This is a genomic window from Streptomyces pratensis (assembly GCF_037137275.1).
GTDB lineage: Bacteria > Actinomycetota > Actinomycetes > Streptomycetales > Streptomycetaceae > Streptomyces > Streptomyces pratensis_B.
The window spans coordinates 229,532-286,546 of record NZ_JBBBEN010000103.1; the positions used below are offsets into that span (position 1 = coordinate 229,532).

Genomic DNA, 57,015 nt, shown 5'->3' on the forward strand with positions numbered 1-57,015 from the left:
GCCCCGCCCGGCCGCCCGCCCCGGCCGGCCCCTCCGCGGGCCCGGCCGCCCGATCACCCAGCAGCCCCGGCCACCCGTCGGCGCCCCCAGGGAAGGACTCCCGCCCGTGGCAACCTCGACCCCCACCCGGGACGCGTACGCATCGCCGCCCCCTGACCCGCAGAAGGAACAGGCCGCCGAGCGGCGGCAGTTGTGGCGCAGCCGGCTGTGGCGGTTCGACGACAAGGCGTCCCCGTACGCCTACATCGCGCCGTTCTTCCTCGTCTTCGGCGCGTTCGGGCTCTATCCGCTCCTCTACACCGGCTGGATCGCCCTGCACCGGGTCGAGATGACCGGCCTCGACACCATGGAATGGGTCGGCTGGGAGAACTTCGACAAGATCCTGCACGACCCCGAGTTCTGGACCTCGGTCAGCAACACCTTCCTGATCGGTGTCATATCGACGGTCCCTCAGCTCCTGGTCGCCCTCGGCCTGGCCCATCTGCTCAACTACAAGCTGCGCGCCAGCACGTTCTGGCGGACCATCATCCTGACCCCGTACGCGACCTCCGTCGCCTCGGCCGCCCTCGTCTTCGCCCTGGTCTTCCGGGCCGACGGCGGGCTGCTGAACTGGGCGCTCTCCCTGGTCGGCTTCGACCCGACCAACTGGGCGAACGGGCACTGGACGTCGAAGATCGCCATCGCCGTCATCGTCATCTGGCGCTGGACCGGCTACAACGCGCTGATCTACCTCGCGGCCATGCAGGCCGTGCCCAACGACCTCTACGAAGCCGCCTCGTTGGACGGCGCGTCGCGCTGGCAGCAGTTCCGCAAGGTCACCATCCCCTCGCTGCGGCCGACGATCCTGTTCACCATCGTCATCTCCACCATCGGGTCCATGCAGTTGTTCGGCGAACCGCTGCTGCTGGAGGGCGGGTCGCTCGGCGCCACCGGCGGCAACGAGAACCAGTACGAGACGCTCAGCATCTACCTCTACAACTACGGCTGGAACCTCGGACACCTCGGCCCCGCCGCCGCCGTGGCCTGGGCGATGCTGGCCCTCCTCCTCCTCATCGCCGCGGCCAACTGGTTCATCGGCCGCTTCGTCCGCACGTCCGCGGCCCGACCGGGAGCGCACCGATGACCATGACCAGCCCCACCTCCGCCCCGGTGAAGCGCGCGCCGTCCCCGAACCGAGGCCCCGACCCGCAGCGCCCGAGCCGCTTCCGGATGGGCGCCGGCCAGCAGATGAAGGGCGGCCCCTTCGCCTACCTGGCGCTCGCCGTCGTCGGTTTCGGCTCCCTGCTGCCGCTGTACTGGACCCTGGTCGCGGCGTCCCGCACCCAGGACGAAGTCCTCGCCTCCACCCCGCCGTTCCTGCCGGGCGGCAAGCTGCTGGAGAACCTCGCCACCGCCTGGGAGCAGGCCAACCTGGGCAAGGCGATCGTCAACAGCATCATCGTCTCGTCCTCCATCACGGCCGCGACGCTGTTCTTCTGCACCCTCGCCGGGTACGCCTTCGCCAAGATGCGCTTCCGGGGGCGCGGTTGGCTGATGACCGCGGTCATCGCCACGCTGACGATCCCGCCGCAGCTCAGCGTCGTACCGCTGTTCATGATGATGTCCGGCCTCGGCTGGGGCGGACAGCTCGAATCCGTGATCTTCCCGACGCTGGTCAGCGCCTTCGGCGTGTTCTTCATGCGGCAGTACCTGATCGAGGCGCTGCCGTACGAGCTCATCGAGGCCGCCAAGATCGACGGCGCGAACAACTTCCGCATCGTGATCAGCGTGGTGCTGCCGGTGGCCCGCCCCGCGATGATGGTGCTCGGCATGCTCACCTTCGTCCAGGCGTGGAACGACTTCTTCTGGCCCTACCTCGCCCTGAACCAGCAGAACCCCACCCTCCAGGTGGCCCTCGGCCAGCTCAGCGCCTCGTACACCCCCGACCAGTCCATCGTCATGGCAGGCGCGCTGATCAGCACGCTGCCGCTGTTGGCGGTGTTCGTGCTCTTCGGCAAGAAGATCGTCGGCGGGATCATGTCCGGGGCGGTCAAGGGCTGACCGCCCCGCCCCGCCTTCCTTCCCCCCTCAACACCCATGGGAGCGCTCCCGTATGACTGCCGTACGCCCTGACCTCGCCCCGCAGCAGGCCGTCCCTGCCACCGCGTCCTTCCCGGCCGGATTCCTCTGGGGCGCCGCCACCGCCGCCTACCAGGTGGAGGGCGCCGCCACAGAGAACGGCCGTACCCCCTCCATCTGGGACACCTTCAGCCATACGCCCGGCAAGGTCCTCGGCGGTGACACCGGAGACGTCGCCGCCGACCACGTCCACCGCTACCGCGACGACGTCGCGCTGATGAAGCGCCTCGGACTGAAGGCGTACCGCTTCTCCGTCTCCTGGTCCCGCGTCCAGCCCACCGGCCGAGGCCCCGCCGTCGAACGCGGCCTGGACTTCTACCGCAACCTCGTCGACGAGCTGCTGGCCGCCGGCATCACCCCCGTCGCCACGCTCTACCACTGGGACCTCCCGCAGGACCTGGAGGACGCGGGCGGCTGGCCCGAGCGCGCCACCGCCGAGCGGTTCGGGGACTACGCCGCCATCGTGGCGCGGGCCCTCGGCGACCGGGTCGGGATGTGGACCACGCTCAACGAGCCCTGGTGCTCGGCGTTCCTCGGATACGGCTCCGGCGTCCACGCCCCCGGCCGCACCGAGCCGGCCGCCGCGCTGCGCGCCGCCCACCACCTCAACCTCGCCCACGGCCGGGCGACCGAGGCGCTGCGCGCGAACCTTCCCGCCGCCGCGCAGACCTCGGTCACCCTCAACCTCCACCAGGTCCGCCCGCTCACCGACAGCGCGGGGGACGCGGACGCCGCCCGGCGGATCGACGCGGTGGGCAACCGGATCTTCACCGGCCCGATGCTGGACGGCGTCTACCCGGCCGACCTGCTGGCCGACACCGAGCGCCTGGTGAACTGGTCCGAGCTGGTCCGCGACGACGACCTCGCCTCGATCTCCGCCCCGATGGACGTGCTCGGCATCAATTACTACACGCCCACCATCGTCTCCACCCCCGCCGACGGCGCCGGGGACACCCGCAACGACGGCCACGGCAGCAGCGACCACTCCCCGTGGCCCGGCTCCGAGCACGTGGCCTTCCACCTCGCAGAGGGCCGGCCGGTGACCGCGATGAACTGGTCCGTCAAGCCCGAGGGCCTCTACGACCTCCTCATGGACGTCTCCCGCGCGCACCCGCACCTCCCGCTGATGGTCACGGAGAACGGCGCCGCGTTCGAGGACGCCCCGGACGCGGAGGGCCGGGTCCACGACCCCGATCGGATCGCCTATCTGCACGGCCACCTGGACGCGGTGCGCCGGGCCGCGGCCGACGGAGCCGACGTGCGCGGCTACTTCCTCTGGTCCCTGATGGACAACTTCGAGTGGGGTTACGGCTACTCCAAGCGTTTCGGCGCGGTGTACGTCGACTACGAGACCCAGCGCCGTACGCCGAAGTCCAGCGCCCACTGGTACAGCGAGGTGATCGCCCGCCACGCGCTGCCGCCGGAGGCCGCTCCGGGCGCCTGAGGCGCCGAGCCGTGGAGCCCGGAAGCCGCCGAGGTTCCACGGCCGACCGCCCCTCCCCCTGGGAGCGCTCCCACCTGCGCTCGGGTACGCTCGCCGGGGTGATCCATCCAGGACTTGGATTGACGTTACGGCTGTGAGAAATTGACCCGGAACGGGGAGGCAGCCATGGCGGCAGCGCGAGTACGGAGCGGCGGGCGGCCCACGCTCGAAGAGGTGGCGGCGCGGGCCGGTGTCGGCCGGGGCACCGCCTCGCGGGTCATCAACGGCTCGCCCCGGGTCAGCGAGGCGACCCGGGAGGCGGTCGAGGCGGCCGTCGCCGAGCTGGGGTACGTCCCCAACCGGGCTGCCCGCGCCCTCGCCGGGAACCGCACCGACGCGATCGCGCTGGTGGTGCCGGAACCGGAGACGCGCTTCTTCGCCGAGCCGTACTTCTCCGCGATCGTGCGCGGGGTCGGCGCGGCCCTGGCCGACACCGAGATGCAGTTGCTCCTGACCCTCGTCGGCAGCGACCGCGAGCGCCGCCGCCTCGCCCAGTACCTCACCGCCCACCGCGTCGACGGCGTCCTCCTGGTCGCCGTGCACGCCGACGACCCGCTGCCCGAACTGCTGGGGCAGCTGGGCATGCCGTGCGTGATCAGCGGTGCTCGGCACGCGGCCGAACCGCTTGCGTCGGTCGACTCCGACAACTTCGACGGGGCGCGGGCCGCCGTCGAGCACCTGGCCTCCCGGGGACGCCGCCAGGTGGCCACCATCACCGGCCGCCTGGAGGTCTACGGGGCCCAGCGCCGCCTCGACGGCTACCGCGCGGCCGTCTCCGCCGCGGGGCTGGCCCCGGACGAACGACTCATCGCGCCCGCCGACTTCACGGAGGAGGGCGGCGCGCGGGCGATGCGCCGGCTCCTGGAGCGCCGCCCCGCCCTCGACGCGGTCTTCGCGGCCTCCGACGTCATGGCCGCCGGCGCCCGCCAGGTCCTGCGCGAGGCGGGCCGGCGCATCCCCGAGGACGTGGCCCTGATCGGCTTCGACGACTCGGCGGTCGCCCGCCACATGCACCCGGCCCTCACCAGCGTCCGCCAGCCCATCGAGGAGATGGGCCAGCGCATGGCGGAGCTCCTGCTGGACGAGATCGCGGGGCGCGCTCCGGACGCCGAGAGCCCGACGGTCGTCCTGCCGACGGAGCTGGTGGTGCGCGACTCGTCGTGAGGCGCGAGGCGCGAGGGGAGGCGGGAGGCGTGAGTCGCGAGGCGGGGCGTGCGCCGGTGGCCGGGGCTCGTGCTGGGCCGAGGGCGTGCACCTGTGGTGCGCGGGGCTCGTGATGCGATAGGGGCGCGCACCCCTGCCCGCCTGAGTCCTTCCGTCGCCCAACGCCTGCCATTGGTATGGACATGACCATGGGACGGGTCTAGCCTCCTTCTTGGTCTAGACCAAGTGTGACGAGCCGTCGCACACGGTCCGTCTGTCCGCACGCTCCCCCCACTCCAGGAGCCCCCATGCGCAGAAAGATCTCCTCCTTACTCCTCGGCCTCGGCATCGCCGGGGTCTCCCTGCTCGCCACGTCCGGCAGCGCGCAGAGCCACGGATACACCGACGCGCCCGTCAGCCGTCAACAGCTCTGCGGCCAAGGGACCGTCCGCGACTGCGGGCAGATCCAGTGGGAGCCGCCCAGCGTCGAAGGCCCCAAGGGCTTCCCGGCGCGCGGCCCCCGCGACGGCCTGATCTGCGCCGGCGGCAACCAGCGGTTCGCGGAACTGGACGACCCGCGCGGCGGCGCCTGGCCCGCCTCCTCCGTGAACGCCGGAGCGAGCCACACCTTCCGCTGGCGGATCACCGCCCGGCACGCCACCACCGACTTCCGGTACTACGTCACCAGGGACGGCTACGACCCCGCGCGGCCGCTCACCCGTGCCGACCTGGACCCGCAGCCCTTCCTCACGGTGCCGTTCGGAGGCCGGCGCCCCGACTCCACGGTGACCCACGCGGGCATCCTGCCGCAGAAATCGGGCAAGCACCTGATCCTGGGCGTCTGGACCGTCGCGGACACGGGCAACGCGTTCTACGCCTGCTCCGACGTGAGGTTCTGACCGGCCCGCCGCCGGGAGCGCCGCGTGGCGGAGAGCCGCGCCGGCCCGTGGGCGCCCGACGGGACGCGCCGGCCGGCGGAACGCGCCGTCCGTCGGGCTCAGGCGGGGGCCGTGCGGCCGATGCCCGCATGCTTCGTCCGGGCGATCGCGGTGGTGCGGCGCCACGGTCGCCCGCGGGGCTCCGCTTATGGTCCGCCCCATGAACCGAGCGAGCTTGACGATCGTGACCGCCTGCGGCCTCTGCCTGGCGGCCGCCACCCCCGCTTTCGGCGACTACTCGGGCAATCCGCTGGCGGGCAGCAACGGGTTCGGGGTGGTCGTCGAGGGCGACGCCACCCTGGGCAGTACGGAGACCGAGGGGGCCGTCGCCCTCGGCGGCGATCTGACCATCGGCCCCGGCTACAACGTGGGCCTGAACACCCCCGGGAGCTTCGTCGCTCCCGGTGACACCGTTGCGACCACTCTCCTGGTGGGCGGGCGGGTCGACTGGGCCGACAGCTCGCAACAGGGAGTGCTGCGGGTCCTCAGCGGCGGTCTCCTGAAGATCGGCGACCCCACCGGCAGCGACGCCCTGACCGTGGACTCCAACGGGGCCCAGGTCAACACCCGTGAAGTGGTCGAGGGCTCTGGGTACGACTCCACGCCCCGCATCGAGACGACAGCCCGCCAGCCGGAGGCCAACGTCCACCAGAGCGGCCTCATGGGCTTCACCACGCTCTTCGCGGCCTACCGGGAGCGTTCCGCGGACCTCGCCACCTGCCCCGCCGACGTCCTCCTCCGCGACGATCAGGGCGATCCGCTGCCCGACCAGGACGACATCCCGGCGGGCGCCCGGGCGCACGTCGCCCTGGCCGAGGGGCAGACGAACGTCCTGAACATCACCGGAGGCAACCTGAACAACCTCGGCGAGCTGGACTTCGACGACCAGCCCACCGCCGCCACCCCGCTGGTGATCAACGTGGACACCACCGGCACCGCAGGGGTCTACTCCTGGAGCATCCCGCAACTGGCAGGGGTCTCCGGCGACCAGGCCCCGTACATCCTGTGGAACTTCCCCGACGCCACGGAGATCACGATCACCGACGGCGACTCCCTGGAAGGAACGATCTACGCCCCGCGCGCCGAGGTCACCGACCTCGATCCGTCGAACCTCGAAGGACAGGTCATCGCCAGGGAACTGGTCGCGGGACCGCTGACCGACGGCGGCTTCGGCGCGGTCAACGCCGGCGAGATCCACGAGTTCCCCTTCGACGCGGACCTCGCGTGCACGTCCGACCCGACGCCGACGCCGACCCCGACGCCGACGCCGACCCCGACCCCGACGCCGACCCCGACGCCGACGGAACCCACCCCCAGTCCGACCCCGACCTCCGGGCACCCGAGCCCGGCGCCTTCCGACGCGTACGGATACGGATACGGTGACGGCGGCTCGCCCGGCGACTACGAGAAGCTGGCGGCCGAGGGGCCGTCGGGCATGGGCTTCCTCGTGGGCGGGGCGCTGCTGGCGGCTCTCGGCGGACTGGGCCTGCGGCTCCACAGGCGTCCGCGCCGCTGACGCGGGCCGCCGTGCGCCCGCCACCGGCAGGCCCCGGCCCGGCCCGGACGCCGACCGGCCGGCCGCGCAGGGCGTTGATCCGAGCGGGCTCCCGTAGACCCCGCGCTCCCACGGGCGGACGGTGCCGGTGGGCGCCCCGGCGCTCCGCCCCGGCTCCCGCCCGCCCCGGGGAAAGCAGAAGGGCCCCGGTCCGAAGACCGGGGCCCTTCTCTCAGGGTGAGTAACGGGACTTGAACCCGCGACATCCTGGACCACAACCAGGTGCTCTGCCAGCTGAGCTATACCCACCATGTCGTCCGGTCGTTTCCGACCGGCCGAGAAAAAGTGTACAGGGTCCGGGAGGGTGCTCGCGCCCCCGTTCCCCAGGGTCGGCCCACAGGCACTTCCGCGTCCGTGACCAGCGCGTTCCTACGGTGTGGCCGGGACCACGTGGCGCGCCGCGAGCTCCTTGGCGCGCTCCGAGTCCGGGCCGGGCTGCGGGACGAAGACCGCTTCCCGGTAGTAGCGCAGCTCCGCGATGGATTCGCGGATGTCCGCCAGCGCCCGGTGGTTGCCGCTCTTCTCCGGGCTGTTGTAGTACGCCCGGGGATACCAGCGGCGGGCCAGCTCCTTGACCGAGGACACGTCCACGATCCGGTAGTGGAGGTAGCCCTCCAGCTTCTGCATGTCCCGCGCCAGGAAACCGCGGTCGGTGCCGACCGAGTTCCCGCAGAGCGGGGCCTTGCCCGGCTCCTTCACGTGCCGGCGGACATAGGCCAGGACCTCCTCCTCCGCGTCGGCCAGGGTGGCGCCCCCGGCCAGCTCGTCGAGGAGGCCCGAGGCGGTGTGCATCTGCCGCACCACCTCGGGCATGGTCTCCAGGGCCGCGTCCGGCGGGCGGATCACGATGTCCACCCCTTCGCCGAGCACGTTCAGCTCCGAGTCGGTGACCAGGGCGGCCACCTCGATGAGTGCGTCGTCCGTCAACGAGAGCCCGGTCATCTCGCAGTCGATCCACACCATGCGGTCGTTCATGGGCCCCACCCTACGGGGCGCTCCGCTGCCCCGGCAGGCTCGGGCGTCCGGGGGCGTAGGCCTCAGGTCCCGACATCGCGTGCTCGCCGTGGCCCACCCCGGCCGCCACCGCGACGGGCGCGGAAGGAGCCTGGACGCCTCTGCGCCCGGACGGCGAGCCCTGGCTGGGCACCATCGTCTCGACCACCGTGGCGGCGCTCTCCGCCACCCCCTGCGGACGACGGGCCCGGTAGGCGGCCCGGTACGCGGCGGGGGAGGAGCCGAGCTGGCGGCGGAAGTGCCCGCGCAGCGCGACCGGCGAGCGGAAGCCGCAGCGGCCGGCGACCTCGTCGACCGAGTAGTCGGAGGTCTCCAGCAGCCTCTGCGCCTGAAGCACCCGCTGGGTGATCAGCCACTGCAACGGCGCGCTGCCGGTGAGCGAGCGGAACCTGCGGTCGAAGGTCCGCCTGCTCATGTAGGCCCGTGCGGCGAGCGTCTCCACGTCGAACTGCTCGTGCAGATGCTCCAGGGCCCAGGCCACGACCTCGGCGAGCGGGTCGGACCCGATCTCCTCCGGTAAAGACCTGTCCAGGTAGCGCTCCTGTCCGCCACTGCGCCGCGGCGGTACGACGAGCCGGCGGGCGAGCGCCCCCGCGGCCTCGGTGCCGTGGTCGGTACGGACTATATGGAGGCACAGATCGATGCCCGCGGCCGTGCCGGCGGAGGTGAGCACATCGCCGTCGTCGACGAACAGCTCCCGCGGATCGACGTGCACCGACGGATAGCGCTTGGCCAGCGTCGGCGCGTACATCCAGTGCGTGGTGGCCGGCCGGCCGTCCAGCAGGCCCGCGGCCGCGAGCACGAAGGCTCCCGTGCACAGGCCGACGATGCGGGCGCCCTCCTCATGGGCCCGGCGCAGCGCTTCCAGCGCCTCTGCGGGCGGCGGCGAGGTGATCGACCGCCAGGCGGGCACCACCACGGTGCCGGCCCTGCTGATCGCCTCCAGGCCGTACGGCGCGGTGAGTTCGAGCCCGCCGGTGGTGCGCAGCGGTCCTTCCTCGCCGCCGCAGACCAGCAGGCGGTAGCGGGGCACTCCCGCGTCCTGCCGGTCGATTCCGAAAACGGAGAGCGGAATGGAGCTCTCGAAGATAGGGCCGCCGCTGAACAGCAGCACGGCAACGACTTCCCGGCGTCGCCGCCCGGTCAGCTTGCGTGCGGCCTCCGTCGCGACGGCGGAGTCCTGGCTCATGACGCTAAGCCCCCCTCGGTGTTCGCGTCTCCCTGGTCCTTACGGGCCTGTCGCTCCTGCACGTTTCCCCTCGGTGTCGCACGTGTCCCCAGTCTCCGATTTCCAAGATCGAATCTACTGCGTCGCGTGGTCCCGCCGTGACACCTTCCCCCACCGGCGCTATGTCGATAAGGAAACGTGGCGTGAAGCGTTCGATCACGAAGCGTTCCACCCGCGAAGCGCCCAGGGAAGTGCCCTTCACGAACGTGGCCCGTCCGCGTCGGGTGAAAGCGTACCGTGCGGTCTCTTCCTGCCTGGTGGGCGGTGGGTTCACCGGCCGTCCGGGGAGGGGGCGGACCACTCGGTGAAGTTGGCTGAAAACTACTGGTTGTGCGCGGGGAATCCCGTCACGCCCGGCGCACAACCGCTGCCTGAGGGCCACGCCGGTGCGCTCCCTCGGCTCCCTGAGGCCTGGCGGGTTCGGGCCGCGGAAGGGGGATGTGGCGGGTGGTCACGGCCCGCACGTGCCCGGCGGTCACAGCGTCCGCGTGTCCGGCCGATGCGCCGTGGGGCCCGAGAATCGGCGGTGCGGACCGCTCGTGGCGGACGGGTCGGCGGGCCGTTCCGCCCGCCGCTCCGCACGTCGCCGCCGTGCTCGAATCGGGCGTCGGCCGCGCGGGGGTCCGAGAAGTGCCGCCGCCAAGAGTGCGGCCCGATGTCGACGTGGCCAACGGAGACCGGGTGAGGGGCTTCCCGCAGTCTGCTCGAAGTGGCCGCGGACCCTCGCGGAAAACAGGGCGGCGGTCGGGGTTTTCGGCTCCCGGAGCCCGTGTACGGCACAACCGGCATTGCCATCCCGGACAGTCTCGGGCATGCTCCCTCCAACGTCGCGCGCGCTTTTGCGGGGGTCTGGGCAGGGGAGGCGTCACGCCGTACCCTTGGGGGTATGGGGTTGGGAAGATGATTCCCGGACAGAGCTACGCCACCAGCTGATGCACCTCTCGAAACCGCTCCCTCCTCACGAGGACTCCTTTCGCCGAGACACCGATGGCCGGTCACGAAATCCCTGAACCCAAGGACCGCAAGCAGGTAGCCGACCCAGGGTCGGTGCCGCGGACGGTCGAAGAGGCACGCCACGCGTGCGATCCCGCCTTCCGGCACGGAGTGGTGGTCGGTTTCGACGGCTCCACGTCCAGTGAGCGGGCCCTCGCCTACGCCATCGGCATGGCCGGCCGGTCGGGATCGAGTCTGATCATCGTCCACGTCGCCAACCGGCTGCCGACCACGGTCTGGGCGGGCTGCGAGCCCCCCGTCTTCGTCGACGTCCCCGATCACCGCACCGAGGTCCTCGGGCTGGAGCTCGCCTGCGCGGACTATCTCTCCGACGTGCCCTGGGTGCTGGTGGAGCGCGGTGGCGACATCTGCCACGAACTGGAGGAGGTCGGCCGGGAGTACGCCGCCGACGCCATCGTCGTGGGCTCCACGCACGGCCTCGTCGGCCGGATCTTCGGCTCCGTGTCCGGCAGGCTTGCCCGCCGGGCGCAGCGCCCCGTCGTCGTCATTCCCTGAGAGCCGGTCAGCAGCGCGTGGGGCGGCCCCGCGCCGTACGCACAGGGCCCCGCACCGTCGGGGACGGCGCGGGGCCCACAGGCGGGCGCGAGGGCGACTACTCCACCGTGACGGACTTCGCCAGGTTGCGCGGCTTGTCGATGTCGCGGCCCATGGCGAGAGCCGTGTGGTACGCGAAGAGCTGGAGCGGGATGCCGAGGAGGATCGGGTCCAGTTCGTTCTCGTTCTTCGGCACGACGACGGTGTGGTCGGCCGTCTCCTGGACCTGGTGGCCGACCGCGAGAATGCGGCCGCTGCGGGCCTTGATCTCCTCCATCGCGGCGCGGTTCTTCTCCAGCAGGTCGTCGTCCGGCACGATCGCCACGGTCGGCATCGCCGGCTCGATCAACGCGAGCGGGCCGTGCTTCAGCTCGGAGGCCGGGTAGGCCTCGGCGTGGATGTACGAGACCTCCTTCAGCTTCAGGGAGGCCTCGCGGGCCACCGGATAGCCGCGCACCCGGCCGATGAACATCATCGACCTGGCGTCCGCGTACTTTGCGGCCAGCCGCTTGATCTCGTCCTCGCCGGCCAGGATCTCGCTGATCTGCGCGGGCAGCTTCCGCAGCCCCTCGATGATCCGCTTGCCGTCGGCGACCGACAGGTCCCGAATCCGGCCCAGGTGCAGCGCGAGCAGCGCGAAGGCGACCACGGTGTTGGTGAAGCACTTGGTGGAGACCACGCAGACCTCCGGTCCCGCGTGGACGTACATCCCGCCGTCGGCCTCGCGGGCGATGGCGGAACCGACCACGTTGACCACGCCCAGCACGCGGGCGCCCTTGCGCTTGAGCTCCTGGACGGCGGCCAGCACGTCGTACGTCTCGCCCGACTGGGAGACCGCGATGTACAGCGTGTCGGGGTCCACGACCGGGTTGCGGTAGCGGAACTCGGAGGCCGGCTCGGCGTCGGCGGGGATGCGGGCCAGCTCCTCGATCAGCTGGGCGCCGATCTGGCCCGCGTGGTACGAGGTGCCGCAGCCGAGGATCTTGATCCGGCGCACCCCGCGCGCCTCGCGGGCGTCCAGGTTGAGCCCGCCCAGGTGGACGGTGGAGAACCGGTCGTCGATCCGGCCGCGCAGCACCCGGTCCACGGCGTCGGCCTGCTCGGAGATCTCCTTGTGCATGTAGGTGTCGTGGCCGCCCATGTCGTAGGACTCGGCCTCCCACTCCACGGTGGTCGGCGTGGCCGTCGTGGTCGAGCCCTCCGTCGTGTACGTACGGAAGTCGTCGGCCTTCAGGGTGGCCATCTCGCCGTCGTCGAGGGTGACGACCTGGCGGGTGTGGGCGACCAGGGCGGCGACGTCGGAGGCGACGAACATCTCCTTCTCGCCGATGCCGAGCACGACCGGGGAGCCGTTGCGGGCGACCACGATGCGGTCGTTGAAGTCGGCGTGCATCACGGCGATGCCGTAGGTGCCCTCGACCGAGCGCAGCGCCTCGCGGACCTTCTCCTCCAGGGTCTCGGCCTGGGCGCGGGCGATCAGGTGGACCAGCACCTCGGTGTCGGTCTCCGAGAGGAAGACGATGCCGTCCGCGGTGAGCTTGGCGCGCAGCTCGGAGGCGTTGTCGATGATGCCGTTGTGGACGACGGCGACCTTGTTCTCCGCGTCCAGGTGGGGGTGGGCGTTCTCGTCGCTGGGGGCGCCGTGGGTGGCCCAGCGGGTGTGCGCGATGCCGGTGGTGCCGGCGAAGCGCTTGGGCACCTTCGCCTCCAGCTCGCGGACGCGGCCCTTGGCCTTGACCATCCTCAGCGCGCCCGGCCTGCCCGCCGGCGCCTTGCCGGTGATGACGATGCCCGCGGAGTCGTACCCCCGGTACTCCAGCCGCTGCAGGCCCTCCAGCAGCAGCGGAGCCACGTCGCGCTTCCCGATGTATCCGACGATTCCGCACATGGATTTCTCTGCCCCTCCATCGACGTACACGTAGGTGTTCGGCGCCCCGCACCCGGGCGCCCGGCACTCAGCCGTAGACGATGCGGCGCAGCTGCCGGAGCGAGAGCTCCGGAGGCGCCACCGCGCGGTGCGGCAGCTCGGCCGCGATCCGCTCGAAGATCTCCGTGTTGACCAGCCCGCCGGACCGCAGCTCGCGGTGGCGTCGCCGGACGAAGTCGTCGGTGCTCTCGTCGAAGTACGCCAGCACGTCGAGGATCACCCGGGCCGCCTCGCCGCGCTGGAGCGCGGTGGAGCGTACGAGGTGATCGATGAGGTCGTCATGCGACGAGCGGCGTTCCAGCACGCGTCGATATTGCTTGCCCAAGCGCTCTTGCGCAAGAAATCTGCCCGATATCGGGCAGGACTGCTCGGGAAGTACGGCCTGGGCGGGTCAGAGGCTGCGCAGCACGGCCTGCTTCGCGGTGCTGAACTCGTCGTCGGTGAGAACCCCGGCCCGGTGCAGCTCGCCCAGCTCCCGCAGGCGGCGCAGCAGGACGTCGTGATCGTCCGCGGCGGGCGTGATCGCTCCGGAGGCCTTGGAGAGGGCCGGGGCCCCGGCGGGCGGGTCCACGGCCGGGCGGGCCTCCGGCAGCCGTGCCAGCACCGCGGCCGCCACGAGGACCGCGGTGTACTCCTTCTTGGACATCCCCCACAGCTCCAGGGAGTACGGGTCGTACTTCGGCAGGGCCGACACCGGGCCGTCGGCCGGCTCGAAGCGCAGGTAGCCGTACTCCATGCCGAGCGCGGGCAGCCAGCGCACCCCCGCGATCCGCGACACCGGGATGGCCGAGGGGCCCGCCGTGGTCTTGGCCTCCTCCGTCTTCCAGTTCCAGGTCAGCCGGACCGTCTCGCCGTCGAAGGACGCCGTGCCGTCGCCGCCCCCGCCGGAGACCGGCACCGCGGGCCCGGGCAGCAGGAAGCCGTCCGCCGGGCCGTTGGGGACCTGCTCGATCAGCAGCGCGTTGCGGACCTCGTCGACGAAGTACTCCGCGACGCCCGTACGGTCCTTCTCCACGCTGAGCGCGTAGGGGTCCGCGCCGTCCGTCAGCCGTCCGTCGGCGGCCCGCAGCACCGGGCACGCGCCGCCGCGCAGCCGCAGCCGGAGCCGGCCGCCCCGGCGCTCCGGCTCGAACGAGACGCCCGCCAGGGCCTGGACGGGGACGGATATCTCACCCAGCGCCTGCCGGACCGGATGCGCCTTCGCGCCCGGCACGACGCGCACCGTCTCCCCGTCGAACGTCCACGTTCCGTCCCGCTGGATGATTTCCGCCATGGCCGCGATTCTGCCAGCCCGCAGCGCGCGAGCGCGCCCGTCGCGAGCCCCTGGCATACCGGCACGGCGGTCTGTTTCGGCCCGCCGCGGGCGACGGGGACGGGCCCGGAGGGGACAGGGGCGAGCGCCCGGGGGACCGTCCTCGGGCGCTCGCCGGTCGGGGGAGCCTCGGGGGACCGCTCAGAAGCCGGCGATCGGGTTCTTCAGCCGGCCGACCAACTGGAGCGCTCCGGCCGGGTCGTTGAGGTCGACCATCTGGCGGTTGTTCCGCAGCTGGAGGCGGTTGAGGCAGGAGAGCGCGAACTCCTCCTCGAACAGGTCGTACTCCTTGAACTTGTCCGCGAGGTACGGCGTCGCGTTCTGGTAGTCGCGCGCGCATTCCGCGACCGTCCGCCAGAAGGAGTCCTCGTCCAGGACGCCCTCGGAGGCCAGGCCCGCCCCCAGGAAGCGGAAGAAGCAGTCGAAGACGTCTGTGAAGACCGACAGCAGCTTCATGTCGTCGGGGACCTCGGCGCGGATGCGCTCGACCTGGGGCGGCAGCACCGCGTCCGGGTCCATCACCGCGATCTCCTCCGCGATGTCCTTGAAGATCGTGCGGGTGACGACCCCGTCCTCCACGACCAGGATCACGTTCTCGCCGTGCGGCATGTAGACCAGGTCGTAGGCGTAGAAGCTGTGCAGCACCGGCACCAGGTAGGCGTCCAGGTAGCGCCGCAGCCACACCTGGGCGTCGAGGCCCGACTCGGCGATCAGCGCCGCGGCCACCGAACGGCCCTCGTGGTCGGTGTGCAGCAGCGACGCCATCGTCGCGACGCGTTCACCCGGCTGGAGCCCCGGCACCGGGCTCTCGCGCCACAGGGCGGCGAGCATCTTGCGGTACGGGGAGCCCTTGGCGGTGGCCGCCTCGTAGGTGCGGTGGTGGTATCCGATCGCGGCCCGCTCCCGGATGATCGAGAACCGGGCGCCGCGCAGCAGGTCGTCCCGCTCGATGAGGCCGGCCAGCCAGTCGTTGATCGCGGGCGTGGCCTCCATGTAGGCGGCGGAGAGGCCCCGCATGAAGCCCATGTTCAGGACGGACAGGGCCGTCTTGACGTAGTGCTTCTCGGGGTGGTCGGTGTTGAAGAACGTCCGGATGGACTGCTGGGCGAGGTATCCGTCCTCGCTCTGGCCGAGCACCACCAGATGCCGCTCGGCCAGCTCGCCGGCGAAGGTGACCGCGAGCTTGTTCCACCACTGCCACGGGTGGACCGGCAGCAGGTAGTAGTCGTCCGGGTCGAGGCCGAGGCCGCGCAGTGCGCCGGTGAACCGCTCCCTGGTCTCCTCGCTCAGCTCGCTGCGGACCAGGGCGTCGTAGTCGATGCCGGCGCCCGCCGTGAAGGTGGCGCGCTCGCGGCGGGCGGCCAGCCACACCAGGTGGATCTCCGAGGCCGCCTCGGGGGCGTACGCCCGGTACTCGTCCACGCCGAAGCCGAGCCGGCCGTTGTTGGCGACGAAGCACGGGTGTCCCTCGGTCATCCCCGTCTCGATCGCCTGGAAGCCGGCCGCGACGAGTTGGCCGGAGGTGGCCGGTTCCTTGGTGGCCTTGTAGGCCGTTCCGGCCAGCGTGGAGGAGACCTCCTCCAGGTAGACCGGCAGGACCTCTTCGGAAAGGCCCAGCGTCTGGCGCAGCTCGACGAGAAACTCCAGGGCGTCCAAGGGAAGTTCGGAGCCGTGCCGGTGCCGGGTGATGGACTCGGCGGCGACCTGCCAGTGGTCCAGGGCGAAGCGGCGCGCGGTGAACCGGTACTCGGTGGAGGCGTCGTCGCTGCGCACGGAGTAGCGGTCCTCGCCCAGGGGCGCGGGGGTCAGCAGCCGTTCGTGGCCGAACTCCGCCAGCGCCTTGCGGACGAGCAGGCGGTTGGCGTGGGCCCAGCGCTCCGGGGAGAGGTGGGCGACGCTGTCGGTGAGCGCGGTCGTCATCGGTCGGTACCTCCGGTCGCTGCCGCGAACTGCTCGCGGGTGCAGGCGCTGAGCAGGGCGTTCTTCTCCGGCTTGGCGATCTGCCGGAGCACCTCGAAGCCGACGGCCTTGTTGAGGGCCTGTACGGCGCTGTTGGTCACGTCGGGCTCGACCACGACCCGGCGCACCGACGGGTCGGCGAAGAGGAACTCCATCACCGCGGTGATCACGGCCCGGGTGAAGCCGTGCACCGGGGTCTCGGTGGGCGCGACCAGGAAGTGCATCCCGATGTCACCGGGCTCCGCCTCGTACAGCCCCTTCAGTTCGACCTCGGTCGGGTCGTAGCGCTCGATCAGGAAAGCGGGCTCGCCGTCGTGCAGACCGATGAAGGCCTCGTGGTGCGGGTGGGCGGCGATCGCCGTGTACTCCTTCGCCACGTCCTGGAGCGTCGCGTCGCCCATCAGCCAGAACGCGGCCTTGGGGTGGGTGACCCAGCCGTGCACCAGTTCGGCGTCGGCGAGGGGCTCCAGCGGACGGACGGTGAACGTGCCGAGGGCGGTGGGACGGCTCATATCGCGAACTCCTGGAAGGCGATGGACTTCTCGACGGGGTAGTACTCGCGGCCGAGCAACTCGCCGATGATGTAGGCGTTGCGGTAGGCGCCCATGCCCAGGTCGGGTGAGGTGATCGAGTGGGTGTGCACCGCGGCGTTCTGGAGGAAGACCCCGCGGCCGGTGACGTCGATGCTGTAGTTGCGGGCCACGTCGAAGCGGCCCCGGCTGTCGTGGCGCAGCCGCCCGGCGACGGGGGCGAGGAAGGCCGGCGCGGCGTAGCGGTAACCGGTGGCGAGGATCAGGCCCTCGGTGGCCAGGGTGTAGTCCTTGCCCTGTTCCTCCTGGCGCAGCCCCAGGCTGTACGCGCCGCCCTCCTCGTCGTAACGGGCGGTGTGCAGAGCCGAGTTGGTCAGCAGTCTGGTGGGCGCCGGGCCCGACAGGCTCTTCTGGTAGAGCAGGTCGAAGATCGCGTCGATCAGCTCCCCGTCGATGCCCTTGAACAGCCCCTTCTGCCCGGTCTCCAGTCGGTAGCGGGTCTCCTCCGGCAGCGCGTGGAAGTAGTCGATGTACTCCGGAGAGGTCATCTCCAGCGTCAGCTTGGTGTACTCCAGCGGGAAGAACCGCGGTGAGCGGGTGACCCAGTTGAGCTGGTAGCCGTGCACGTCGATCTCGGAGAGCAGGTCGTAGTAGATCTCCGCCGCACTCTGCCCGCTGCCGACCAGGGTGATGGACTTCTTCTTCTGGAGCCCGGCCTTCCCTTCCAGATAGCGGGAGTTGTGCAGGAAGTCCCCGCCGAGTCCCTCGCAGGCCTCTGGGATGTGCGGCGGCGTCCCCGTGCCGAGCACCAGGCGCCGGGAGCGGAGCCGCTCGCCGGAGGCGGTGTGCACGGTGTACAGCTCGGCGTCCTCGTCGTAGTGGACGCTGTCGACGGTCTCGTTGAACCGGATGCTGCTCAGCTTCGCGGCGGCCCAGCGGCAGTAGTCGTTGTACTCGGTCCGCAGCGGGTAGAAGTTCTCCCGGATGTAGAACGAGTAGAGGCGGCCGCGTTCCTTGAGGTAGTTCAGGAACGAGTACGGCGATGTCGGGTCGGCCATCGTGACCAGGTCCGACATGAACGGCGTCTGGAGGTGGGCCCCCTCCAGGAACATTCCGGAGTGCCATTCGAAGTCAGGCTTGGACTCCAGGAAGACGCCGTTCAGCTCGTCGATCGGCTCGGTCAGGCAGGCCAGTCCGAGGTTGAACGGGCCGAGCCCGATCCCGATGAAGTCGTGGGGGTCAGGAAGCGCGGTCAAGGGAGTCTCCCAGGTACTTCTCGGCATGGCCGGAGATCAGGTCGAGAACCGCGGCGATGTCCCCCACGGTCGTTTCGGGGTTGAGCAGGGTGAACTTGAGATACTGGCGGTCGCCGACCTTCGTGCCCGCGACGATCGCCTCGCCGGAGGCGAACAGTGCTTTGCGGGCGTGGAGGTTGGCCTGGTCGACGAGGTCCGGGGAGGCCGCCCCGGCCGGGACGTAGCGGAAGACGAGCGTGGAGAGCTGCGGCTCGACGACCACGTCGAAGCGCGGGTCGGCGTCGAGCAGCCGCCAGCCCTCCGCGGCCAGGTCGCAGACCTCGTCGAACAGCTCGCCGATCCCGTCCGCGCCCATGACGCGCAGCGTCATCCACAGCTTGAGGGCGTCGAACCGGCGGGTCGTCTGCAAGGACTTGTCGACCTGGTTGGGTATCCGCTCCTCGGCCATCCGGCGCGGGTTGAGGTATTCGGCGTGGTAGGTCGCGTGGCGCAGGGTCGACCCGTCGCGGACCAGGAGCGCCGACGAACTGACGGGCTGGAAAAAGGACTTGTGGTAGTCCACGGTGACCGAGTCCGCGTGGGCGATGCCTTCGAGGAGCCCGCGGCGCTGGCGGGAGGCGAGCAGCCCGCATCCGTACGCGGCGTCCACGTGCATCCAGGCGGCGAACTGCTCGCAGAGCGCGGCGATCTCGGGCAGCGGGTCGATGGACCCGAAGTCCGTGGTGCCCGCGGTGGCGACGACGGCCATGGGCACGGCCCCCTCGGCGACGCACTGCTCCAGGGAGCGGGCGAGGTCCACGGTCCGCATCCGCTTGTGGCGGTCGACGGGGACGGAGATCACGGCGTCCGGGCCGAGGCCCAGGAGTTTGGCGGACTTCTGCACGCTGAAGTGGCTGCACTCGGAGGTGAGGATGCGCAGGCGGGTGAAGTGCTCCGGCCGGACCTTCGCCTCCTCCCGTGCGAGCAGCAGCGCCTGGAGGTTGGAGTGGGTGCCGCCGCTGGTGAAGATGCCGTCGGCGACCGGACCGAGCCCGATCCGCTCGGCGGTCCAGTCGATCAGCCGGCGCTCGATGAGGGTGCCGCCCGCGCTCTGGTCCCAGGTGTCCAGGGAGGAGTTGACGGCGGAGAGCACCGCCTCGCCCAGCACGGCGGGGATGACGACCGGGCAGTTGAGGTGCCCCAGGTAGCGCGGGTGGTGGAAGTAGACGGCGTCACGGAGGTAGACGTCGCCGAGCTCGTCGAGGGCGGCGGTGGCGTCGCCGAGCGGCCGGTCCAGGTCGATCGCGTCGACCACGGGGGACAGCTCGTCGACTCCGATTCCGCTGAAGGGGCGCTCGGTGGCGGCGATGGTGGCCGCGACCCGTTCCACTCCTGCGGATACGGTACGCCGATAGTGGCCCGCAGTCGTGTTGTTGAGCAGGTGCGAACGCATGAAGGGGGTCCTCCCGGGTGAGGGGAACTTCATCGCGGCCTCCGGGCAGGAGAGGGGACGAGGCGCGATGCCAAGGTGAGGGTAGCCTAACCTAATCGGCGAGGTGGTGGTGCGGCCTCCCTCGCGGAGGCGGAGGTTGTCCGCTTTCCGACGTCTTCGGTCTCCCGCCGGCCCCTCGGGACTGCTCCGACCGGGGCCTGTCGGAGGGGTGAGCGCCCCGGCGGCCCGAGCTCGGCCTCCTGGGTCCCGCCGGCGGGGCGGGCCGGCGGCCCGGGGCCCGGTGCGGTTACGCGGCGATGTCCGCTCCGGAGGCCGACTCCGCGACCCGCATCTGCTCCTCGCTGAGCCCGCGCCGCCAGTAGCCGACGAACGTCACGCGCCTGCGGTCGAAGCCCCGCTCCTGGACCAGGTGGCGGCGCAACGCCCGCACTCCGGACGCCTCGCCGGCGATCCAGACGTACGGCGTGCCCTCCGGCAGCTGAGCCGCGCGCACGGCCTGAAGGCCGCTCGCGGCTCCCTCGTCACGCGCGAGCCAGCTGATGCGGGCCTTCGCGGCGGTGTCCAGCGCCTGCTGGTCCTCGCCGCGGGGGACTTCCAGCCAGACGCGGGCGGGCGTGCCCGCGGGCAGCCACTCCAGGGCGGCGGCCGCCGCGGGCAGGGCGGTCTCGTCGGCCCAGATCAGCACCCAGTCGGTGTCCTTCGGCGGCTGGAAGCGCACGGAGGAGTTGTCCGCCACGGTGGGCCCCAGCGCCTTGAGCCGGTCGCCCGGCGCGGCCGCCAGCGCCCAGCGGGAGGCGGGCCCGCCGTCACCGTGCAGCGCGAAGTCGACGTCCACCTCGGTGGAGCCGTCGGGTATCAGTCGCTGGGCCCGCACGGTGTACGAGCGCATCACCGCCCGTACGTTCTCCGGCAGCGCCCGCCACGCGGGAAACCACGTCCCGTCCTCGGCCACCGGGACCACGGGGTCGCTCTGGCCGGGGTGCGGGAGGAAGAGGGACAGGCTCTGGTCGCGGCCGCCGGCGCGGAAGCCGTCGGCCCCCGGGCCGCCGAGGGTGACCCGGAGCATGGAGGGACTCAGGCGTCGGGTCCGCAGAACGGTCAGATCGAAGAACCGGAACGGGGCGGCGGCGGTCGTCAACGAGAACTCCTCCGGGGCGAGCCGTGGGCTGCGGACGGGCGGGCGGGCCGGCGCACGACCGGACACCCGGAGGAAGGTTAGCCTAGCCTTCGCGCGCGCGGGAGTGCCCGGCGGCCATCGCGACGTGCCGATGAGCCGGGACGGACCCCGGCACGGGGCGGGCCGATGTGCCGGGGCGGGGGGGCGGCGCCGGTGCGGCCGCCGAGGGCGAACCGTACCGGTGTCACACCCCGAACTGCGCACGGCGGACGTCGTCGAGCCCCTCCACGGAGACGTCGACGCGCCGGAACTCCTCCCAGCGGCTCCGGTCCAGCCGCAGTCGCCGGAGGGTGACGGGCTCCCCGCGCACGACGCCGGTCTCCACGCCGTCGTCCGCGTAGCCGAGTCGGTGCGAGACCCCGAGCGAGCGGGGGTTGTCGGTCATGGCGGCCGACACCGCGCACCGCGCCCCGAGCCCGGCGAAGGCCAGGTGCAGAGCGGCCGCCCGCATCTCCGTGCCGAGCCCCCGCCCCTGGTGCGGCAGCCCGAGCCACGAACCGGTCCGCACCTGCCGCAGCACCCCGAACTCCCGTGCCGCCAGGTCCTGTCGGCCCACGACTCGCCCCTCGTGGAGAACGGCCAGACTGAGCGTCCAGTCCTGGGCGGACCACGCGGCCACCGTCCCGAGGACGTGTTGGAACACGGCCCGCCCGACCGCCTCTGGCGGCCCGTCGGTCCACGGCACGCTGAACGGCATCCGGTCGGGGGCGTGCAGCCCGTCAGCGGCCACGGCGGCGAGCTCGTCGAGGAGTTCGAGGCCGGGCAGACGGAGTTCCAGGCGCGGGGTCCTCAGGCGGAGCCCGTACAGGGGCCAGTGGCGGGGTTCCATGGCGGGACTCTGCCGGACGGGCGGGAGGGTGTCGACCGGAATTCCCCCGGTGCGGGAGCGGCGGCCGGCCAGGAGGCCAGGGGCGGCGGCCCCTGCGGCGGAGCCGGCCCGCGCCCATGCTCTACGGCTCGTACAGCGGCAGGAAGTGGATGACCGCTTCCTCGTAGGGGTGGGCGGCGCGGACGGCCTCCTGGACGGCACGGGCCTGGTCCGCGTCGCAGACCGACTCGATCCGGCACTCCTCGCTGTGCTGCACGACGCCCACGTCACCGTCGTACGGCTGCGAGCCGGGCAGAGGCTGCCAACTGCCCGTCACCTTCCACACGCTGGAACACCGCGCGTAGTCGCCCACCCGCCCCGCGCCGGCGGCGTGGAGCGCCTCGATCACGGCCTCCGCGTGGCTCTCGGGGACGGATATCTCGATCTTCAGCCGCGTCATGCCCGGACCCTAGCAAGGGGCGCGTCCCCGCGGCGGGCGCCGCGAGGCCGTACGGCCACCGGCATGCCCCCCATCACGATCGTCCGGCGGCGCTCGATCTCGTCGATGGGGACGCCGTGGACCTCGGTGACCGAGAGGGCGAAGAGAGCGCTCAGCTCAAGGGACGACAGAGCCCCACCCGCCGACAGGGCCAGGGCCACTCCCGTGCCGCCGCCCGGTGCGGCTGCCGCTCCTCCGACGGCGGCGCCCGCCCCGGTCAAGGCGCTGACGTACATCCGCTCCAGGTTGCGGATCGCCTGTGCCGGTGTCGCCTCAGGATTTCGCTGGCGGGCCCGGGCGATGTTCGGTGCGCACCAGTGAGCCCTGGACGTCGACCGCCTTGTCCAGTAGGTCGAGGGCTGGTCGCCCCCGTACGGTCGATTCCGGAGCCGGTCCGTCGAAAGCCTCTGTCGTCATGCCCTGCACTCCTCGGGTCGCCACGTTCCCGCTGCGGCTCCCACTGCACCGGCCGGGCGCACGGCGATCCGCAACAAGCGGGCCGACGCGGTGCGTTGAAGCGCCCGAGGCCCACCCGCACAACCGCTCCGGCCGCCCGTGGGACAGTCCACGGGCGGCCGGAGCGGCGACGGTCACGGTGCCGGCCGGCTCAGCCCGGCAGTCCCAGCTCCCGGGCGATCAGCATCCGCTGCACCTCGCTCGTCCCCTCGCCGATCTCCAGGATCTTCGAGTCGCGCCACATCCGTGCCACCGGGTACTCGTTCATGAAGCCGTAGCCGCCGTGGATCTGGGTGGCCTCGCGGGCGTTGTCCACCGCGACCGTGGAGGAGTACAGCTTCGCGATCGCGGCCTCCTTCTTGAACGGCTCGCCCGCCACCAGCCGGGAGGCCGCGTCCCGCCAGCCGACGCGGGCCATGTGGGCGCGCATCTCCATGTCGGCGATCTTGAACTGGATCGCCTGGTTCGCTCCGATCGGCTTGCCGAAGGCGTGGCGCTCGGCCGCGTACTTCACCGACTCGTCCACACAGCCCTGCGCCAGCCCCGTGGCCAGGGCCGAGATCGCGACCCGGCCCTCGTCCAGGATGCGGAGGAACTGCGCGTAGCCGCGCCCTGGTTCGCCCAGCAGGTTCGCGGCGGGCACGCGGACGTCGGTGAAGGAGAGCTCGCGGGTGTCCGAGGCGTTCCAGCCGACCTTGGAGTACGGGGCGGCGACGGTGAAGCCGGGGGTGCCTGAGGGGACGATGATCGCGGAGATCAGCGGGCGCCCGTCGGGCCTGCGGCCGGTCACCGCCGTCACCGTGACCAACTCGGTGATGTCCGTGCCGGAGTTGGTGATGAAGCACTTCGAGCCGTTGATCACCCACTCGTCGGCCGACTCGTCCAGCACCGCCGTCGTCCGCGTGCCGCCCGCGTCCGAGCCGCCGTCCGGCTCGGTCAGGCCGAACGCGCCGAGCGCCTCGCCCGCGCAGAGCTTCGGCAGCCAGCGGCGCTTCTGCTCCTCGGTGCCGAAGAGGTGCAGGGGCATCGCGCCCAGCGAAACCCCGGCCTCCAGGGTGATCGCCACCGACGAGTCGACCCTGGCCAGTTCCTCCAGGGCGATCCCGAGGGCCAGGTAGTCGCCGCCCATGCCGCCGTACTCCTCCGGGAACGGCAGCCCGAACAGGCCCATCCGGCCCATCTCGCGGACGATCTCGTACGGGAACTCATGGCTCTCGTAGAAGTCGCCGATCTTCGGCGCGACGACGTCGTGGGCGAACTGCTCGACCGTGCGGCGCAGTTCCTCGTGCTCGGCGGTCAGCCGGTGGTCCAGGGGCATGAGTGGCTCACTCCTTGGGGGAGGCGGAAGAGGAAGGGGACAGGGCGCGGACCGTGCGGGAGGGGCTTGGCCGGCCCAGCCGTCCGGCGAGCCACACGCTGGTGGCGGTCAGCTCGTCGAGGTCGACGCCGGTCTCGATGCCGAGGCCGTCGAGCATCCACACGAGGTCCTCGGTGGCGAGGTTGCCCGTGGCGCTCCTGGCGTACGGGCAGCCGCCGAGGCCGCCCGCGGAGGCGTCCACCGTGGTCACGCCGTGCTGGAGCGCGGCCAGGGTGTTGGAGAGCGCCTGGCCGTACGTGTCGTGGAAGTGCACGCCGACGGCGGACGTGGGGACGCCGGCGTCGTTGAGCGCGGACAGCAGCTCCGTGACGTGGCCCGGTGTCGCCACCCCGATCGTGTCGCCCAGCGACAGCTCGTCGCAGCCCAGCTCCATCAGGGCCTTCGCGACCCGCACCACCTGGGCGACGGGGACCGCGCCCTCCCACGGGTCGCCGAAGCACATCGAGAGGTATCCGCGCACATGGACCCGGTCCGCCTTGGCGCGGGCCACCACCGGGGCGAACATGGCGAGCGACGCGTCGACGGTCCGGTTCAGGTTGCGCGCGGCGAACGTCTCCGTCGCCGAGCCGAACACCGCGACCGACCGGGCCCCGAGCGCCAGGGCCCGGTCCAGCCCGCGTTCGTTCGGCACGAGGACCGGCAGGGACACGTCGCCCACGTCGGCGATGTCACCGAGGAGCGGGAACAGCTGCTCGGCGTCGGCCAGTTGGGGCACCCACTTCGGGTGGACGAAGCTCGTCGCCTCGATGGTGGTCAGGCCCGCGACGGCCAGTCGGCGGATGAACTCCGCCTTGACCTCCGTCGGGACGGTCTCCGCCTCGTTCTGGAGGCCGTCGCGGGCCCCCACCTCGTGGATGCGCACCCGGGCCGGCAGACCGGGCGCCGGGGCCTTCATGGGGAGCGATCGCGTGGTCATGAGTCCTCCTGGGGAGCCACTACCGCCAGGATCTGGTCCATCGCCACCGTCGCGCCCGCTGTGACGTCCAGCTCGGTCACCGTCCCCGCGTGCGGCGCGGAGATCACGTGTTCCATCTTCATCGCCTCCACCACGAGCAGGCTCTGACCTGCCTCGACCTCGTCCCCGACGGTCACCTTCACCACCGTGACCGTGCCCGGCATCGGGGCCGCCAGCGTGTCCGCCCCGCCCCGGCCCGCCCCGCTCAGGGACGCCTCCACCGGGTCGTGGTCCCGCACGTGCCAGGTGTCGCCGTCCCGGCCGAGCCACTCGCCGGAGCGGTGGAAGCAGCTCACCTCGCCGTCCAGTTCGACGGTCACCCGGTCGGGCGTCACCGTCGCGCCGGGCGGGGCCCCGCGCGTGACCGGGCCCGCGCCCGCCACCCGCAGCGGGAACGTCAGCGGCGCCGGCGTGCCGCCCGCGCGCCAGCCGCTCGGCACGGAGAACGGGTCCGTCCACCCGTCCGCGTCCGGCCGGGGGGTCAGCGCGTCGCGGCGGACCGCGGCGGCCGCCGCGTACACCTCGTCCGGCACCCCGTCGGGGACCAGCCCCGCCGCCTCGCGCTCGACCAGACCGGTGTCAAGGTCCCCGGAGACCACGTCCGGGTGGGCCAGCAGCCGGCGCAGGAAGCCCGCGTTCGTCGGGACGCCCAGGACCACCGTGTCCGCGAGCGCGGCCCGCAGCTTGCGCAGGGCGCTCGCGCGGTCGGGGCCGTAGGCGATGACCTTCGACAGCATCGGGTCGTAGAGGCTGCCCACCGGCACGCCCTCGCTGAGCCCGGAGTCCGTGCGCACGCCGCCGCCCTGCGGTTCGCGCAGGGCCAGCACCGTACCGCCGGAGGGAAGGAAGCCGCGGGACGGGTCCTCGGCGCAGACGCGGGCCTCGACGGCGTGGCCCCGCAGCCGGATGTCCTGCTGCGCGTACGGGAGTCGTTCCCCGGAGGCGATCCGCAGCTGCCACTCGACGAGGTCCATGCCGGTCACCAGCTCGGTGACCGGGTGCTCGACCTGGAGGCGGGTGTTCATCTCCATGAAGTAGTACGAGGCGGGGTCGTCGCCCGGCACGATGAACTCCACCGTGCCCGCGCCGGCGTACCCGCAGGAACGGGCCGCCTGTACGGCCGCCTCGCCCATCGCGGCCCGTGTCTCCTCGTCGAGCAGGACGGAGGGCGCCTCCTCGATGATCTTCTGGTGGCGGCGCTGGAGCGAGCACTCGCGCTCGCCGAGGTGCACCACATGGCCGTGTGCGTCGGCCAGCACCTGGATCTCGATGTGGCGCGGCCGGTCGATCCACCGCTCCACCAGCAGCGTGTCGTCCCCGAAGGAGGCCCGCGCCTCGCGCCGGGCCGCCGCGATCTCCTCGGCCAGCACCGCCGCGTCGCGGACCAGCCGCATGCCCTTGCCGCCGCCGCCCGCCGAGGGCTTCAGGAGGACCGGGGTGCCGATCTCCCGTGCCGCTTCCTCCAGTTGGGCGTCGGTCAGGCCGCTGCCCGTGGAGCCGGGGACGACCGGGACCCCCGCCGCCGCGACCGTCTCCTTGGCGCGGATCTTGTCGCCCATGAGCGAGATGGCGGAGGCGGGCGGGCCGATGAAGACCAGGCCCGCGTCCGCGCAGGCGGCGGCGAAGTCGGCGTTCTCCGCGAGGAAGCCGTAGCCGGGGTGGACGGCCTGGGCCCCTGTCCGGCGGGCCGCCTCCAGCAGGGCGGGCGCCGACAAGTAGCTCTCGGCGGCGGGCGGGGGGCCGATCCGTACCGCCGTGTCCGCCTCCCGTACGTGCCGGGCGTCCGCGTCCGCGTCGCTGAAGACCGCGACCGAGCGCACCCCCAGCTCGCGCAGGGTCCGGATCACCCGGACGGCGATCTCGCCGCGGTTGGCGACCAGAACGGTGTCGAACATCGTCATCTGTTCCTCACATCCGGAAAACGCCGAAGCCGGGCCCGGCCGGGTCCTTCTGGGGCAGCGGGGCGTTGGCGCAGGCCGTCAGGGCGAGGCCCAGCACCTGCCGGGTGTCCATCGGGTCGATCACCCCGTCGTCCCAGAGCCGTGCGGTGGCGTAGTACGCGTTGCCCTGGGTCTCGTACTGGGCGCGGATCGGCGCCTTGAACGTTTCTTCGTCCTCGGCGCTCCAGTCGTCCCCGAGCTGGTCGCGCTTGACGGTGGCCAGCACGGAGGCCGCCTGCTCGCCGCCCATGACGGAGATCTTGGCGTTGGGCCACATCCACAGGAAGCGGGGGCTGTAGGCCCGCCCGCACATGGAGTAGTTGCCGGCCCCGTAGGAGCCGCCGACGACGACCGTCAGCTTCGGGACGCGGGTGCAGGCGACGGCGGTGACCATCTTCGCGCCGTGCTTGGCGATGCCACCGGCCTCGTAGTCCCGGCCGACCATGAAACCGGAGATGTTCTGGAGGAAGACGAGCGGGATGCCGCGCTGGTCGCACAACTCGATGAAGTGCGCGCCCTTCTGGGCCGACTCGGCGAACAGGATGCCGTTGTTCGCGACGATCCCGACCGGGTGGCCGTGCACCCGGGCGAAGCCGGTGATCAGCGTCGTGCCGTACTCCGCCTTGAACTCCTGGAAACGCGAGCCGTCCACCACCCGGGCGATCACTTCGCGCACGTCGTAGGGGGTGCGGGAGTCCACCGGCACCGCGCCGTATATCCCGGCGGGGTCGACCTCGGGCTCCTTCGCCGGCTCGACCCGCCAGGGGAGCGGGGCGCGGTCAGGGAGGGTGGCCACGATGGTGCGGACGATCCGCAGGGCGTGCGCGTCGTCCTCCGCGAGGTGGTCGGTCACTCCGGAGGTGCGGGAGTGGACCTCGCCGCCGCCCAGCTCCTCGGCCGTGACGACCTCGCCGGTCGCGGCCTTCACCAGCGGCGGGCCGCCGAGGAAGATGGTGCCCTGGTTGCGGACGATGACGGCCTCGTCGCTCATCGCCGGGACGTACGCCCCGCCGGCGGTGCAGGACCCCAGCACCGCCGCGATCTGGGGGATGCCGGCCCCCGACATCCGGGCCTGGTTGTAGAAGATCCGCCCGAAGTGGTCCCGGTCGGGGAACACCTCGTCCTGCATCGGCAGGAACGCGCCGCCGGAGTCGACCAGATAGAGGCAGGGGAGCCGGTTCTCCAGCGCCACCTCCTGCGCGCGCAGGTGCTTCTTCACCGTCATCGGGTAGTACGTCCCGCCCTTGACGGTGGCGTCATTGGCGACGATCACGCACTCGCGCCCGCTGACCCGCCCGATCCCGGCGATCACCCCGGCCGCCGGGGCGGCGCCCCCGTACAGCCCCTCGGCCGCCAGCGGGGCCAGCTCCAGGAACGGCGAGCCGGGGTCGAGGAGGGCGTCCACACGGTCCCGGGGGAGCAGCTTGCCGCGCGCCACGTGCCGGGCCCGCGCCTTCTCACCCCCGCCCAGCCGTGCCGTGGCGAGCCGTGCCGCCAGCTCCTCGGAGAGCGCGTGATGCGCCGCCTCGTTGGCCTGCCAGGCCTCCGAGGCGGGATCGGCCGCGCTCGTCAGGACCGGTGCCTGCTGCATCGTGTCGAGCCCCCTTGCCCGTACCGCGATAGTCGACCATTGCTGTTAATGAGCGTTAACGCTTCTCCCTCAGGTTAACGAGCGCTAACGACCCTGTCTAGAATGAATCCTCATGAGCACCCATGCCGCCGCCCGCGTCGCGGCCCCCACCCGCCGCGAGCAGATCCTGCGGGAGGCCGCCCGCCTCTTCGCCGAGCGCGGCTTCCACGGCGTCGGCGTCGACGAGATAGGCGCCGCCGTCGGGATCAGCGGCCCCGGTCTCTACCGGCACTTCCCCGGCAAGGACGCGATGCTCGCCGAGCTGTTGGTGGGGATCAGCGAGCGTCTGCTGGAGGGCGGCCGGCTACGGGTCGCGGAGGACGCCGGCCGGGGCGGCGGTCCGCCGGAGGCGCTCCTGGACGCGCTCATCGAGGGCCACATCGACTTCGCCCTCGACGACCGCCCCCTGATCACCCTCCACGACCGTGAGCTGGACCGGCTGCGCGACACGGACCGCAAGCGGGTGCGCCGGCTCCAGCGCGAGTACGTCGAGGTCTGGGTCGGCGTCGTCCGCGCCCTCTACCCGTCGCTCGCCGAGAACCACGCCCGCGTCACCGTGCACGCCGTCTTCGGCCTGCTCAACTCCACCCCGCACCTGGCCCGCCCCGAGGCACTGCCCGGCCGTGCGGCGACCGCGGCGCTGCTGCACCGGCTGGCCCGGGGCGCGTTCGCCGCCGCGGCCGGCCCGTCCTGAGCCGAACCCTCCAGAGTCGGACCGAGCCCGAGGCGGCCCGTCCGGCGCCGCCGTCCGACGGGCAGGACACCGGGCGCGCCGCGGGCCCCGGGCGGCACAATGGGGCCATGCCGATACCCAGCCGCGCCGCCCTCGTCGACCACCTCGTCCGTACGCGTATCGCGGGGGACGTCGCCACGCCCCGCGAGAACAACCTCTCCCACTACCGCAAGCTCGCCAACGGCGACCGCCACTACTGGCTGGGCCTGGAGCTGGGGGACCGGTGGACCGACGAGCAGGACGTGCTCGCGGTGATGGCCGAGCGGTGCGGGGTGAACGACGACCCCGCGCACCGGCAGGGCCAGGACACCATCGACCCCGAACTGACGGTCGACGCCCTGGACCGGACGGCCGCCCGGCTGCGCAAGGCCGCGGACGGCCGCCAGCGGGTCCTGTTCGCGACCGGCCACCCCGGCGGCCTGCTGGACGTGCACCGGCAGACGGCGGACGCCCTGCGCCGGGCGGGCTGCGAGATCGTCCGCATCCCCTCGGGGCTGACGGCGGACGAGGGGATGGTGTTCCAGTTCGCCGACGTCGCGATGCTTGAGCGCGGGGCGACGCTCTGGCACACCCACTCCCCGGCCCCCATGGCCGCCGTCCTGGACGCCATGGCCAGCCTGGGCCGCCCGCTGCCCGACCTGGTCGTCGCCGACCACGGATGGGCGGGCTGCGCCGGGCAGCGGGGGCTCGACGCGATCGGCTACGCGGACTGCAACGACCCGGCCCTCTTCCTCGGGGAGGCGGAGGGCGCCCTCCAGGTCACGGTCCCGCTGGACGACCACGTGACCGACCCGCGCTTCTACGACCCGATGACGGACTACCTGCTCCACGCGGCGGGGCTGCTGGACGCGGAGCCGTCGGGGCCCGCCGACGAGCCCGTGGCCGAGGGGTCCGCGGCGTAGGGGCCTGTCCGGGGCGGGCGTGGGCCGCACGGGGCCCCCGGGGGGCGGCCCCGCACGGCGCGTCGGGGGCGGACGGCGGTCCGGGCCCCGGGGCCGGCTCGCACGGGCGTCAGCGGCGTGCGTCAGGGCCGGAGCGGCGGCGTTGACCGCGCCCCGGCGTCGGGTGCAGATAGACCCGCCGGACGGACGGGAACCGCTCGCGCAACCGCGCCTGGGCCTCCTCGCACGCCCGTTCCACCTCTTCGGCGCTCGCCGTGTCCCGGAAGTCGACCTTCGCGGCGATCAGGATCTCCCTGGGCCCCTGGATCAGCGTGGTCAGCTCCATGACGTCCGTGACGTGCGGCGCCGACAGCAGCTGCTCGCGCACCCCCGACCGCATCGCGGCGGGCAGCGGGCGCCCGATCAGGAGCTGCGCGTTGGAGCGGCCCAGCACCCAGGCCACGTACACCAGCAGCAGGCCGATCAGGAGGGAGGCGATGCCGTCCCAGACGCCGGAGCCGGTGAGCTGGCCGCCCAGCAGGCCGCCCGCGGCGAGCAGCAGGCCGATCAGGGCCGCCGAGTCCTCCATCACGACGGCCTTCACCGCCGTGTCGGGTGTGTGGCGCAGGTAGTACGCGTCCGGCACCCGCAGCCGCGACGCCTCGCGCCGCACCTGTTTGGCGCCGGTCCGCAGCGAGTAGCCCTCCAGGAGGAAGGCGACGCCGAGGACGAGGTAGGCGATCAGCGGATCGCCCAGCTCCTCGCCGGACACGAGCGTGTGCACCCCGTCGTAGACGGAGAAGACCGCACCGCCGACGAAGGTGGCGACGGAGGCGAGCATCGCCCAGATGTAGCGCTCGGGGCCGTGGCCGAGAGGGTGCTCCTCGTCGGCGGGGCGCGCGCTCCGTTTGAGCGCGGTGAGGAGCATGACCTCGGTGACGGTGTCCGCGACCGAGTGGGCGGCCTCGGAGAGCATCGCGCTGGAGCCGCTGATCAGCCCGGCGACGGCCTTCGCCACGGCGATGCCCAGATTGGCGGCGGCGGCGACGACCACGGTGAAGGCGGACTCCCCGCCGTCGCTGCCGCCCGTGCCGCCGTCGTCCGCCCCGGTCCTGCCGTCACCATCGGCTGTCACGTCGCTCATGGTGGGGAGTATGTCGGAGTTGAGCGCTTACGCCCTGCTCATTCCCGGGGCCCGCTCGTTCCCTCTAGCCCCGGGGGACGCGGACGACACCCTCCTGGATGACCGTGATCGCCAATTGCCCGTCGGCGGTGTAGATACGGGCCTGGCCCAGCCCCCGCCCGCCGGACGCCGACGGGGACTGCTGGTCGTACAGCAGCCACTCGTCCGCCCGGAACGGCCGGTGGAACCACATCGCGTGGTCCAGGCTGGCGCCGACCACGTCCCCGACCGCCCACCCGCCCCGCCCGTGGGCGAGCAGCACCGAGTCGAGGAGGGTCATGTCGGAGACGTACGTGGCCAGGCAGACGTGGAGCAGCGGATCGTCGGCGAGCTTGCCGTTGGTCCGGAACCACACCTGCGAGCGCGGCTCGCGCGGTTCGCCCACGGTGGCGAACGGCGGCTCGTCCACGTACCGCAGGTCCACCGCCGCCCGCGCCTCGATCAGCCGGTCGACGACTCCGGGGTGGCTGAACCGGTCCGCGTACCGGGGCAGCAGCTCGGCGGCGGTCGGGAGGGTCTCGGGGTCGGGGGCGTCGGGGGCGGGCGCCTGGTGGTCCAGCCCCTCCTCGTACGTCTGGAAGGACGCGGAGAGGTGGAAGATCGGCAGCCCGTGCTGGACGGCGACCACCCGGCGGGTGGTGAAGGACCTCCCGTCGCGGATGCGGTCCACGGTGTAGACGATGGGCGCTCCTGGGTCCCCCGCGCGCAGGAAGTACGCGTGCAGGGAGTGCGCGGAGGGGGCCTCCCCCGCCCGGTCGGAGCCGGGCGCGCGGGGAGGGCCGGCGGGGACGGTGCGGCCCGCGGCGACCAGCGCCTGGGCCGCGACCTGACCGCCGAACACCCGGGGCACGACCGCGCTGCGGCTCTCGCCCCGGAAGATGTCCCGCTCGATCCGCTCCAGGTCGAGCAGGTGGAGCAGATCGAGCAGAGGGTCGGGTGCTGCGTTCATGAGGGGGACGTAACCCCTTACAGACCCATGGACTTGGCGATGATCGACTTCATGACCTCGCTGGTGCCGCCGTAGATGCGGTTCACCCGGTTGTCCGCGTACAGGCGGGCGATCGGGTACTCGTTCATGAAGCCGTAGCCGCCGTGCAGCTGGAGGCAGCGGTCGATCACGCGGTGGGCGACCTCGGTGCAGAAGAGCTTCGCCGACGCGGCCTCTGCCGCGGTCAGCTCGCCCGCGTCCAGGGCCTCCAGCGCGCGGTCGGCGACGGCCTGGGCCGCGTCGACCTCGGCCTGGCAGGCGGCCAGCTCGAACTTGGTGTTCTGGAACGAGGCGACGGTCTTGCCGAAGACCGTGCGCTCCTGGACGTACTCCTTGGCGAACCGGACGGCCGCCGCGGCCTGCGCGTACGCGCCGAACGCGATGCCCCAGCGCTCGGAGGCCAGGTTGGTGCCGAGGTAGCCGAAGCCCTTGTTCTCCTCGCCGAGCAGGTCCTCGGCCGGGACCTTGACGTCGACGAACGCCAGCTCCGCGGTGTCGGAGGTCTTCAGCCCGAGCTTGTCGAGCTTGCGGCCGATCGAGTAGCCCTCGGACTTGGTGTCGACGGCGAAGAGGGAGATGCCGAAGCGGCGGTCGTCCTCGCGCGGGGCGGCGGTGCGGGCGCAGACGATCACGCGGTCGGCGTGGACGCCACCGGTGATGAAGGTCTTCGAGCCGTTGAGGACGTAGTGCGTGCCGTCCTCGGAGAGCTTGGCGGTGGTCTTCATCCCCGCGACGTCGGAGCCGGTGCCCGGCTCGGTCATCGCCAGGGCCCACATCTCCTCGCCGGTCGTGAACTTCGGCAGCCAGCGCTTCTTCTGCTCGTCGGTGGCGAGCATCTTGATGTAGGGCAGGCCGAGGAGCGTGTGGACGCCGGAGCCGCCGAAGGTGACGCCCGCGCGGGAGGTCTCCTCGTAGAGGACGGCCCCGTACTTGTGCGAGTCGACGCCCGCGCCGCCGTACTCCTCCTCCACCTCGATGCCGAAGATGCCCAGCTCGCCGAGTTTGAGGTAGAAGTCGCGCGGCACCTGGCCGGCGGCGAACCACTCGTCGTAGACCGGCACGACCTCGGCCGCGATGAAGGCCCGGATGGTCTCCCGGAACGCCTCGTGGTCCTCGTTGAATACCGTACGGCGCACGGGATGCCTCCTAGGTCGGCAGTCGATTCGCGGAACTCGCGGTGCATGTCTAAGCGCTTGCTCAGACCTACTTCGAAGTTACCCGCCGGTTGTGGGCGCTGTCCAGGGTGATGCTCCGCACGCGCGACAACGGTCGCCGGGGCGGTTGTCAGTGGCGTGGGGGAGGATCGTGACAACGACTACGCAGGGTATCGGGGGAGTGGCATGGCGATCACGAACGACCAGGTGGCGGCGCGTGGGCCGGTGGGGCCCGGAGCGGTCGGCGGCCGAGCGCGTGCCGCGTGGGCCGGCGTCCCGGACACCGACCGCTCCCGGCCCTCGACGGACGGCTCCCGGTCTTCGACGGGCGGCCCCCGGTCCTCGACGGGCCGCACCCGGTCTTCGACGGGCGGCTTCCGGTTCCCGACGGGCCGCCCCTGCCCGAGGGGCGTCGCTCCTGCCCGTGCGGCGCCGCCCGCGCCCGTCTGTGGGAGGGTGAAGGAGTGACGCTGGAGGACCTGGCCCGGCTGCGCAGGGCCCGTGACCGCATGGACCGCGACTACGCCGAACCGCTCGACGTCCCGTCGCTCGCCCGGGCCGTCCACATGTCGTCCGGCCACTTCTCCCGCAGCTTCCGGGCGGCCTTCGGCGAGACCCCGTACAGCTATCTCATGACCCGCCGCATCGAGCGGGCCAAAGCGCTGCTGCGGCGCGGCGACCTGTCGGTCACCGACGTCTGCTTCGCCGTCGGCTGTACGTCGCTGGGGTCGTTCAGCTCGCGCTTCACGGAGCTGGTCGGCGAAAGCCCGAGCGCCTACCGGGCCCGCCCCCACGACGCGGGCGAGACCATCCCCGCGTGTGTCGCCAAGGTGTTCACACGACCGGTCAGGAATGGAGAAGCACATCCCACCCGCCGCCCGTAGCGTGAAATCCATGGACATCAACCTCTCGCAGTGCTTCATCGCCGTCGACGACCACGACAAGGCGCTCGCCTTCTACCGCGACGCCCTGGGAATGGAGGTGCGCAACGACGTCGGATTCGAAGGCATGCGGTGGGTGACCGTCGGGTCCCCCGCCCAGCCGGGCGTGGAGATCGTCCTCGAACCGCCCCTCGCGGACCCGAACGCCCCGGCCGCCGACCGCCGGACCATGGCCGAACTGCTCGCCAAGGGCATGCTGCGCGGCGTGATCCTCTCTACCCAGGACGTCGACGCCGCGTTCGAGCGCGTCCGGGCGGCGGGCGGCGAGGTGCTCCAGGAGCCGATCGACCAGCCGTACGGCGTCCGCGACTGCGCCTTCCGCGACCCCTCCGGCAACATGATCCGCATCACCCAGCCCCGCGAGCAGTAGGCCCCGCACGCCCCGCCCGTACGGGCCACGACGAGGGCTCGCGGCCAGGTCGGCGAAGACGCCACGGCCCGGTGCCCGCCCTGGTTGGATCGGGGCGGGCCCTGCCGACATGCCCGACGGCACAGCAAACCCGGCCCCGCGCCCGTACGGGCCACGACGACGGCTCCGGCGCACCAGTGCCCCCCTGATCCAGTGATCCAGCATGGAGAGACGACGAGCATGGCTCCGAGAACGAACGATCAGCAGTCGCCCGCGCCGCACGCCGCCGACAGCCACGACCTGATCCGCGTGCACGGTGCGCGGGAGAACAACCTCAAGGACGTCAGCATCGACCTGCCCAAGCGCCGGCTGACGGTGTTCACGGGCGTCTCCGGATCGGGCAAGAGCTCGCTGGTGTTCAGCACCATCGCCGCGGAGTCCCAGCGGCTGATCAACGAGACGTACAGCGCGTTCGTCCAGGGCTTCATGCCCACGCAGGCCCGGCCCGACGTCGACGTGCTCGACGGGCTGACGACCGCGATCATCGTCGACCAGCAACGGATGGGCAGCGACCCCCGATCCACCGTCGGCACCGCCACCGACGCCAACGCCATGCTGCGCATCCTCTTCAGCCGGCTGGGCACACCGCACATCGGCCCGCCCGGCGCGTTCGCCTTCAACGTCCCCTCGGTGAAGGCGAGCGGCGCGATCACCGTCGAACGCGGCGACAAGAAGGCCGTCAAGGCGACCTTCAGCCGCACCGGCGGCATGTGCACCCGCTGCGAGGGCCGCGGCACGGTCTCCGACATCGACCTCACCCAGCTCTACGACGACTCCAAGTCGATCGCCGAGGGCGCGTTCACCATCCCCGGCTGGAAGTCGGACAGCTGGTGGACCGTGCGCACGTACGCCGAGTCCGGCTTCCTCGACCCGGACAAGCCGATCGCCGAGTTCACCGAGAAGGAGATGCGGGACTTCCTCTACCGGGAGCCGACCAAGGTGAAGGTCGAGGGCGCGAACCTCACCTTCGAGGGGCTGATCCCCAAGATCCAGAAGTCGTTCCTCTCCAAGGACCGCGAGTCGATGCAGCCCCACATCCGGGAGTTCGTCGACCGGGCGGTCACCTTCACCACCTGTCGCGAGTGCGACGGAACCCGGCTCACCGAGGGCGCCCGGTCCTCGAAGATCAAGAAGACCAGCATCGCCGACGCCTGCGCGATGGAGATCCGGGACCTCGCGGAATGGGTCCGCGCCCTGGACGAACCCTCGGTCGCCCCGCTGCTCGCCGCCCTCCAGCAGACCCTCGACTCGTTCGTGGAGATCGGCCTCGGCTACCTCGCCCTGGACCGGCCCTCGGGCACGCTGTCCGGCGGCGAGGCCCAGCGCGTCAAGATGATCCGCCACCTCGGCTCCTCCCTCACCGACGTCACGTACGTCTTCGACGAGCCCACCATCGGCCTGCACCCGCACGACATCCAGCGGATGAACGACCTGCTGCTGCGCCTGCGGGACAAGGGCAACACCGTGCTCGTCGTGGAGCACAAGCCGGAGGCCATCGCCATCGCCGACCACGTGGTCGACCTCGGCCCCGGAGCCGGCACGGCGGGCGGCGCCGTCTGCTTCGAAGGCACCCTGGAAGGGCTGCGCGCCTCCGACACCGTCACCGGCCGCCACCTCGACGACCGGGCCGCCCTGAAGAACGAGGTGCGCAAGCCCACCGGCGCGCTGGAGATCCGCGGTGCGACCTCGCACAACCTCCGCGACGTCGACGTCGACATCCCGCTCGGCGTGCTCACCGTCGTCACCGGTGTCGCCGGCTCCGGCAAGAGTTCACTGGTGCACGGGTCGATCCCGGCGGGCGAAGGCGTCATCTCGATCGACCAGAGCCCCATCCGCGGCTCGCGCCGCAGCAACCCGGCGACGTACACGGGGCTGCTCGACCCGATCCGCAAGGCCTTCGCCAAGGCCAACGGCGTGAAGCCCGCGCTCTTCAGCGCCAACTCGGAGGGGGCCTGCCCCACCTGCAACGGTGCGGGCGTCATCTTCGTCGACCTCGGCATGATGGCCGGCGTCTCCAGCCCCTGCGAGGACTGCGAGGGGAAGCGGTTCCAGGCCTCGGTGCTGGACTACCACCTCGGCGGCCGGGACATCAGCGAGGTGCTCGCGATGTCGGTGGCCGAGGCGGAGGAGTTCTTCGGCCGGGGCGAGGCGAGCGTCCCGGCCGCGCACAAGATCCTGCGGCGCCTCGCGGACGTCGGTCTCGGCTACGTGAGCCTCGGCCAGCCCCTCACCACCCTGTCCGGTGGCGAACGCCAACGCCTGAAACTGGCGACGCACATGGGCGACAAGGGCGGCGTCTACGTCCTCGACGAGCCGACCACCGGCCTGCACCTCGCGGACGTCGAGCAGCTCCTCGGCCTCCTCGACCGGCTGGTCGACTCCGGAAAGTCGGTGATCGTCATCGAGCACCACCAGGCGGTCATGGCCCACGCCGACTGGATCATCGACCTCGGCCCCGGCGCGGGCCACGACGGCGGCACGGTCGTCTTCGAGGGCACCCCGTCCGACCTGGTCGCCGCGCGCTCCACGTTGACGGGCGAGCACCTGGCGGCCTACGTGGGGGAGTGAGGCGGGCCTCCGAGCCCTCTGCGCCTTCTCCGCCCGGCCTCCGGGTCAGGCGGAGAAGGCCCCGCCCTTGACCGCGTCCACGAAGGACGTCCACCCGGCGGCGGGGACCAGCAGGGCGGGCCCGCCGGGGACCTTGGAGTCGCGGACGGGGACGGCGCTGGGGTGGTGGTCCTGGACTTCGAGGCAGCTGCCGCCGTCGCCGTTGCTGTAGGACGACTTGCGCCAGCCGTTGAGGGGCGACGCCGCCGGGATGATCTTGCTAGCCATGGTCTCTGAAGCCCTTCGATGTCGCCTTCAGCACTGCCAGCGACTCCTTCAGCGGCAGCGCGTCGCTCAGGGCGAGAGTGTAGTCGCCCTGAAACGCCTCGACCACGGACGGCGCATCGTGCAACTTCCCCATCCGCAGTCCTTCGCTGTAGGCGACCGGTGGCTGGTCGTCGAACCACATCAGCGTCAACATGCCGTCCAGCAAGGGGTGATACCCGAGCCCCAGGGGAAGCACATGCGTACGGATGCGCTCGGATTCCGTCAGGCCGATGATGTGGTCGATCTGTTCGGCCATCGCTGCGGCACCGCCGACCGGACGACGTAGCACTGCCTCGTCGAGTACGGCCCAGACCGCGGGTGACATCTGGTTCTCGAGAATGTGCGCGCGCTTCAGCCGTGCGACGACCGCCCTGTCACGTTCTGCCGGGCTCATTGAGGGGAACGCCCTCCCGAGGACTGCGCGTGCGTATGCCTCGGTCTGGAGAATGCCTGGAATGAGAGAGGGCGCGAATTCACGGATCACCGTCGCCTGCTGCTCCAGGTGCCCTACCGGCGCGAAGTAGTCCGCGACCGCCTCGTCATCTGCTCCGGGCCGGAAACTGGTGAGCACGTTCCCCGTTCCCAGCGCCATGTCGAGCCGCCGGGCGTCCTCTTCGCTCGGCACCCGCCGACCGGCCTCGATGTGCGAGATGTGGGAGCGAGTCATCAGGGCCAGGTCCGCGAGCTGCTGCTGGGTCAGTCCGGCCGCTTCACGCTGCGCCTTCAACCATGTGCCATAGGTATTACTCACAGCCAACTCCCGTGCGACGAAGCCGTTGTCACTCCGAACCCTCTGGCGAGCCTAGCCGGGCCGACTCCACTCTGTGAGTGGATCACTACGCAGTGAAGAGCTCACCCCCACCCACGGAGTTGACGTCCACATGAACGCACAGTCCCCCGACACCGCACGGTTGCTTCCCTGGACCGGAACGGGAGGCAAGCCCTGTTACGTCGTCGGAAACGGTTCGGGGCACGTATCGCGGACCGCCGACAAGGTCGAGGCCGTACAGCTCGGCATGGCGCTCGAACTCCTCGACCACGCGGACGACCTGCTGGAGGACGACCGGTCCACGGAGGTCCAGCTCCGCCATGTCGCGGCGGCCCTGACGCACTCCCTGCGGGACGTCCACCGCATCGCCCGGAGCAGGGGGCTGAGGCTGGGGATGCCGGACGGCTGCGACGAGGGTGGTCACCCGGCGGGAGGCGGGCCGGTGCGGCTGCGGCCGTGATGCGTCACAGGGGCTCTCCGGGCCGACGGGCGTACGGACAGGCCGGGCCGGGTCGCCGGACCCCGGCTGCTCACGACGGCGCGACCCGGTCGCGCAGCCAGGTTTCCACACCGCTGACCGCCGTCCTCGCCATGGCCGTGGGATGGCCCGTGAAGCCGTGGGGCGACGCGGGGTAGATCCGGATCTCGACGTCGTTGCCCGCCGCCGACAGCCGGCCGGCCAGCGCCAGGTTGTCCTCCAGCAGCACGTCCTCGCCTCCGACGACCAGCAGCGTCGGGGGGAGCCCGCCCAGATCGCCGTAGAGGGGGGAGACGTCGGGGGCGGCGCGGTCGGCCACATGGCCGGCGTAGGCCTGGATGAAGTACTCGTCCGCGATGCGGCGACCGGCCGGGGTCTGTGCGCTCAGGTCGTATGTGCCGAACTGGAGCGCTCCGCCGGCGAATCGGCCGACGCGGCCTCTGTCCCTCAGCCGGAGCAGGGTCGCCAGGGCGAGTGTGGCCCCCGCGGAGCTTCCGCCGATCGTGAGCCGCGACGTGCCGAAGCGGGCTTCGGCCTCCGCGACGAGCCAGAGCGCCACTGCTTCGCAGTCGTCGGGCGCCGCCGGCCAGGGGTGCTCGGGCGCGAGCCGGTAGTCGACGCTGACGACGGCGATGCCCAAGGCGTCCGAGAGTTCGCGGTTGCGCACGTCCCCCTGTGCCGCGGAGCCCATGAAGAAGCCGCCGCCGTGGATGTCCAGGCAGACAGCCCGGGGTGGGCCGCCGGACGGCAGGAAGATCCGGACGGGGACGCGCACTCCGGCGGCCTCGATCGTCTCCTCGACGGCAGGGGGGACGGCGGCGCGGGGAGCGGGTCTGTTCGCCCGTGCCTCCTTCAGCTCCTCGAACGAGCCGGGCCCACGGCCCGCCGCTCTCGACCGGTAGAAGTCGCGAGCTTCGTCGACCTGCTCCGCGGGCACCTCGGCGAGCAGTGCGTCCAGCGCGAACCGCACGGCCTCTCCCTTCACTCGGGTCGCCCGCCACGTTAACGCCGCCGGACTACGGGGCCGTTGACGTACGGCACTGCCACCGGGCCTTCTTGAGCCTCCCGGGCGGCCGAGTGCGCGACGTCGAGAAGCCCGCTGACCGTCACGGCGGTGGCGGCGACTGCCGCGTTGAACGGCCGACGACCGGCCGTGGCTGCTTGGCCCGTCCGCCCCTCCGCCCGAGGGGAGAACCCTTCGCCCGTGCTCGCCCGGTCCGATACGGTCGCCGGATCGTTTCCCCGGCGGGGCCCCTGAGCCGCATGGGGTGCCCTCCCGGCGGGCTCCCTACCGGAAGCGGGATTCGTCCATGGCGTGTCGGATCAGTGAACTCGTCCTGGGCTGCCGCGATCCCGAGGTGCTGGCGCGGTTCTGGCGCGAGGTCCTGGACTTCGTCGTGCTCGACCGCGAGGACGACGGCACGCTGGAGATCGGGCCGCGCGAAGGGTTCGGCGGCCCCCAGCCGACGATCATTTTCAGTCGCAGGGACGAGCCGGAGCCGGGCAAGTCCCGGCTGCACATCGACCTCAACGCGACGGACCGCGACCAGGGCGCCGAACTCGAACGCCTTCTGGAGCTCGGTGCGCGCCCGGCAGACATCGGCCAGACGGGGCAGGAGCAGTGGCACATCCTGGCCGACCCGGAGGGCAACGAGTTCTGCCTGCTCAAGGCCCGCCTCAACCCGCTCTGAGACCGACCGGGCAGGGCAGGCCCCGCCGGCTGCCCGCGGTCAGCCGTGGTCGGCGGGGCGGCGGGCCATCCAGATCTCACGGGTCGACCGTACGGCGAGGTCGTCCCGGTGGCGTACGTCCAGCGGCCCGCCGTCGAGGAGCCGGTCGAGCGCGGCCAGGTCCTCGGGACCGACGCGCCCGTCCAGAGCGCCGCGGACCCGTTCGAAGACCAGGTAGGCGTACCGGCCTGCACCCTCGGGCAGCGGGGAGCGCAGTTCCCACCGCTCGGCGCGTTCCTGCTCCACGGGAAGGCCCGCCGCTGCGAGCAGGGCGCCCCAGTCGGCGCGCATGTGCGGCAGGTGCTCGGTGCGCAGGGCGTTGAGCACCTCGCGGCAGCGGGCCTCCAGGCCGCCGGAGCTGCCGTCCTCGGGGAGGAACCACGGCGTGCCGTCGACCTCCGCGACGGCCAGCAGCCCGCCGGGGCGCAGGGCGGCGCGGATGCCGGCCAGGGCGGTGGCGGGGTCGTCCAGGTGGTGCAGAGAGGCCGACGCCCAGACGAGGTCGGCATCGACGACACCCGGCAGCCCCGCGCCCGCGTCGGCCTCCAGCGTGCGCACCCGGTCGCCCAGCCCCCGGTCCCTGGCCGTCCCGGCGAGCCGGTCGAGCATGGCGGGGGAGCTGTCGACGGCGGTCACCCGGGCGGCGGGGAAGCGCTCCAACAGGGCGAACGTGCCGGTACCGGTGCCCGCGCCGATGTCCACGATGTGCCGGACGTCGTCTCCGGCCAGACAGGCGATACGGCCGGTGAGCGCGGTCAGGTGGGGGGCGAACAGTGCGGCGTCGAGGTCGAGGATCTCGGGAAGACCGTTGGGCGGTTCGCCGGGAGTGGCGGGGGCGTCGGCGGCGCCGGGGTGGGGTGCGGCGTGTGCGGGGGAACGGTGCCCGGAGTGCCCGGGGCGGTGTGCGTGAGCCATGGAACCGACCCTACGAAGAACTTTCGCTATCCGCACACCATCTTGCCGAAAACGCAAGATAAAGAGAGCCTGGGCAGCCTCGCGCGCAAACGGATCAGGGCGATCAGGGCGCTGTGCTCGGCGCACGGCTGGTCGCTCGACGACCTCCCGGCCCGCAGCCGCCTGAGCCCGTCCGCGCTCAGCCGCATCGAGACCGGCCACCACGGGATCGCGCTCGACCGGCTCACGGCCGGCGTCCGGTGACGTGATGCAGGGCCTCGACGGTCCACTGTCCTCGGATCAGTCGGGTGAGTTACGCGCTGGCGCGGCCGACCGGGCGGCCTGCTCGATCTTCGCGCGGTGGGCTGCACGGGCGTCCTCGTCGATTTGCTGCTCGTGTTCGGCGCGCAGCCCGGTCCGGCCGTCGAGGCCCTCGCGCAGAATGTCGGCGTGCCCGGCATGCCGAACGGTCTCACTGAGGACATGGGTCATAACAGCGAACAGGTTCGTTTTGAGGTGAGGCTCCGGCCACCACGGCACGTGGCCGGGGGCGTCGAGGGGAAGCTCGTTGATCGTCGCGTCCGAGCGTTCCCACGTGCGCCGGTAGAATCCGATGATCTGATCGCGGGTCTCGCCCTCGGCTGCCCACTGATCGCTGCCGTCGGAGTCCTGCCACCGGGGCAGCGGTTCTGGGGAAGGGCGGTCGAAGACCTCGCCGAAGTACCTGGCTTCGACCAGAGACACGTGTTTGACCAGGCCGAGGAGGTTGGTCCCGGTCGCTGTCAAAGGTCGGCGGACGTCGTATTCGGACAAGCCGTCGAGTTTCCAGAGCAGCGCCTGGCGGTCCCGCCGCAGTCTCCCGTGCAGGTTGTCTTTCGCGAATTCACCGATCATGCGGCATGAGCCTGCCATGGGTTGTTCGTAGTCTCAAGGTCCGGTATGTGGTCCGCAACGGCGGGCAGAGTCGAGGCCTGGCCGTGGTCTCCGCCCTGACCTGCTGCCAAGAAGCTCGCAAAACTTGCCACGTTAGACAAGCTCCAAGACCGTGGCTTATGTGGTGAGTCGGTTGTTGGGCTCGGCGTGGGGCGGGGCGCGTGGCGTTGGATCGTTCCGGACGGGTTGTGGGAGATCGCGGAGCCGCTGATCCCGCCGTCGAAGGCGTGTCCTGCGTCCCACCACCGTTGCATCCTGCCCGGCTTCCAGACCTGCGTGGTACCTGGTGAGGTCGTCGTCATCCTGCCATAAGGCCATCTTGTACTCTCTGAGCAATTTCGGCGAGCTCGGTCTCCTTCTCGGCGGGCATTGCATAATCCTGTTCTCTTACGCGCGCGAGAAATTCATCCGGCAGTCGCCCGCGGTGTTTCCATACGTAGAACCAGAGGTCGCCTCGCCAGACCCAGTTGCCGTCGCTGAAGAGTGAGTCTCCGCCGAGTATGGTCTCCCTGAGTCCAGTGCATCTTCGGAAGAGCTCATTACGCTAAGCAGTTCATATCCTGCCAGGAGATATTCGGTGATCTCCTTGGCGTCCTCGTAGTAATTGGATGCAACGTATTCCAGAGCCTTGTAGAAGGCAGGAAGACCCGCCGAAACTGCTGTAGATGTCGCCTGCGGCCGTGGCGATCCTTGCGCCGTCCTTGGTCAGCGCGGTCACCTTCGTGTCCAACAGGGCCGGATCACCGGTGAAGACGGGGGAGGCTCGCCAGATTGACCAGCTCGTTCTCGCTCACTTTCCGGCTCTCATGTCCTTGAGCAGGTCAAGACGGACGGTCTTCGCGGCGTTCTGAGCCTGCTTCGTGTCGAGGTCACCCTCCACGTACTCGTTCGTCGCAGTCGCCGCGCCCAGCACCCGTGATGGTCCGGACGCATGCCCACCGGTTCGAGCAGCCCGCCCCTGCCCGTGCCCGCGGGCCATCCGGTCGCGGCTGCCGCCGGCTCCCCGGCTAGTGCGCGCACGAGCGCCTCCGCAGCAAGGCGTCCCTCCGGGGACCGTTTCGTCGTGCGGCGGGCGGTCGACGGTGGACGCGGACCCGGACGTCGGCGCCGGCCGGATCGCGGGCCCGAGCACCCGCCCGGCCCGAGCACCCGCCCGGCCCGGACGCCCGTTCACCCCTGCCGCAACGCGAACCACAACTCCGCCCGCACGTCCATGTCGTCCAGGTCCATGCCCAGCAACTCCCCGCACCGCCGGACGCGTTGGCGGACGGTGTTCCGGTGGACCGAGAGCGCCACCGCCGTGCGGTCCCAGTTGCCGTGGAGGGAGAGCCAGCACCGCAGGGTGGCGGCCAGAGGCGAGGTGAGCGGGGCGAGCAGGGCGCGGGCGTGGGCGGCGGCCTGCTCGGGCGGGACCAGGGCGGCGAGGCCGCCGCTCGCCGGGGTGTCCACCGCGAGCTGGGCGCGGGTCGCCTCCGCGTGGGCCAGCGCGCGGGCGGCCAGGGCGTCGGCGGCGTCGAGAGCGGTGACGGGGGTGGGGGCCGACGCACCGAGCGTCCAGCCGGGCTGCGGGGTCAGGGTCGTGGCCGGGGTGGAAGTCGTCGCGGCGGTGGCCTCCGGGGCGAAGCCCTTCGAGGCCGGCTCTTCAGAGGCCGCCACCTCCGCCCCCGTTGCCTCCGCGCCCGCCACCTCCGCCCCCGTCGCCACCGCGCTCCGCCGCGCCTCCGCGCTCCGTCCCGCCCCGGAGGCGGCAGGCCCCGCCACGCCCGCTCGCCCCGCCACGTCGGCAGCCGCCGCCCCGGCAGTCGCCCCGGGCACCGGCACCAGTACGCGCACCGCGTCGCCGCCGTCCCGTCCCGCGTCGACCAGGGCCGAACCCAGGGCCGCGCCGAGGGCGCCCGCCGTCAGGGCGTCCGCCGCACTGCCGTCCGTGCGCCGGGCGTGGACCACCGTCCAGAGGCCGCCGGAACCGCCCGAGTCGTCGGAGCCGCCCACGTCGCCCACGTCGCCCGGGTCACCGCAGCCACCGCGCCCACCGCGCCCACCGCGCCCGTCGGTGCCGCCGGGCGCGAGCAGCGGCGCCACCTCGGCGGGGGAGGAGCCCAGCAGCAGGCGGACCAGGGCCGCCGATCGGCCCGCCGCGTCCGCGCCCTGGTGCGGGGCGGCCAGAAGGGAGAGCAGGACCGCCGCGATGCCCGCCACCGTGTGGTCCCCGGGCTCGCGCTGGGGGGCCGCCAGGGCCAGGACGAGGCCCTCGCCGCCGCCGAGCGCGTACGCGGAGAGGTGCGTGCCGCCGTGGGCGTCGGTGGCCGAGGCGGGGGAGCCGGGGCGCTGGCGGGCGACCACGCGGGCCAGCCGGGTCAGCGCGGCGGCCGCCTCCGGGGGCGGGCGGCGGCCCGCCGCGTGGATCTCCTCGCCCCGCGCCGTGAGCAGGACCGCCCGGCCGGTCAGCTGGGCCGCGAGCTGGTGCAGGAGGGCTGGTACGGCATCGGGCCGGGCCGCGGCCGACGCCAGGGCCTGCTGGGCGCGGTTCACCCGGCGCAGCTCGCGGTGGCGCGCCTCGGCCATCAGCTGCCACACCGCCCGCGCGATCGCGGTGAACGGGGTCGCGGGCGGCACCTCCAGCAGGGGCAGACCGTGCCGCTCGCAGGCCTCGACCAGCGCCTGGGGGACCGTCTCGTGCACCGGCCGCACCCCGAAACCGAGGGCGGAGGCCCCCGCCTCCACCAGCCGGGCGACGTAGCGGTCCGGGTCCGTGAGCAGCACTCCCGCGCTCAGCAGCAGCTCGCCGCCGAGCAGGTACGGGTAGGGGTCGGCCATCTCGGAGGTGTGCACCCACAGGACGTCGGCCCGGTCGGGACCGGCGATCCGGCGCAGCCCCAGCTCCTCGCGCGCCAGGAGGGCGGTGAGCGGGATCGGCGGGGTCGGCGGACCGGTGGGGCCCGCCGGAGCGGGTGCGAAAGGAGGGGGCGGCGTGTCCAGCATGGACAGATCATCCGTTCAAGGCGTCGAGAATGGAGGAAACGTACACTTCAGCGACGGCCTCCCGCGACCTACCGTCGTCCTCGCACACCCCTGTGCCGCGCGGAACGGGCGGAGGGAGACCCACGAGGCGCCCGATGGCCCCGCCCTCGCCGCGCGGGACGAAACGGGGTGCGGTACGGCCCCGGCGGCGTACCGCACCCCGCGCCCCGCACGCATGAGACCGTACGCAACCGAAGGAAAGGCACCCCCCCCATGAGCAGCACCGACGCGCCGCGCGGCCCCATCGACTCCTCCCGCGTCCCCCGGTACGCCGGGCCCGCGACGTTCGCCCGGCTGCCCCGGCTCGACGAGGTCGGCCGGACCGACGTCGCCGTGGTCGGCGTGCCCTTCGACACCGGGGTCTCCTACCGGCCCGGGGCCCGCTTCGGCGGCAACGCGATCCGTGAGGCGTCCCGGCTGCTGCGCCCGTACAACCCGGCCCAGGACGCCTCCCCGTTCGCCCTCGCGCAGGTCGCCGACGCCGGGGACGTCGCGGCCAACCCGTTCGACATCCACGAGGCCGTCGAGACGATCGAGGGCGCTGCCGACGACCTGCTGGGCACCGGCGCACGCCTCATGACGCTCGGCGGCGACCACACCATCGCCCTGCCGCTCCTGCGTTCCGTCGCCAAGAAGCACGGGCCCGTCGCCCTGCTCCACTTCGACGCGCACCTGGACACCTGGGACACCTACTTCGGGGCCGAGTACACCCACGGCACCCCCTTCCGCCGGGCGGTCGAGGAGGGCGTCCTCGACACCTCCGCGCTCTCCCACGTCGGCACCCGCGGCCCGCTGTACGGCAAGCAGGACCTGACCGACGACGAGAAGATGGGCTTCGGCATCGTCACCTCCGCCGACGTGATGCGCCGTGGAGTCGACGAGATCGCCGACCAGCTGCGTCAGCGGATCGGTGACCGCCCGCTCTACATATCCATCGACATCGACGTCCTGGACCCGGCGCACGCCCCGGGCACCGGCACCCCGGAGGCCGGCGGCCTCACCTCCCGCGAGCTGCTGGAGATCCTGCGCGGCCTCGCCTCCTGCCACCTGGTCTCCGCCGACCTGGTGGAGGTGGCTCCCGCGTACGACCACGCCGAGATCACCTCCGTGGCCGCCTCGCACGCCGCCTACGAGCTGACGACGATCATGTCCCGGCAGATCGCCGCTGCGAAGGTAGCCAAGGAAGCCAAGGGAACCGAGGAAGCCAAGTGAGTCATGATCACGACGACCGGCCGCGGCTCACCCCCGCCCAGGCCGCGGCAGCGCTGAGCCCGCCGCCCGGCCGCACCGGCGGCGACCTCGTCGTCGAGTCCCTCCAGGGGCTGGGCGCGACCACCGTCTTCGGGCTCCCCGGCCAGCACGCGCTCGGCGTGTTCGACGCGCTGCGCCGCTCCTGCCTCCGCTACGTGGGGCTCCGCGTCGAGAACAACGCGGGCTTCGCCGCCGACGCGTACGGCCGGATCACCGGCGAGGTCGCGCCGCTGCTGCTGTCCACCGGGCCCGGCGCGCTGACCTCGCTCGCCGCGCTCCAGGAGGCGGCCGCCGCGTCGGCGCCCGTGCTCGCGATCACCAGCCAGGTCCCCGCCGCCGGGCTCGGGGGCGGCCGGCACGGCTTCCTCCACGAGCTGCGCGACCAGCAGGCCTCGGTCCGCGACATCGTGAAATCCGTGCACACCGTGCGGACCGCCTCGCAGATCCCCTCCGCGATCGCCGCCGCCTGGGAGTCCGCGCTGAGCGCCCCGCACGGGCCGGTCTGGGTGGAGATCCCGCAGGACGTGCTGGTGGCCGAGACGTCGCTGCCGGTCGTCAGCGCCATGGACGCCACCCCGCGCGAGCTGTACCCGCGCCCCGAGCTGACGGTCGCCGCCGCGCACCTGCTGACGAACGCCGAACGCCCGGTGATCGTCGCGGGCGGCGGAGTCGTACGCTCCGACGCCTCCGGCAAGCTGCGCGCCCTGGCCGAGAAGATCAGCGCCCCCGTCGTGACCACCTTCGGGGGCAAGGGCGCGTTCCCCTGGGAACACCCGCTGTCCCTGCGCTCCTGGCTGGAGGACCGGCACACCACGGACTTCCTGGAGGACGCGGACGTCCTGCTCGTCGTCGGCTCCGGCCTGGGCGAGCTGTCCTCGAACTACCACACGTTCCGCCCGCGCGGCCGGGTGATCCAGATCGAGGCCGACGCCGGGAAGCTGGAGTCCAACCACCCGGCCCTCGGCATCCACTCCGACGCCCGCGAGGCGCTCGCCGACCTGCTGGAGGCGGTGGAGCCCCGCGAGGACGCCTCGGCCGCCGAGCGGGTGCGCACGGTGCTGGAGAGGGTTCGGTCCCGGATCGACGCCCAGGACCTCGCCCTGGAGCAGCAGGTCCTCGCCGCCGTCCGGGAGGCGCTGCCCGACACCGCGCCCAGCTTCTGGGACATGACGATCCTGGCGTACTGGGCCTGGTCCGCCTTCGACGCCCGGCGCCCCAACACGATGCACTCCGCCCAGGGCGCGGGCGGCCTCGGCTACGGCTTCCCCGCGGCCGTCGGCGCGGCCGTCGCCGACCCGACGAATCCCGTGCTCGCGGTCTCCGGCGACGGCGGTGCGATGTACTCCCTCGCGGAGCTGGCCACCGCCCGCCAGTACGACCTGCCCCTGACCTGGCTGATCGTCGACGACGGCGGCTACGGCATCCTGCGCGAGTACATGACGGAGGCCTTCGGGGAGACCACCGCGACCGAGCTGACCCGTCCGGACTTCGTCGCCCTCGCCCAGTCCTTCGGCGTTCCCGCCGTCCGGACGACGCCCGAGTCCCTCGCCGCCGACCTGGCGAAGGCGCTGGCGGCCCCGGGACCGTCCGTCGTCGTGCTCCCCGCCCTGCTGAGGATGTTCGAGCCGACGCATCTGTAGGCCTCCGGCCCCGTTCGCCGCCCGTTCGTCCCGCCGCCCCGTTCGAGGCGGCGGGATGAAAACCGCGTCCCGGGGCGTTGGTGCCTTCCGGTAGATCAGGTGGGACCGACGGGCAAGCGGACAGGCCGGCAGACCGGCCGAGGCGGGAGGCAAGGCGTGACGGGCGCAGCGCAACAGGGGTGGGGCCGACGACTGGCCGGGTACGCGTGGCGTTACCGGCGCAACGTCGTCCTCGCCCTCGGCTCGTCGCTCGCCGGGATGGCCGTCATGGCCCTCGTGCCGCTCATCACCAAGGTGATCATCGACGATGTGGTCACCGGCCACACCCGCTCGCTGGCCGTGTGGACCGGGCTGCTCATCGGCGCGGCCGTCCTCGTCTACATCGCCACCTACATCAGGCGGTACTACGGCGGCCGGCTCGCCCTGGACGTCCAGCACGACCTGCGTACGGACATGTACGCGACGATCGTGCGGCTCGACGGGAAGCGCCAGGACGAGCTGTCCACCGGGCAGGTCGTCGGCCGGGCCACCAGCGACCTCCAGCTGATCCAGGGGCTGCTGTTCATGCTCCCGATGACCGTCGGGAACGTACTGCTCTTCGTCATCTCCCTGGCCGTCATGGCCGTGCTCTCCCTGCCGCTGACGCTCGTCGCCCTCGCCGTCGCCCCCGCGCTCTGGTTCATCGCCCGCCGCTCCCGCACCCGGCTCTTCCCCGCCACCTGGTACGCCCAGAGCCAGGCCGCCGCCGTCGCCGGAGTCGTCGACGGGGCCGTGTCCGGCGTCCGCGTCGTCAAGGGCTTCGGCCAGGAGGACCAGGAGACCGGCAAGCTCCGCGCCGTCGGACGCAGGCTGTTCGCCGGGCGCATGCGCACGGTCCGGCTGAACTCCCGCTACACCCCGGCCCTCCAGGCCGTGCCGGCGCTCGGCCAGGTCGCCATGCTGGCGCTCGGCGGCTGGCTGGCGACCCGGGGCGAGATCACCCTCGGCACGTTCGTCGCCTTCTCCACCTACCTCGCCCAGCTCGTCGGCCCGGTCCGGATGCTCGCCATGGTCCTCACCGTCGGCCAGCAGGCCCGCGCCGGTGTGGAGCGCGTCCTGGAGCTGATCGACACCGAGCCCTCGATGCGGGACGGCACGAAGGAGCTGCCCGCCGACGCCCCGGCCGGCATCGAGTTCGACGACGTCCGCTTCGGCTACGACCCGGAGCGCCCGGTCCTCGACGGTTTCTCGCTCACCGTCGAGCCCGGCGAGACGGTCGCCGTCGTCGGCGCGTCCGGCAGCGGCAAGTCCACCGTCTCCCTCCTGCTGCCCCGGTTCTACGACGTGTCCCGCGGCGCGGTCCTGATCGGCGGCCACGACGTCCGCGAGCTGACCCAGGCGTCCCTGCGCTCCGCGATCGGGCTCGTCCCGGAGGACAGCTTCCTGTTCTCCGACACGGTCCGCGCCAACATCGCCTACGGCTTCCCCGACGCCACCCAGGAGCAGATCGAGCAGGCCGCCCGCGCCGCACAGGCCCACCGGTTCATCGCCGAGCTGCCCAAGGGCTACGACACCACCGTCGGCGAACACGGGCTCACCCTCTCCGGCGGTCAGCGCCAGCGCGTAGCGCTCGCCCGCGCCATCCTCACCGACCCCCGGCTCCTCCTCCTCGACGACGCCACCTCCGCCGTCGACGCCCGCGTCGAGCACGAGATCCACGAAGCCCTCAGGCAGGTGATGGAGGGCCGCACCACCCTGCTCATCGCCCACCGCCGCTCCACCCTCCAGCTCGCCGACCGCATCGCCGTCCTGGACGGCGGCCGGCTCGCCGCCGTCGGCACCCACGAGGAGCTGGAGCGCACCTCCCCGCTCTACCGCCGTCTCCTCACCGACCCCGACGAGCTCGGCGGGGCCTCCCCCGGCCACCGGCCGCCGCACGTCGAGGCGGACCCCGAGGGCGACCTGGCGCTCCAGGAGGAGCTGGACGCCGAGTTCGACGCCGAGCGCGGGATCACCCCCCAGCTGTGGGTCCGCACGGAGGACCAGCGCGACACCACGGCCGCCGGGACGCCCGCCACGCCCGAACTGCTCGCCCAGGTCGAGGCGCTGCCGCCCGCCACGGACGCCCCCGACGTCGACGAGGCCGCCGCCGTGCGGCCGGAGGACTCCTACGGGCTGCGCCGGCTCCTCCGCGGCTTCGGCGCGGCCCTCCTGGTCAGCCTCGGCCTGGTCGCGGTCGACGCCGGCATGGGCCTGCTGCTGCCCATCCTGATCCGGCACGGCATCGACGAGGGCGTCACCCAGGTCTCGATCGGCGCGGTGTGGGCGGCCTCGGCCGTGGCGCTCGTCGTCGTACTCGTCCAGTGGGCCGCCCAGACAGGCGAGATCCGGATGACGGGCCGGACCGGCGAGCGGGTGCTCTACTCGCTCCGCCTGAAGATCTTCGCCCAGCTCCAGCGCCTCGGCCTCGACTACTACGAGCGCGAGCTGACCGGCCGGATCATGACCCGGATGACGACGGACGTGGACGCGCTGTCGACGTTCCTCCAGACCGGGCTCGTCACCGCGTTCGTCTCCCTGGTCACCTTCTTCGGCATCATGATCGCGCTGCTCGTCCTGGACGTCCAGCTCGCCCTGGTCGTCTTCGCGACGCTGCCGGTTCTGGTCATCGGCACCGTCTTCTTCCGGCGCAGCAGCGTCAAGGCGTACGAACTGGCCCGCGAGCGCATCAGCACCGTCAACGCCGACCTCCAGGAGTCCGTCTCCGGCCTCCGTATCGTCCAGGCCTACGGCCGCGAGCACGACGGGGCCGCCCGCTTCGCCGGGCGCAGCGACCACTACCGCCAGGCACGGGTCCGCGGCCAGTGGCTGATCTCCGTCTACTTCCCCTTCGTCCAGCTGCTGTCCTCGATCGCCGCGGCCGCCGTCATCATCGTCGGCTCCGGCCGGATCGACAACGGCACGCTCACCACCGGCGCGCTCGTCGCCTACCTCCTCTACATCGACCTGTTCTTCGCCCCCGTCCAGCAGCTCTCCCAGGTCTTCGACGGCTACCAGCAGGCCACCGTCTCCCTCGGCCGCATCCAGGAACTCCTGCGCGAGCCCACCTCCACCGCCGCCCCGGACGAGCCGCGCGACGTGGCCTCGCTGCGCGGCGAGATCGCGTTCGAGGACGTCTCCTTCGCGTACGGGAAGGAGGAGGAGGCGCTGACCGGCGTCGACCTGCGCATCCCGGCCGGCCAGACGGTCGCCTTCGTCGGTGAGACCGGCGCGGGCAAGTCGACCCTGGTCAAATTGGTCGCCCGGTTCTACGACCCGACGAGCGGCCGGGTCACCGCCGACGGCTTCGATCTGCGCACGCTTGACATGACGGCCTACCGGCACCGCCTCGGGGTCGTCCCGCAGGAGGCGTACCTCTTCGCCGGCACGGTCCGCGACGCCATCGCCTACGGGCTGCCCGACGCCACCGACGCCCAGGTGGAGGCCGCGGCCCGTGCGGTCGGCGCGCACGAGATGATCGCCACCCTGGAGGGCGGTTACCTGCACGAGGTCGCCGAGCGCGGCCGCAACCTGTCCGCCGGACAGCGCCAGCTCATCGCGCTGGCCCGCGCCGAGCTGGTCGACCCGGACGTGCTGCTCCTGGACGAGGCCACCGCCGCCCTGGACCTGGCCAGTGAGGCCCTGGTGAACCAGGCCACCGACCGGCTCACCGGACGCCGCACCACGCTGGTGGTGGCGCACCGGCTGACCACCGCCGCCCGCGCCGACCGGGTCGTCGTGATGGACCACGGGCGCGTCGTCGAGGACGGCGCCCACTCCGAACTGCTGGCCCGCAACGGGCAGTACGCCCGGCTGTGGCGCACGTTCATCGGCGAGGGGATAGGGGAGGACGAGCCGGCGAGCGTCTGACGCCCCGGCGCTGGACGCAACCCCGCGGGGGGCTGCTGCGTCGTAGCCAGGGACGCACGGATGCGTACAGAGGTCAGGTGGGGGCGAACGTGTTCGAGCCAAGGGCGGAACGGGCCGGCACCGGCCCGGTGTCGGCAGGCGGGGGGCCGGTACGGGCGGTGAGGCCGGCGGCCGTCGGGCCCACGGGCCGCCGGGCGGTGGCGGCGGTGACCGCGGGAAGGCGGCCGTGGCTCGTGTACGTCCTCGTCCTGCCCCTGTTCGCCGGGCTCGTCCTCCTGATCGGCGCTCCCGGCGCCGCGCAGGCCGCCACCGGCTGCTCGGGGCGCCCGGCGAAGACGGTCGCGTTCTCGACCGGCGAGCTGCGCGTCTTCAAGAGCCGCGCCCGCGTCTGCGCCGTGACCGTCGCCAAGAAGCCCGGCAAGCGGCGGGCGATGAGCGTCACGCTCCAGCCGCGCGGCGGCCGCGCCGTCGCCGACCGGGGCTCGTACACGCACAGGGCGGGCCCGGTCACCGTCAGCGCACTCAACCGCTGCGTCCGGGCGACCGGCGCCATCGCCGGGAAGTCGGCGTCCACCGGCTGGATTCTGTGCTGATTCCTCCCGGGGAGCGAGGCCTGTCGCGAACGCCCGCACCCGCGGCGTAAGCGCGGAAGACGCGGACGGGAACCGGGCGACCGGGTCTGGCGTGGCGTGGGGCGCCCCGATAAGTTCACGGCGACTGTCGTGAATCAAGGGGAGGGTGCATGCGCAAGGCGCTCACTGGGGTTGTCTCGCTCGCGGTGCTCATAGGCACGGTCGGAGCGACGGGAGCCTCGGCCGGTGCGGCCACCGCCGCGGAACCGGCCACGAAGCGGAGCAGCGGCGCTGCCACAAGCAGCGAAGCGGGCAACGAGGACATCAAGGACCGCATCCTGGCCATCCCGGGAATGAGCCTGATCGAGGAGAAGCCCTACCCCGGGTACCGCTACTTCGTCCTCGGCTACACCCAGCCGGTCGACCACCGCCGCCCGTCCGAGGGGACGTTCCAGCAGCGCGTCACCCTGCTGCACAAGGACACGAGCCGCCCGACGGTGTTCTTCACCAGCGGCTACAACGTGTCGACCAACCCCAGCCGCAGCGAGCCGACGCAGATCGTCGACGGCAACCAGGTCTCCCTGGAGTACCGCTACTTCACCCCCTCGCGCCCGGCCCCCGCCGACTGGTCCAAGCTCGACATCTGGCAGGCCGCCAGCGACCAGCACCGCGTGTTCACGCAACTCAAGAAGATCTACGCGAAGAAGTGGCTGGCCACCGGCGGCTCCAAGGGCGGCATGACCGCCACGTACTTCGAGCGGTTCTACCCGAACGACATGGACGGAGTCGTCGCCTACGTCGCGCCCAACGACGTGGTGGACCGCGAGGACTCGGCCTACGACCGGTTCTTCCGGGACGTCGGCACCAAGGAGTGCCGTGACCGGCTGGCCGGCGTGCAGCGCGAGGCGCTGGTCCGCCGTGCCCCGCTCCAGAAGAAGTACAAGGAGCTGGCCGCGTCGCAGGGCTGGACCTTCGACACCGTCGGCTCCCTCGACCGGGCCTACGAGGCCACGGTCATGGACTACGTGTGGGCGTTCTGGCAGTACAGCCTGCTCGCCGACTGCGCGGACATCCCGGCCGACGCCCAAAACGCCTCCGACGACGCCATCTGGGACTCCGTCGACGGCATCTCCGGTTTCGCCGCCTACGTGGACCAGGGCCTGGAGCGGTACACCCCGTACTACTACCAGGCGGGCACACAGCTCGGGTCGCCGGACATCAAGCAGCCGTGGCTCGGCAAGCTGAGCCGCTACGGCTACCAGCCCCCGCGCACCTTCGTGCCCCGCTCCATCCCCATGACGTTCGACCGGTGGGCGATGCGGGACATCGACCGCTGGGTCAAGCGCAACGCCCGGCAGATGATGTACGTCAACGGCGAGAACGACCCGTGGAGCGCGGAGCCCTTCCGCCTCGGACGCGGAGCGAAGGACAGTTACGTCTACACCGTCCCCGGCGGCAACCACGGGGCGAAGGTCTCGGGTCTCGCCGACGAGGAGAAGGCGAAGGCCACCGCCGCGATCCTGCGCTGGGCGGGGGTCGCCCCGGCGGCCGTCGAGGCGGACCCGGCGAAGGCGAAGCCGCTCGCGAAGTTCGACAAGAGGCTGGACCGGCGCAACGGCGAGATCGAGCGCGAGGAAGCCACGCTGCGCCCGTAGGCAGGGCCCCGGCCGTCGCGGGCGTGCGCCCGTAGCGCTCGGGATGCCGGAGCGGCCGTGTGCCCGCGCGGTCCGGGCGCTCCGGCACGGCCGTGCGGTCCCCCGCGGCCGTACGGACACGACGGGAAGCGCCCGCCGGCTGCTCTTCCGACAGCCGGCGGGCGCTTCCCGCCCCGCTGGGGTCAGCGGCCGGCGTCCTGGTGCGGGCCTGCGGCGCGCGGCCCGTACGACAGCCCGTGGCCCACCGGGTACAGCACCCGCGCGGGGTCGTCCGCGCGCTGGACGGGCACCGGCAGCCGGCCCCTGGGCGAGGCGAGGCCCGCCATCACCCGGGCGGCGGCGCGCAGTTCGACGTCCGTCCAGGAGTACGCGGCGAGACTCGCCGCCACCCCGCTCCCGGCGAGAGCGGCGACGTCGTACGGGTTGCGGACGGCGACGGTGATCACCGGGACGCCGGTCGCCACGAGGGCCGTGACGAGCGTGCGCTGCGAGCTGCCCGCCGTGACGTTGTACGTCGCCACGACCACGGCGTCCTTGCCCCGTGCGGCGGCGACCGCCTCGGCGACCTTCGCCGGGTTCGGGGCCGTACCGGTGGACAGGGCCGTCGCGGAGAAGCCCAGTTCGCCGAACGCGTCGGCCAGGGTGGTGGTCGGCGGGCCCGTCGTGCCCGACGGCGACGCGGGGTCGGCCCCCACCACCAGCAGCTCGCGGTGGGAGCGGCGGGAGAGCGGCAGCAGGGAGCCGGGATCGGCGAGCAGGGTCGTCGTGCGCTCGGCGATCCGGTCGGCGGCGGCCCGGTGGACTCGGCTGCCGACCGTGCGGTCGACGCCCGCGCGGCTGACGAACGGGTCGCGGAACAGTCCCAGCCGGTCCTTGAGCCGCAGAATCCGCAGGACCGACTCCTCGATCCTCGCCTCGCCGATCTCGCCGCCGCGCACCGCCTCCAGCACGGCGTTCCAGGCGAGGGGGAGGTCCGGCGGGTTCAGGAGCTGGTCCACGCCCGCCAGCAGGGCGAGGACCGGGACGCGGTCGTCGCCGTACTCCCCCCGCACCCCCTGCATGCCGAGGGAGTCCGTGACCACCACTCCGTCGTAGCCCAGCTCCTCACGCAGGATGCCGGTCAGGATCGGCCGGGAGAGCGTGGCCGGGACCCCGGACGGGTCGAGGGCGGGGACGACGATGTGCCCCGTCATGATCGAGTCGACGCGGGCGCGGATCGCGGCACGGAACGGCGGGGCGTCCAGCTCTTCCCACTCCTCGCGGGTGTGCCCGATGACGGGGAGCCCGGTGTGGCTGTCGGTGCTCGTGTCGCCGTGCCCGGGGAAGTGCTTGGCGGTCGCGGCGATCCCCGCGCCCCGGTAGCCCTTCACCTGCGCCGCGACGAGCCCGGACACCGTGTCGGGCACGGCGCCGAAGGACCGTACGCCGATGACCGGGTTGGCGGGGTCGACGTTGACGTCGGCGTCCGGCGCGTAGTTCTGGTTGATGCCGAGCGCGGCCAGTTCGGCGCCCGCGATCCGGGCCGCCCGCCGGGTGTCGGAGCGAGAACCGCCCGCGCCCAGGGCCATCGCGCCCGGCAGCAGCGTGGCGGGTTCGCCGACCCGGCAGACGATGCCGTGCTCCTGGTCGGTGGAGACGAGCAGGGGTACGCGGGAGCGGCCGGCGAGTGCGGCGCGCTGGATGCCGTTGGAGAGGTCGGCGATCTGGTGGGGGCTGCGGGTGTTGTGCGCCCAGGTGAAGTAGATGATGCCGCCGACGTGGTACGTGGAGACCAGCTCGGCGGCGGTGCGCACCCCGAGCTCCCGGAGGTTCGCGTCGATGTCGCTCTGGTCCGGGTCGGTGGCGGAGTGCCCGTACACCCGCGGCACGAAGAGCTGGCCGACCTTCTCCTCCAGGCTCATCCCGGCGATGATCCGCCGCAGTCGGTGGTCGGCGGAGGCGTTCGTGGGCTGCGCGGAGGCGGCGCCGGGGACGGCGAGGATGCCGGAGGCCGCGGCGGCTGTGGCGGCGGCCGTGGCGGTGAGGAGGGTGCGTCTGGAGGTGCGGTGGTGCACGTGAGCTCCTTCCCGGGGGTGAAAGAAACTTTCAAGACGATACGCTTATAGGGAAAGTAACTACCGGTCAAGAGGGCGGGGCCGGGCCAGGGACAGGTAGACGGGCCTCTCCCTCCCGTGCGCGGCAGGCCGGACGGACGCCGCCCCCCCCCGGCCGCTGGCGCGTGGCCGGGGCGTGGCAGGGCCCCGTCCCGGTCGCCTGAAGCACGCGGCGGGGCCCGCGCCCCTCGACCAGAGGGCGGGAACGGGCGTCGGCCCGCTCTGCCCGGACGGGGGCGGGGTCCGTCCCGTGCGCTCGGGGGGCGGTGAAGGCCGGCACGGTGTTGTGTCCGCCGAGTCCCAGGGAGTGGCTGAGCGCCGGCCGGACGGGCTGGGGCCGGGCGGTCGCGCGGACCACGTCGATGCCCGCCGTGGTGTCGTCCGGTTCCGCGAAGTCGGCCGTGGGCACCGCCGTGCCCCGGGCGACGGTCAGGACCCTCAGGGCCGCCTCGATCGCGCCGGCCGCCCCCATGGTGTGCCCGAGGACGCCCTTGGCCGAGGTGACCGAGGGGGCGTGGGGGGCGTACAGCTCCCGGAGAAGGTCCGGCGCAGACGGCGTCCGAGGGGACGGGTGGCTGGTCTGCGAGTGCCGGACCGGCGTTACGCGTCCTCCCGCCCCCGCCCCGCCCCGCCCCCGTCCCG

The 57,015-nt window shown here is 72.3% G+C and carries 49 protein-coding genes, 1 tRNA gene and 1 pseudogene; 21 read left to right on the forward strand and 30 right to left on the reverse strand.

The genetic code is table 11. From position 1 onward, the window contains the following. The first annotated feature begins 106 nt into the window (after positions 1–106). The 6 genes from V9U70_RS30165 (at position 107) to V9U70_RS30190 (ending at position 7,198) form a co-directional block, all read left to right on the forward strand. Positions 107–1,123: a carbohydrate ABC transporter permease gene (locus V9U70_RS30165; protein ID WP_336680350.1), complete on the forward strand. Its 1,017-nt coding sequence runs from the start codon at positions 107–109 to the stop codon at positions 1,121–1,123. Then, a complete protein-coding gene (locus V9U70_RS30170; RefSeq protein WP_336680351.1) occupies positions 1,120–2,040 on the forward strand; it encodes a carbohydrate ABC transporter permease in 921 nt (306 codons plus the stop codon). Before V9U70_RS30165 ends, V9U70_RS30170 begins: the two co-directional genes overlap by 4 nt. Before the next feature lie 52 nt (positions 2,041–2,092). Next, positions 2,093–3,562 carry a GH1 family beta-glucosidase gene (locus V9U70_RS30175; RefSeq protein ID WP_336680352.1) on the forward strand — a complete coding sequence of 490 codons (1,470 nt, stop codon included), beginning with the start codon at positions 2,093–2,095 and terminating at the stop codon, positions 3,560–3,562. A gap of 165 nt (positions 3,563–3,727) precedes the next feature. Further along, positions 3,728–4,765, forward strand: a complete 1,038-nt coding sequence (locus V9U70_RS30180; RefSeq protein ID WP_336680353.1) for a LacI family DNA-binding transcriptional regulator — start codon at positions 3,728–3,730, stop codon at positions 4,763–4,765. Between the two features lie 287 nt (positions 4,766–5,052). After that, the gene (locus V9U70_RS30185) at positions 5,053–5,643 is read left to right on the forward strand and encodes a lytic polysaccharide monooxygenase auxiliary activity family 9 protein (RefSeq protein ID WP_336680354.1); all 591 of its coding nucleotides are present in this window, start codon (positions 5,053–5,055) and stop codon (positions 5,641–5,643) included. 199 nt (positions 5,644–5,842) lie between these two features. Beyond that, the gene (locus V9U70_RS30190; protein WP_336680355.1) at positions 5,843–7,198 is read left to right on the forward strand and encodes a choice-of-anchor A family protein; all 1,356 of its coding nucleotides are present in this window, start codon (positions 5,843–5,845) and stop codon (positions 7,196–7,198) included. A gap of 215 nt (positions 7,199–7,413) precedes the next feature. On the opposite strand, the gene V9U70_RS30195 is transcribed toward V9U70_RS30190, so the two are convergent. The 3 genes from V9U70_RS30195 to V9U70_RS30205 form a co-directional block, all read right to left on the reverse strand. Continuing rightward, positions 7,414–7,486: transfer RNA gene (locus V9U70_RS30195), tRNA-His, on the reverse strand. Between the two features lie 120 nt (positions 7,487–7,606). Then, a complete protein-coding gene (gene orn, locus V9U70_RS30200; RefSeq protein ID WP_336680356.1) occupies positions 7,607–8,212 on the reverse strand; it encodes an oligoribonuclease in 606 nt (201 codons plus the stop codon). Positions 8,213–8,222: 10 nt separating this feature from the next. Beyond that, the gene (locus tag V9U70_RS30205) at positions 8,223–9,440 is read right to left on the reverse strand and encodes a helix-turn-helix domain-containing protein (RefSeq protein WP_336680357.1); all 1,218 of its coding nucleotides are present in this window, start codon (positions 9,438–9,440) and stop codon (positions 8,223–8,225) included. A 1,026-nt stretch (positions 9,441–10,466) separates the two neighbouring features. Here V9U70_RS30205 and V9U70_RS30210 point away from each other — a divergent pair. Next, entirely contained in the window at positions 10,467–10,988 is a 522-nt protein-coding gene (locus tag V9U70_RS30210) for a universal stress protein (RefSeq protein WP_336680358.1), read from the forward strand. Positions 10,989–11,085: 97 nt separating this feature from the next. Here the strand turns inward: V9U70_RS30210 and glmS are convergent, their stop codons facing one another. The 15 genes from glmS to V9U70_RS30285 form a co-directional block, all read right to left on the reverse strand. Next, positions 11,086–12,915, reverse strand: coding sequence for a glutamine--fructose-6-phosphate transaminase (isomerizing) (glmS, locus tag V9U70_RS30215; protein ID WP_336680359.1), 1,830 nt, complete (start codon positions 12,913–12,915; stop codon positions 11,086–11,088). Positions 12,916–12,982: 67 nt separating this feature from the next. Continuing rightward, the gene (locus V9U70_RS30220; RefSeq protein ID WP_336680360.1) at positions 12,983–13,258 is read right to left on the reverse strand and encodes a hypothetical protein; all 276 of its coding nucleotides are present in this window, start codon (positions 13,256–13,258) and stop codon (positions 12,983–12,985) included. Positions 13,259–13,345: 87 nt separating this feature from the next. Next, positions 13,346–14,227, reverse strand: a complete 882-nt coding sequence (locus V9U70_RS30225) for a DUF4429 domain-containing protein (RefSeq protein WP_336680361.1) — start codon at positions 14,225–14,227, stop codon at positions 13,346–13,348. Between the two features lie 180 nt (positions 14,228–14,407). Then, a complete protein-coding gene (locus V9U70_RS30230; protein ID WP_336680362.1) occupies positions 14,408–16,186 on the reverse strand; it encodes an IucA/IucC family protein in 1,779 nt (592 codons plus the stop codon). After that, positions 16,183–16,737 carry a GNAT family N-acetyltransferase gene (locus V9U70_RS30235; RefSeq protein WP_336680363.1) on the reverse strand — a complete coding sequence of 185 codons (555 nt, stop codon included), beginning with the start codon at positions 16,735–16,737 and terminating at the stop codon, positions 16,183–16,185. Before V9U70_RS30235 ends, V9U70_RS30230 begins: the two co-directional genes overlap by 4 nt. Beyond that, positions 16,734–18,011, reverse strand: a complete 1,278-nt coding sequence (locus V9U70_RS30240) for a lysine N(6)-hydroxylase/L-ornithine N(5)-oxygenase family protein (protein ID WP_336680364.1) — start codon at positions 18,009–18,011, stop codon at positions 16,734–16,736. The genes V9U70_RS30235 and V9U70_RS30240 overlap by 4 nt, the downstream gene beginning before the upstream one ends. Beyond that, the gene (locus tag V9U70_RS30245; protein WP_336680365.1) at positions 17,995–19,443 is read right to left on the reverse strand and encodes a pyridoxal phosphate-dependent decarboxylase family protein; all 1,449 of its coding nucleotides are present in this window, start codon (positions 19,441–19,443) and stop codon (positions 17,995–17,997) included. The genes V9U70_RS30240 and V9U70_RS30245 overlap by 17 nt, the downstream gene beginning before the upstream one ends. Before the next feature lie 286 nt (positions 19,444–19,729). Continuing rightward, on the reverse strand, positions 19,730–20,581 hold the full coding sequence (locus V9U70_RS30250; RefSeq protein ID WP_336680417.1) for a siderophore-interacting protein: 852 nt from the start codon (positions 20,579–20,581) through the stop codon (positions 19,730–19,732). A 223-nt stretch (positions 20,582–20,804) separates the two neighbouring features. Next, on the reverse strand, positions 20,805–21,449 hold the full coding sequence (locus V9U70_RS30255; protein ID WP_336680366.1) for a GNAT family N-acetyltransferase: 645 nt from the start codon (positions 21,447–21,449) through the stop codon (positions 20,805–20,807). 121 nt (positions 21,450–21,570) lie between these two features. Next, positions 21,571–21,888 carry a YqfO family protein gene (locus tag V9U70_RS30260; RefSeq protein ID WP_336680367.1) on the reverse strand — a complete coding sequence of 106 codons (318 nt, stop codon included), beginning with the start codon at positions 21,886–21,888 and terminating at the stop codon, positions 21,571–21,573. Continuing rightward, positions 21,885–22,163 (reverse strand): hypothetical protein, encoded by a 279-nt coding sequence (locus V9U70_RS30265; RefSeq protein WP_336680368.1) that lies wholly within the window; start codon positions 22,161–22,163, stop codon positions 21,885–21,887. Before V9U70_RS30265 ends, V9U70_RS30260 begins: the two co-directional genes overlap by 4 nt. A 371-nt stretch (positions 22,164–22,534) precedes the next feature. Next, positions 22,535–23,701 (reverse strand): acyl-CoA dehydrogenase family protein, encoded by a 1,167-nt coding sequence (locus V9U70_RS30270; protein WP_336680369.1) that lies wholly within the window; start codon positions 23,699–23,701, stop codon positions 22,535–22,537. Between the two features lie 7 nt (positions 23,702–23,708). Further along, on the reverse strand, positions 23,709–24,677 hold the full coding sequence (locus V9U70_RS30275) for a hydroxymethylglutaryl-CoA lyase (RefSeq protein WP_336680370.1): 969 nt from the start codon (positions 24,675–24,677) through the stop codon (positions 23,709–23,711). Further along, positions 24,674–26,617, reverse strand: a complete 1,944-nt coding sequence (locus V9U70_RS30280) for an acetyl/propionyl/methylcrotonyl-CoA carboxylase subunit alpha (RefSeq protein WP_336680371.1) — start codon at positions 26,615–26,617, stop codon at positions 24,674–24,676. The genes V9U70_RS30275 and V9U70_RS30280 overlap by 4 nt, the downstream gene beginning before the upstream one ends. Positions 26,618–26,624: 7 nt before the next feature. Then, positions 26,625–28,247 (reverse strand): carboxyl transferase domain-containing protein, encoded by a 1,623-nt coding sequence (locus tag V9U70_RS30285; RefSeq protein ID WP_336680372.1) that lies wholly within the window; start codon positions 28,245–28,247, stop codon positions 26,625–26,627. A 112-nt stretch (positions 28,248–28,359) separates the two neighbouring features. Here V9U70_RS30285 and V9U70_RS30290 point away from each other — a divergent pair, with 112 nt between their 5' ends. Further along, positions 28,360–28,980, forward strand: a complete 621-nt coding sequence (locus tag V9U70_RS30290; protein WP_336680373.1) for an SACE_7040 family transcriptional regulator — start codon at positions 28,360–28,362, stop codon at positions 28,978–28,980. 107 nt (positions 28,981–29,087) lie between these two features. Then, positions 29,088–29,921, forward strand: coding sequence for a phosphatase (locus V9U70_RS30295; RefSeq protein WP_336680374.1), 834 nt, complete (start codon positions 29,088–29,090; stop codon positions 29,919–29,921). Positions 29,922–30,030: 109 nt separating this feature from the next. Here V9U70_RS30295 and V9U70_RS30300 read toward each other — a convergent pair whose 3' ends face one another. The 3 genes from V9U70_RS30300 to V9U70_RS30310 form a co-directional block, all read right to left on the reverse strand. Beyond that, complete coding sequence (locus tag V9U70_RS30300) at positions 30,031–31,044, reverse strand: cation diffusion facilitator family transporter (RefSeq protein ID WP_336680375.1); 1,014 nt, start codon at positions 31,042–31,044, stop codon at positions 30,031–30,033. Between the two features lie 64 nt (positions 31,045–31,108). Further along, positions 31,109–32,032, reverse strand: coding sequence for an acyl-CoA thioesterase (locus tag V9U70_RS30305; protein WP_336680376.1), 924 nt, complete (start codon positions 32,030–32,032; stop codon positions 31,109–31,111). 17 nt (positions 32,033–32,049) lie between these two features. Beyond that, positions 32,050–33,207: an acyl-CoA dehydrogenase family protein gene (locus V9U70_RS30310; RefSeq protein ID WP_336680377.1), complete on the reverse strand. Its 1,158-nt coding sequence runs from the start codon at positions 33,205–33,207 to the stop codon at positions 32,050–32,052. A 482-nt stretch (positions 33,208–33,689) separates the two neighbouring features. Between V9U70_RS30310 and V9U70_RS30315 the strand changes: the two genes are divergently transcribed. The 3 genes from V9U70_RS30315 (at position 33,690) to V9U70_RS30325 (ending at position 37,143) form a co-directional block, all read left to right on the forward strand. After that, positions 33,690–34,109 (forward strand): helix-turn-helix transcriptional regulator, encoded by a 420-nt coding sequence (locus V9U70_RS30315; protein ID WP_336680378.1) that lies wholly within the window; start codon positions 33,690–33,692, stop codon positions 34,107–34,109. 10 nt (positions 34,110–34,119) lie between these two features. Next, positions 34,120–34,536, forward strand: coding sequence for a VOC family protein (locus V9U70_RS30320; protein ID WP_336680379.1), 417 nt, complete (start codon positions 34,120–34,122; stop codon positions 34,534–34,536). Between the two features lie 219 nt (positions 34,537–34,755). Then, positions 34,756–37,143: an excinuclease ABC subunit UvrA gene (locus V9U70_RS30325; RefSeq protein ID WP_336680380.1), complete on the forward strand. Its 2,388-nt coding sequence runs from the start codon at positions 34,756–34,758 to the stop codon at positions 37,141–37,143. A gap of 45 nt (positions 37,144–37,188) precedes the next feature. On the opposite strand, the gene V9U70_RS30330 is transcribed toward V9U70_RS30325, so the two are convergent. Both V9U70_RS30330 and V9U70_RS30335 read right to left on the reverse strand, forming a co-directional pair. Then, positions 37,189–37,410 (reverse strand): DUF397 domain-containing protein, encoded by a 222-nt coding sequence (locus tag V9U70_RS30330; protein ID WP_336680381.1) that lies wholly within the window; start codon positions 37,408–37,410, stop codon positions 37,189–37,191. Next, complete coding sequence (locus V9U70_RS30335; protein ID WP_336680382.1) at positions 37,403–38,200, reverse strand: helix-turn-helix domain-containing protein; 798 nt, start codon at positions 38,198–38,200, stop codon at positions 37,403–37,405. The genes V9U70_RS30330 and V9U70_RS30335 overlap by 8 nt, the downstream gene beginning before the upstream one ends. Positions 38,201–38,330: 130 nt before the next feature. Here V9U70_RS30335 and V9U70_RS30340 point away from each other — a divergent pair, with 130 nt between their 5' ends. Beyond that, positions 38,331–38,678 carry a hypothetical protein gene (locus V9U70_RS30340; RefSeq protein ID WP_336680383.1) on the forward strand — a complete coding sequence of 116 codons (348 nt, stop codon included), beginning with the start codon at positions 38,331–38,333 and terminating at the stop codon, positions 38,676–38,678. Between the two features lie 70 nt (positions 38,679–38,748). Here the strand turns inward: V9U70_RS30340 and V9U70_RS30345 are convergent, their stop codons facing one another. Continuing rightward, the gene (locus tag V9U70_RS30345) at positions 38,749–39,666 is read right to left on the reverse strand and encodes an alpha/beta hydrolase (protein ID WP_336680384.1); all 918 of its coding nucleotides are present in this window, start codon (positions 39,664–39,666) and stop codon (positions 38,749–38,751) included. 340 nt (positions 39,667–40,006) lie between these two features. On the opposite strand from V9U70_RS30345, the gene V9U70_RS30350 reads away from it, so the two are divergent. Next, positions 40,007–40,387: a VOC family protein gene (locus tag V9U70_RS30350; RefSeq protein WP_336680385.1), complete on the forward strand. Its 381-nt coding sequence runs from the start codon at positions 40,007–40,009 to the stop codon at positions 40,385–40,387. A 39-nt stretch (positions 40,388–40,426) separates the two neighbouring features. Here the strand turns inward: V9U70_RS30350 and V9U70_RS30355 are convergent, their stop codons facing one another. Continuing rightward, the gene (locus tag V9U70_RS30355) at positions 40,427–41,341 is read right to left on the reverse strand and encodes a class I SAM-dependent methyltransferase (protein ID WP_336680386.1); all 915 of its coding nucleotides are present in this window, start codon (positions 41,339–41,341) and stop codon (positions 40,427–40,429) included. Between V9U70_RS30355 and V9U70_RS30360 the strand changes: the two genes are divergently transcribed. Next, entirely contained in the window at positions 41,333–41,584 is a 252-nt protein-coding gene (locus V9U70_RS30360) for a helix-turn-helix domain-containing protein (protein ID WP_336680387.1), read from the forward strand. The genes V9U70_RS30355 and V9U70_RS30360 overlap by 9 nt on opposite strands. A gap of 36 nt (positions 41,585–41,620) precedes the next feature. Here the strand turns inward: V9U70_RS30360 and V9U70_RS30365 are convergent, their stop codons facing one another. Then, on the reverse strand, positions 41,621–42,214 hold the full coding sequence (locus tag V9U70_RS30365) for a DinB family protein (RefSeq protein ID WP_336680388.1): 594 nt from the start codon (positions 42,212–42,214) through the stop codon (positions 41,621–41,623). A gap of 186 nt (positions 42,215–42,400) precedes the next feature. On the opposite strand from V9U70_RS30365, the pseudogene V9U70_RS30655 reads away from it, so the two are divergent. Next, positions 42,401–42,487: pseudogene (locus V9U70_RS30655) on the forward strand (IS5/IS1182 family transposase); the annotation flags it as partial. Positions 42,488–43,043: 556 nt separating this feature from the next. Here the strand turns inward: V9U70_RS30655 and V9U70_RS30660 are convergent. Both V9U70_RS30660 and V9U70_RS30370 read right to left on the reverse strand, forming a co-directional pair. After that, positions 43,044–43,427 (reverse strand): hypothetical protein, encoded by a 384-nt coding sequence (locus V9U70_RS30660; RefSeq protein WP_419724054.1) that lies wholly within the window; start codon positions 43,425–43,427, stop codon positions 43,044–43,046. Continuing rightward, complete coding sequence (locus V9U70_RS30370) at positions 43,424–45,235, reverse strand: PucR family transcriptional regulator (protein WP_336680389.1); 1,812 nt, start codon at positions 45,233–45,235, stop codon at positions 43,424–43,426. Before V9U70_RS30370 ends, V9U70_RS30660 begins: the two co-directional genes overlap by 4 nt. Positions 45,236–45,487: 252 nt before the next feature. On the opposite strand from V9U70_RS30370, the gene speB reads away from it, so the two are divergent. The 5 genes from speB to V9U70_RS30395 all read left to right on the forward strand — a co-directional run bounded on the left by speB (position 45,488) and on the right by V9U70_RS30395 (position 54,280). After that, positions 45,488–46,486: an agmatinase gene (gene speB / locus V9U70_RS30375; protein WP_336680390.1), complete on the forward strand. Its 999-nt coding sequence runs from the start codon at positions 45,488–45,490 to the stop codon at positions 46,484–46,486. Continuing rightward, positions 46,483–48,165, forward strand: coding sequence for a thiamine pyrophosphate-binding protein (locus V9U70_RS30380; RefSeq protein WP_336680391.1), 1,683 nt, complete (start codon positions 46,483–46,485; stop codon positions 48,163–48,165). The genes speB and V9U70_RS30380 overlap by 4 nt, the downstream gene beginning before the upstream one ends. Before the next feature lie 156 nt (positions 48,166–48,321). After that, positions 48,322–52,053, forward strand: coding sequence for an ABC transporter ATP-binding protein (locus V9U70_RS30385; RefSeq protein WP_336680392.1), 3,732 nt, complete (start codon positions 48,322–48,324; stop codon positions 52,051–52,053). Positions 52,054–52,286: 233 nt separating this feature from the next. Beyond that, positions 52,287–52,646: a hypothetical protein gene (locus V9U70_RS30390; RefSeq protein ID WP_336680393.1), complete on the forward strand. Its 360-nt coding sequence runs from the start codon at positions 52,287–52,289 to the stop codon at positions 52,644–52,646. A 149-nt stretch (positions 52,647–52,795) separates the two neighbouring features. Beyond that, positions 52,796–54,280 carry a S28 family serine protease gene (locus V9U70_RS30395; protein WP_336680394.1) on the forward strand — a complete coding sequence of 495 codons (1,485 nt, stop codon included), beginning with the start codon at positions 52,796–52,798 and terminating at the stop codon, positions 54,278–54,280. Positions 54,281–54,462: 182 nt separating this feature from the next. Here V9U70_RS30395 and V9U70_RS30400 read toward each other — a convergent pair whose 3' ends face one another. Beyond that, positions 54,463–56,334: a glycoside hydrolase family 3 protein gene (locus V9U70_RS30400; protein WP_336680395.1), complete on the reverse strand. Its 1,872-nt coding sequence runs from the start codon at positions 56,332–56,334 to the stop codon at positions 54,463–54,465. A gap of 67 nt (positions 56,335–56,401) precedes the next feature. Beyond that, the gene (locus tag V9U70_RS30405) at positions 56,402–56,902 is read right to left on the reverse strand and encodes a beta-ketoacyl-[acyl-carrier-protein] synthase family protein (RefSeq protein WP_336680418.1); all 501 of its coding nucleotides are present in this window, start codon (positions 56,900–56,902) and stop codon (positions 56,402–56,404) included. Positions 56,903–57,015: the final 113 nt, after the last annotated feature.

Bases quoted from the DNA above. Each gene is read 5' to 3' on its own strand.
- V9U70_RS30350 (WP_336680385.1), top strand. From the start codon at position 40,007: ATGGCGTGTCGGATCAGTGAACTCGTCCTGGGCTGCCGCGATCCCGAG.
- V9U70_RS30325 (WP_336680380.1), top strand. From the start codon at position 34,756: ATGGCTCCGAGAACGAACGATCAGCAGTCGCCCGCGCCGCACGCCGCC.
- V9U70_RS30295 (WP_336680374.1), top strand. From the start codon at position 29,088: ATGCCGATACCCAGCCGCGCCGCCCTCGTCGACCACCTCGTCCGTACG.
- V9U70_RS30300 (WP_336680375.1), bottom strand. From the start codon at position 31,044: ATGAGCGACGTGACAGCCGATGGTGACGGCAGGACCGGGGCGGACGAC.
- V9U70_RS30185 (WP_336680354.1), top strand. From the start codon at position 5,053: ATGCGCAGAAAGATCTCCTCCTTACTCCTCGGCCTCGGCATCGCCGGG.
- V9U70_RS30290 (WP_336680373.1), top strand. From the start codon at position 28,360: ATGAGCACCCATGCCGCCGCCCGCGTCGCGGCCCCCACCCGCCGCGAG.
- V9U70_RS30265 (WP_336680368.1), bottom strand. From the start codon at position 22,163: ATGTACGTCAGCGCCTTGACCGGGGCGGGCGCCGCCGTCGGAGGAGCG.
- orn (WP_336680356.1), bottom strand. From the start codon at position 8,212: ATGAACGACCGCATGGTGTGGATCGACTGCGAGATGACCGGGCTCTCG.
- V9U70_RS30280 (WP_336680371.1), bottom strand. From the start codon at position 26,617: ATGACGATGTTCGACACCGTTCTGGTCGCCAACCGCGGCGAGATCGCC.
- V9U70_RS30170 (WP_336680351.1), top strand. From the start codon at position 1,120: ATGACCATGACCAGCCCCACCTCCGCCCCGGTGAAGCGCGCGCCGTCC.
- V9U70_RS30180 (WP_336680353.1), top strand. From the start codon at position 3,728: ATGGCGGCAGCGCGAGTACGGAGCGGCGGGCGGCCCACGCTCGAAGAG.
- V9U70_RS30210 (WP_336680358.1), top strand. From the start codon at position 10,467: ATGGCCGGTCACGAAATCCCTGAACCCAAGGACCGCAAGCAGGTAGCC.
- V9U70_RS30285 (WP_336680372.1), bottom strand. From the start codon at position 28,247: ATGCAGCAGGCACCGGTCCTGACGAGCGCGGCCGATCCCGCCTCGGAG.
- V9U70_RS30260 (WP_336680367.1), bottom strand. From the start codon at position 21,888: ATGACGCGGCTGAAGATCGAGATATCCGTCCCCGAGAGCCACGCGGAG.
- V9U70_RS30175 (WP_336680352.1), top strand. From the start codon at position 2,093: ATGACTGCCGTACGCCCTGACCTCGCCCCGCAGCAGGCCGTCCCTGCC.
- V9U70_RS30270 (WP_336680369.1), bottom strand. From the start codon at position 23,701: ATGCCCCTGGACCACCGGCTGACCGCCGAGCACGAGGAACTGCGCCGC.
- V9U70_RS30395 (WP_336680394.1), top strand. From the start codon at position 52,796: ATGCGCAAGGCGCTCACTGGGGTTGTCTCGCTCGCGGTGCTCATAGGC.
- V9U70_RS30275 (WP_336680370.1), bottom strand. From the start codon at position 24,677: ATGACCACGCGATCGCTCCCCATGAAGGCCCCGGCGCCCGGTCTGCCG.
- speB (WP_336680390.1), top strand. From the start codon at position 45,488: ATGAGCAGCACCGACGCGCCGCGCGGCCCCATCGACTCCTCCCGCGTC.
- V9U70_RS30355 (WP_336680386.1), bottom strand. From the start codon at position 41,341: ATGGCTCACGCACACCGCCCCGGGCACTCCGGGCACCGTTCCCCCGCA.
- V9U70_RS30190 (WP_336680355.1), top strand. From the start codon at position 5,843: ATGAACCGAGCGAGCTTGACGATCGTGACCGCCTGCGGCCTCTGCCTG.
- V9U70_RS30255 (WP_336680366.1), bottom strand. From the start codon at position 21,449: ATGGAACCCCGCCACTGGCCCCTGTACGGGCTCCGCCTGAGGACCCCG.
- V9U70_RS30235 (WP_336680363.1), bottom strand. From the start codon at position 16,737: ATGAGCCGTCCCACCGCCCTCGGCACGTTCACCGTCCGTCCGCTGGAG.
- V9U70_RS30205 (WP_336680357.1), bottom strand. From the start codon at position 9,440: ATGAGCCAGGACTCCGCCGTCGCGACGGAGGCCGCACGCAAGCTGACC.
- V9U70_RS30370 (WP_336680389.1), bottom strand. From the start codon at position 45,235: ATGCTGGACACGCCGCCCCCTCCTTTCGCACCCGCTCCGGCGGGCCCC.
- V9U70_RS30245 (WP_336680365.1), bottom strand. From the start codon at position 19,443: ATGCGTTCGCACCTGCTCAACAACACGACTGCGGGCCACTATCGGCGT.
- V9U70_RS30320 (WP_336680379.1), top strand. From the start codon at position 34,120: ATGGACATCAACCTCTCGCAGTGCTTCATCGCCGTCGACGACCACGAC.
- V9U70_RS30365 (WP_336680388.1), bottom strand. From the start codon at position 42,214: ATGATCGGTGAATTCGCGAAAGACAACCTGCACGGGAGACTGCGGCGG.
- V9U70_RS30330 (WP_336680381.1), bottom strand. From the start codon at position 37,410: ATGGCTAGCAAGATCATCCCGGCGGCGTCGCCCCTCAACGGCTGGCGC.
- glmS (WP_336680359.1), bottom strand. From the start codon at position 12,915: ATGTGCGGAATCGTCGGATACATCGGGAAGCGCGACGTGGCTCCGCTG.
- V9U70_RS30230 (WP_336680362.1), bottom strand. From the start codon at position 16,186: ATGACGACCGCGCTCACCGACAGCGTCGCCCACCTCTCCCCGGAGCGC.
- V9U70_RS30225 (WP_336680361.1), bottom strand. From the start codon at position 14,227: ATGGCGGAAATCATCCAGCGGGACGGAACGTGGACGTTCGACGGGGAG.
- V9U70_RS30340 (WP_336680383.1), top strand. From the start codon at position 38,331: ATGAACGCACAGTCCCCCGACACCGCACGGTTGCTTCCCTGGACCGGA.
- V9U70_RS30305 (WP_336680376.1), bottom strand. From the start codon at position 32,032: ATGAACGCAGCACCCGACCCTCTGCTCGATCTGCTCCACCTGCTCGAC.